Consider the following 56,981-nt stretch of genomic DNA (forward strand, 5'->3'; position numbering starts at 1 on the left):
TCGACCGCGAAGAATTCGCTGTGCTGCAAAAGCTGTACGGCTCGCTGGCGCACTTGCAGGGCGTCCAGGTCCAAAAGCACTGATACCGCCGCGCTGATACGCAAGGAGCATCGCCATGTCCACCCCCGCCCAACTGGGCACCATCACCATCGGGCAGGCGCCGCGGCCCGACATCACGCCGATTCTTCTTCAGCACTTGCCGCCCGGCGTCTCGTGCGTGCATGCCGGATTGCTCGACGGCCTGTCGCGAGGCGAGATCGAACAACGCTATGCCCCCCAGGGCGACCAGCCCACGCTGATCACGCGTTTGCTGGACGGGTCGTCGGTGGTGGTGGACAAGGCCCGGATGCTTGAATTGCTGAGGCAGAAGGCGGCGGCGCTGGCGGCCCAGGGTTGCCGCTACGTGCTGGTGCTGTGCACTGGCGTATTCGATGACCTTGAGGCGGGCGGTGCGTGGCTGATCGAGCCGGACCGCATCGTGTCGCCCACCGTGGCGGCGCTGGCCGGCGGGCGGCAGGTGGGGGTGATCGTGCCCTTGGCGTCGCAGATGGCGTCCGAGGCGCATAAGTGGCGTGCGCTGGAACAGGCGCCGCTGTGCGCGGCGGCCTCGCCCTACTCGGATGAGACCGCCACGCTGGCGCAGGCCGCACAAGACCTGCGGCGCCAGGGCGCCGAAGTGCTGGTGCTGGACTGCATGGGGTTTGTCGAGCGCCACCGGCAGGTGGCGGCCGAGGCCTCGGGCTTGCCGGTGATTCTGTCGAACGCGATCATTGCGCGGCTGACGGCGGAGCTGCTGAGCTGACGGCCAGGGCAGGCCGGCGAAAGTGGCCGCCGGCCTCTGCCGGTACTGCGCCGCAGCCTGGCGGCTGGCCCGGTCATCGGGTCAGGTCCAGGCAGGGTCAGGGCCAAGAATCGTCGCGGCGCCCGGCCATCGCGTCCTAGCGGCCGGGATACACCCCCTGGAACGGCGTATTGTCGGGTTCGCCGAAATTGTCGGCGTGATAGTTGGCCGGGTCCGAACGCATGCTGGACTTCTGGCCGCTGGCGCTGCTGCCGCCGCCCGGCGTCATGGTGCAGCCGGCTAGCAGGATGGCCAGCACGAGGCCGGCAGTGGTCACGAGTTTCATCACAAACCTCCACAAAGAAGCTTGCCGGAAAAGCGGACCGGACTGGCCGGTATCGCCTGCATCCACTCCGGCGTGCCACATGCGCGCCGGATGCGGGCGCGATGGTGCCTGTCCAGTCAGGCAGGCCGTAGTCGGGCCGCCTGGCGGATGGGCAGAAACGATGGCAAGCAAATCAACACAGCCTATCGAGGCCTCGGGCACCCGGCATTGCCGGGTGCGAGGGGCTATCGCGGCGCCTCCTGGCGGCAGGCCAGGGGCGTCCCGCGACAAGCGATCCACAGCATGTCTTGTTGGGAGGGGGAACAGCTCATGGGGCATGCCCACAGCAAGTGGTGTGCCCGGGCGGGGCGAAAGCAGCAGGGCGGCGCCTGGGCGGACTTGCTGTGGCCATTTTCCTCCCGCCCGGGTGACTCGTCCACGGCTATTTCGGATAAATTCGTACACGTCCAAGGCACCTTGGGCCCATCCGCCTGGAGCACCGCTTGAACCCGATCCCGCGCCCGACCTCTGATCTGCCCCGTAACCTGCTGGTCATCGTCATCCTGCTGGCCCTGATGATCGGCAGCCTGTATGTGCTCAAACCGTTCCTGTTCGGGCTGATCTGGGCCACCACCATCGTGGTGGCGACCTGGCCGGTGATGCTGGCGATTCAGCGGCGCTGCGGCGGTCGCCGCTGGCTGGCCACGCTGGCGATGCTGGTGGTGCTGCTGGTGGTGATCGTGCTGCCGCTCTACCAGGCGATTTCCACCCTGGCGCTGCACGGCGGCGCCATCATGACCGCCATCAAGAGCCTGCCCGACTACGCCCTGATGGCGCCGCCGGGCTGGGTGCGCAGCGTGCCGCTGGGCGGGCCGCGCATCGCGCAGGAATGGCAGGCGCTGGCCGATGCCGGCGCGGGCGGCCTGCTGGCGCGGCTGGAACCCTACGTGACCCTGGCGGCCAAATGGCTGCTCAGCAACGCGGCCATCGTGGGCGTGTTCGTCATGCACATGCTCATCACCATCGTCATCGCGGGCATCCTGTATTTCCAGGGCGACGTGGCGGCCAATTTCGTGCAGCGTTTCGCCAACCGGCTGGCCGGGCACCGGGGGGTGGCGGCCGTGCGCCTGGCAGGCCTGTCGATCCGCGCGGTGGCGCTGGGCATCGTGGTGACCGCCGTGGTGCAGTCGGCGCTGGGCGGGCTGGGCTTGTGGATTGCCGGGGTGCCGGCCGCCGGCATCGTCACGGCCCTGATGCTGATGCTATGCCTGGCGCAGCTGGGGCCTTTCCTGCCGCTGCTGGGCGGGGTGGTGTGGCTGTTCCAGAACGAGATGAAGCTGGCAGCCGTGATGCTGCTGGTGTGGGCCGTGCTGGTGACGATGCTGGACAACCTGCTGCGCCCCATGCTGATCAAGCGCGGCGTGAACCTGTCGATGCTGCTGATCCTGGCCGGGGTGCTGGGCGGCATGTTCGCGTTCGGCATCGTGGGGCTGTTCATCGGCCCGGTGATCCTGGCCGTGACGTCGACGCTGCTCAAGGCCTGGGTCGACGAAGTGCCGCCGCCTGAAGCGGGCGCGCCGGCCACGCTGAAGCATCCGACCGAGCTCTGAACGCGGGCCTGGGCCCCGCGCCACCGCAAGCTGGTGCAATTCTTATCGGCGCGGGCGGCTTATCCTTGGCATAGACCACAACCCGCCACCAGGAGCCGCCCGTGACGACCCACCCCTCGCAACCCTTCGATTGGCGCAGCGCCGTGGTGGACCCCGCGCCTTTGGCGCCGGAAGGATTCCGGTCGCTGGTCACCCCGACCAGCCGCGGTTCGACCACGCTGTTCGAGCGCGCCGCCGATCTGCGCGACGATTGGGATGCCGAGAAATCCCCCTACACCTACGGCTTGCACGGCACGCCCACGGTGCTGGAGCTGGGGGCGCGCATCGCCCGCATCGAACAGGGCCGGCACTGCTTCATCACGCCGGGCGGACAGGCGGCCATCGCCTTGATCTACCTGGCGTTTTGCGGCGCGGGCGACCACGCCTTGCTGCCCGAGACGGCCTATGGCCCCAACCAGGGGCTGGCCGGCGGCCTGATGCAACGCCTGGGTGTCGAGGTGGAAACCTACGACCCGATGATCGGCGCGGGCATCGCGGCGCTGATCCGGCCCAATACCCGGCTGGTCTGGTGCGAAAGCCCCGGCTCGGCCACGATGGAAATCCAGGACGTGCCGGCGATTGCGGCGGCCGCGCACCGGGCGGGCGCCGTGGTGGCGCTGGACAACACCTATGCCGCGGGCGTGCTGTTCGACGCCTTCGCGCACGGCGTGGACGTGACGATGCAGGCGCTGACCAAGTACATCGGCGGCCATAGCGACCTGCTGCTGGGGTCGGTGACCTGCCGCGACGAGGCGCATTACCGGGCGCTGGGCGAAGCGCGCAATTTCCTGGGCATGGCGGCGTCGCCGGACGATTGCAGCCTGGCGCTGCGCGGCCTGCAGACGCTGGCGGTGCGGCTGGACCAGCTGGAACGCAGCACGCTCGAGGTCGCCCAATGGCTGGCCGCAAGGCCCGAGGTGCAGACGGTGCTGCATCCGGCGCTGCCATCCTGCCCCGGGCACGAGATCTGGCGGCGCGACTTTACCGGGTCGGCCAGCGTGTTTTCGATCGTGCTGGGGCCGCAGCCGAGCTGTGCGCAGATCGAGGCCTTCGTGGACCGGCTGCGGCTGTTCAAGATCGGCTACAGCTGGGGTGGCGTGACCAGCCTGGTCGCGCCGTACTTCAAGTTGCGGCGCACGGTGCGGCCGTATGGCGACCGGCTGGTGCGGCTGAACGTGGGGCTGGAACCGGCGCCGCTGCTGATCGCGGACCTGGAGCAGGCGTTGTCGGCGCTGGGGTGAACCCGGCGTGGCGGATGGGCGCTTTCGGTGATGGCTGGCGTCGTGTCCGGCAACCGGATTCGGCGCTGGCCTGCGTGATGCCCCGGCCGGGCGGCCCGCGCGCCCAGGGGAAAGCGCGTAACATTCTGGCCTTGGGGCCACCGTCAATGCAGGCTTGCGTGATTCAGGCCTGCATCAACGCCCCCGTTTCGCCTTTTCCGCAGTGTCCAAGATGACGATTTTTCCGCTGAATTCCTCTACGCCCATTCCCGCGCTTTCCCGCCTTGCCCTCGTGTCCGCCACGCACTCGGGAGGCCGGCCATGAGCGACAGCGTCCGCCTGGCCAAGCGGCTGGCCACCGAACAATCGTGCTCGCGCGGCGATGCCGAACGCTATATCGAAGGCGGCTGGGTGGCCGTGGATGGCAAAGTGGTGGAAGAGCCCGGTTTTCGCGTCGGCGCCAACCAGACGGTGAGCCTGCTTGCCGGCGCCAAGCTGGAAGACATGCGGCCGGTGAGCGTGCTGGTGCACAAGCCGGCGGGCCTGTCGGCATCAGACCCGCAGGAATCCGCGCTGGACCTGATCGTGCCTGCCAACCTGATGCCGGGCGACCGCTCGGGCCTGCGTTACCTGAAGCGCATGTTCAACGGCCTGAAGCTGGCGACGCCGCTCGAGCGCGCAGCCAGCGGGCTGGTGGTGTACACGCAGGAATACGCGGTGTCGCGCAAGCTGGTCGAAGAGGGCCGGCACGTCGAACAGGAATACATCGCCCAGGTGCGCGGCACGCTGGACGCGGCCGGCTTGGCGCGCCTGCAACGCGGCCTGGCCTACGAGGGCCGGCCCGCCACGCCCATGAAGGTCAGCTGGCAGAACGAAACCCACCTGCGCTTTGCGCTGAAGACGCCGGCGCTGGGGTTCATCGAATACGTATGCGACACCGCCGGGCTGCAATTGCTGGGGCTGCGCCGCTTGCGCATTGGCCGCCTTCCGATGGCGGGGCTGGCGGTGGGGCAGTGGCGTTATCGGCTGGAATACGAGCGGTTCTAGGCCCGTTCCAGGCCCCGAAAGACTTCAAGTAAATTCTCGGATAACCTCAAGTGGATTCTCGAAGGACTTCAAGTGATTTCTCGAATAGCTTCAAGTGAATTCTGGAATAACCTCATTTTTTACTTGATATTTATTCGATAAGTATTTAATAAATAATAATAAAACTTAAAAGGACGCTGCATGCCAAGCTCGCCCGGCCGTTCGTCGCCCGCTTTCAACCCGCACCGCCGCAGCGTGTTGCGCGCGGTGGGTGCCATGGGCTTGTCGAGCCTGGCGCTGGCGGGCTGCGCCACGCGCTCGCCGAACCGTGGCGAAGGCGAGCAGACCGCGCCCGGCGACTTGTCCGGCAGCCAAACGGGCCAATCCCTGTCCAACGCCGCCCCCCGGCGCGACGCCCCGGTGCCGGCCTTGCGGCCCGGGGGCTGCGTGGCCATCGTGGCGCCCGCGTCGGCCGCCGATGGCGCGGCGTTCGAAGCAGCCGACTGGTTGCAGGCCCGGGGCTTCGAGGCCCAGATCATGCCCGCCGCGCTGACCCGCAGCGACGCGCCGTTCGAGTACCTGGCCGGCGACGACGCCGCCCGGCTCAATGATCTGCACGCGGCGTTTGCCGACCCGGCGATTGGCGCGGTGTGGTGCCTGCAAGGCGGTTTCGGTTCGTGGCGCATTGCCGACAAGCTGGATTTCGGCCTGCTGCGCAAGCACCCCAAGCCCTTCATCGGCTATAGCGACATCACCGCGCTGCACCTGGCTATCCAGCGGCAGGCCGGCTTCGTGACCTTTCACGGGCCGATGCTGGCGCAGGACCTGCTGGCCGGCAAGGCCGAACCCACCGCCAGCCATGTGCTGGCCATGGTGGGCGGGCAGATCGGGCAGGGCGCCTGGATCGATGCGCCCCCGGAATCGAACCCGGTGGTGCTGGCGCCCGGCGTGGCCACGGGCCGGCTGGTGGGCGGCAACCTGGCGCTGATCGCCGCCACCATCGGCTCGCGCCACGAGATCGCCACGCGCGACGCGATTCTGTTCATCGAAGACGTCAACGAGGCGCTGCCGCGCATCGATCGCCTGCTGTCGCAATTACGCGCGGCCGGTAAATTCGACCGCATCAAGGGCGTGCTGGTGGGCAATTTCACCCGCCTGGGGCTGCCGGGCGGCGATGCGGCGGGGCAGTTTCAGCTGTTTCCGCTGTTGCAGGAACAATTCCAGGCGCGCGGCATTCCCGTGCTGGCGGCCTGGCCCAGCGGCCATGGCGATCCCAACCTGACGCTGCCCTTGGGGGCGCTGGTGACGCTGGATACCCAGCGCCGCGGGCTGCGGCTGGAGCAGCCGGTGGCGGTGTAGGCGCACCGGTATGGCCGGGTCAGCCGCCAAGGGTTGATCCGCGATGGCGCGTCGCGGCGGCACCGGCTTGGTGCCAACCCCCTTGCCGTGGCATTATTTTCATTCGCACCGCGTTTGCCGCGGCGGCGTTTCCCTCCGTACGGCGCAACCTGCGCATCCCTGTCAGGGCTTGGCACGCTAGTTGCTAGCAGTAACGTCACAGACGGTCATCAAGATAAGCGCAAAGCCGGCATCTGCCCAAGACAGGCAGGGCCGGCGTGATCTTGCAAAGGAGACGTTCGTGAGGCATCTCGTCAAGCACGTTACCCGTTACCGCTATGCCGCGCCGGTCAGCTACAGCATCCAGACCCTGCGGCTGACGCCCCGGCTCGATGACCATCAGCGCGCCTTGCGCTGGCACATCCAGGCGCCCGGCGACATCCAGGCCCAGGTGGACGCCTACGGCAACGTGGCGCACACCCTGATCCTGAACCGGCGCCACCGCGAGGTCGAGATCCAGGTCACCGGCCAGGTCGAGATTGAACCTCGGGCCCAGGGCCACGTCGGCCAGGAAGACCACCGGCTGCCCGTGCATGTGTACTGCGTGCCCACCGCGCTGACCCACGGCGACGACGCCGTGCGCGGTTTTTCGGGCCGGGTGCTGCCGCGCGGCCTGTCCACCCCCGAAGATGCCTTGTCGCTGGCCGAAGCCATCTGCGACCGGGTGGTGTACGCCCCCGACGACGATACGGCCGGGGGCGAGCCTTCAGGCGCTGCCCAGGTGCTGGCGCTGGGCCGAGGCGGCAGCCGCGACCAGGCCCACCTGTTCCTGGCCTGCGCCCGGGCCTGCGGCACCCCCGCGCGTTACGTCAGCGGCTACCTGTACACGCAGGAAGACCAGGCCGTGGCCCATGCCTGGGCTGACATCTGGCTGCCCGAGCCGGGCTGGGTCAGCGTGGATGTGACCCACCGCCGCTTTGCGTCGGACCGGCACTGCCGGCTGGCGGTGGCGCGCGACCATGATTCGGCCTCGCCGGTGCGCTGGCTGCACGGGCAGGGCGCGGACATGTCCACCCAGATTTCCGTGACGATGCAAGCCGGCGCCTGAGCGCACGCGATTTCCCGCTTTCCCCATTTTTTTGCGGCATTCAATCCGCGCCTGGCCGGGCGACCGATCACCGGCCAGGCGCGTTTCAGTATCCTGGCCCCAGGCCCGGTCTTCGGAGAAGGCAGTGACGATCCACGTAGCGCTCAAGCATGTGACGCAGTACCGATATGACCGGCTGGTGGGGCTGTCCGCCCAGGTGTTGCGGCTGCGGCCGGCGCCGCATAGCCGCACCCCGATCCTGTCGTATTCGCTGAAGGTCGAACCGGAAAACCACTTCATCAATTGGCAGCAGGACCCCTTTGCCAATTACCTGGCGCGGCTGAATTTTCCCGACAAGACCCGCGAATTCAAGATCACGGTGGACCTGGTCGCCGAAATGGCGGTGTACAACCCGTTCGATTTCTTCCTGGAACCGGGCGCCGAGGAATACCCGTTTGACTACGACGAAGGGCTGGCCCGCGAACTGGCGCCGTACCGGGTGCGCGACGAGGCCACGCCGCGCTTTGTCGATTTTCTGGAACGGGTGGACGTGCGGCGTCAGCGCACCGTGGATTTCCTGGTGGGCCTGAACCGTCAGATCCACCAGGAAATCAAGTACTTGATCCGCATGGAGCCGGGCGTGCAGACGCCCGAGGTGACGCTGACCCGCAACGCTGGCTCGTGCCGCGATTCGGCCTGGCTGCTGGTGCAGGCGCTGCGCCACCTGGGCCTGGCGGCGCGTTTCGTGTCGGGCTACCTGATCCAGCTCAAACCCGACGTGAAGGCGCTGGACGGCCCCGGCGGCGCGGAAAGCGACTTTACCGACCTGCACGCCTGGTGCGAGGTCTACCTGCCCGGCGCGGGCTGGATCGGGCTGGACCCGACCTCGGGCCTGTTGGCAGGCGAAGGGCACATTCCCCTGGCGGCCACGCCCGAGCCTGGCAGCGCGGCGCCGGTGACGGGCGCGGTGGACGAGGCCGAGGTCGAATTCACCCATACCATGGAAGTGACGCGCATCTTCGAATCGCCGCGCGTGACCCAGCCGTATTCCGATGACCAGTGGCAGGCGATCCGCGATCTGGGCCTGCGCATCGACGACCGGCTGGACCAGATGGATGTGCGCCTGACCATGGGCGGCGAGCCGACCTTTGTGTCGGTCGAGGACCGCGAGGGCGCCGAATGGAACACCGCGGCGCTGGGGCCGACCAAGCGCGGCTATGCCGTGGCGCTGTTGAACCGGCTGCGCGAACGCTACGGCGCCAACGGCTTTCTGCACTTCGGCCAGGGCAAGTGGTATCCGGGCGAACAACTGCCGCGCTGGGCGCTGTCGATCTACTGGCGCGAAGACGGCCAGGCCTGCTGGCAGGACCCGGCGCTGTTCGCCGACGAACGCGAACGCAGCCGCTACGGCGCGGCCGACGCGCGCCGCTTCATGGGCGCGCTGTCCGCGCGGCTGGGGCTGGGCGATGAGTACATTGTGCCGGGCTACGAGGACGTCTTCTATTACCTGTGGCGCGAGCGCCGCCTGCCGGTCAACGTCGACCCGTTCGATTCGCGGCTGGACGACGAGATGGAACGCGCGCGCCTGCGCCGCGTGTTCGAGGCCAGGCTGGACAGCGTGACGGGCTATGCGCTGCCGGTGCGCCGGGGCGACGGGCCGGATCTGGATGGGCCAACCTGGGTGTCCGGCCCCTGGTTCCTGCGCGATGAACGCATGTATCTGTTCCCGGGGGATTCGCCCATGGGCTACCGGCTGCCGCTGGATTCGCTGCCCTGGGTGGCCGAGGCCGATGCGCCGGTGCTGCTGGAGCGCGATCCGTTCGAGGCGCGGCGGGCGTTGCCGGCCGCGGCGCCGCTGCGGATGCAGCCGTGGACCGGGGGGGCGGCGGGCAGGGACGCCGGCCAGGGCAACGGTCCGCGCGGGAACGGACAGGCGGCCACGGGCCAGGCAGGCTATGCCGGCCCGGCCACGGGCACCGACCCGAACGGCAACGCCGGCCGCAGCCCCGACAAGTTCGAGTCCGCCGCCTGGGTCACCCGCACGGCGCTGTGCGTCGAGGCCCGCGCCGGAGTGCTGTACGTCTTCATGCCGCCGTTGCAGCGCCTGGAGGACTACCTGGATCTGGTGACGCAGGTGGAGACTACCGCCCGCGACCTATCGGTGAAGATCGTGATGGAAGGCTATCCGCCCCCGCGCGATCCGCGCCTGAAGGTGCTGCAGGTCACCCCCGACCCCGGCGTGATCGAGGTCAACATCCACCCGGCGTCCAACTGGACCGAACTGGTGGACCACACCGAATTCCTCTACCAGGCGGCGTTCGAGACGCGCCTGTCGACCGAGAAGTTCATGGCTGACGGCCGCCATACCGGCACCGGGGGCGGCAACCATTTCGTGCTGGGCGGCAAGACGCCGGCCGACAGCCCGTTCCTGCGCCGCCCCGACGTGCTGGCCAGCCTGTTGGCGTACTGGGTCAACCATCCGTCCTTGTCGTACCTGTTTTCAGGGCTGTTCATCGGCCCGACCAGCCAGGCGCCGCGCATCGACGAGGCCCGCAACGACCAGGTCTACGAACTGGAACTGGCCTTCCAGGAAATCCACAAGCGCTGCCGGGAGCAGGGCGCCCAGGTGCCGCCCTGGATGGTGGACCGGGCGCTGCGCAACATTCTGGTGGACGTGACGGGCAACACCCATCGGTCTGAATTCTGCATCGACAAGCTCTATTCGCCCGACGGCCCCACGGGGCGGCTGGGCCTGTTGGAGCTGCGCGCCTTCGAAATGCCGCCCCATGCCCGCATGAGCCTGGCGCAGCAGTTGCTGCTGCGCGGGCTGGTGGCGCATTTCTGGAAAACCCCCTATACCGCCGGGCTGACGCGCTGGGGCACCGAACTGCACGACCGCTTCCTCTTGCCGGCTTTCGTGAAGATGGATTTCGCCGATGTGATGGCCGATCTGAACGAGGCCGGCTACGCCTTTGACGCGGCCTGGTTCGCGCCGCATTTCGAGTTCCGCTTCCCGCTGTTCGGCGACGTGGCCGCGCGCGGCATCCATCTGGAACTGCGCGGCGCGCTGGAACCCTGGCATGTGATGGGCGAGGAAAGTTCGTCGGCGGGCGCGGTGCGCTATGTGGATTCGTCGCTGGAACGGCTGGAAGTCCGGGTGACCGGGCTGAACGGCAGCCGCCACGTGGTCACCGTCAATGGCCGCACGCTGCCGTTGCAGCCGACCGGCACGGTGGGCGAGTACGTGGCCGGGGTGCGCTACAAGGCCTGGTCGCCGCCGTCGGCGCTGCATCCGACCATCCGCGTGCACGCGCCGCTGACCTTCGACATCGTCGACACCTGGAACCAGCGGTCGCTGGGCGGCTGCCGCTACCACGTGGCGCATCCGGGCGGGCTGAACCCCGAGAGCTTCCCGGTCAATGCCTACGAAGCCGAAAGCCGCCGCCTGGCCCGTTTCGAAAGAATCGGCCATACGGCGGGCCGGCTGGACCCCGCGCCGGCCCGGCCCAGCCGGGAATTTCCGTTCTCGTTGGATTTAAGGCACGATTGACGCCTCTGGTCACCCGATTTCGACGCGCATGCCGCAATTTCTCTTCCAGACGGACCCGTCCCAGGACGCGGTCTCGCTGGCAGTCCACGCCGCCCTGGCCGCCCGGCCGGGGCACTATGACGAACTGCGGGCGCCGGCCGACGCGCCCGGCGCCACCCGGTTGCGCGACCCCTGGCCCCGGTTCTTCGAACTGCTGGGCACCGACGGCTTTGCCGACCTGGACCGCCGCGCCGACGGCGTGGCCCGGCAGATCCGCGAAAACGGCATCACCTACAACATCTATGCCGACGCCAATGGCCCGACCCGGCCGTGGTCGCTGGACCTGCTGCCGTTCATCATCGACGACCAGGACTGGGCCACGATCGAGCAGGGCCTCTCGCAGCGCGCGGCGCTGCTCAACCGGGTGCTGGCCGACGTCTACGGCACGCAGGAACTGCTGCGCGAAAACCTGCTGCCCCCGGCCCTGGTGCAGGGCCACCCGGGCTACCTGCGGCCGCTGCGCGGGTACCTGCCGCCGGGCGGCACCTACCTGCACATTGCCGCGTTCGACCTGGCGCGGGCCAGCGACGGCGGCTGGCGGGTGGTGTCGCAGCGCACCCAGGCGCCGTCCGGGCTGGGTTACCTGCTGGAAAACCGCCTGACCGTGTCGGGCCTGTTTCCCGAGGCCTTCAAGGAACTGCGGGTGCAGCACCTGGCCAGCAGCTACCGCCGGCTGATGGACATGCTGTACCGCCTGAGCCCGGCGGCGGCCCCCGGCACCGCCCGCATCGTGCTGCTGACCCCCGGCCCCTACAACGAAACCTATTTCGAGCAGACCTACCTGGCGCGCTACCTGGGCGTGACCCTGGTGGAAGGCAGCGACCTGGTGGTGCGCGACAACCTGCTGTTCCTGAAAACGCTGCACGGGCTGGAACGGGTGCACGCGGTGCTGCGGCGGCTGGACGACGATTTCTGCGACCCGCTGGAGCTGCGGTCCGATTCCACGCTGGGCGTGCCCGGGCTGCTGCAGGTGATGCGGGCCGGCAACGTGCTGGTGGCCAATTCGCTGGGCACGAGCTTTCTTGAATCACCGGCCATCAATGGCTTTCTGCCCGCCATCAGCCGCCGGCTGCTGGGGCAGGACCTGCTCTTGCCGTCGCTGCCGTCGTGGTGGTGCGGCGAGGCCGCGGCGCGCGAACAGGTGCTGGCCGACCTGCCGGGGGCGGTGGTCAAGGCCACGTACCCGGGGCATGCTCGCGGCGGCTTCGAGCCGGTGATCGGCGGCGCGGTGTCGCCGGCCGAGCGCGACGCGCTGCGGGCCCGCATTGCCGAGCAGCCGGACGCCTACACCATCCAGCAGTACCTGCCGCTGTCGCAGGCGCCGACCTGGGCGGCGGGCCACATCGTGCCGCGCGCGGCCATGCTGCGGGTCTTTGCCATTGCCGACGGGGCGGGGGGCTGGCACATGCTGCCCGGCGGCCTGACCCGCATCGCCAGCCGCGAACAGCAGATCGTGTCGATGCAGCGCGGCGGCAGCAGCATGGATACGTGGGTCACCACCCGCGGGGCGGTCGATACGTTTTCGATGCTGCCGGCCAAGCTGCGGCCCGAAGACCTGGCCCACAGCCACCGGCCGGTATCCAGCCGCGCGGCCGAAAACCTGTTCTGGATGGGGCGCTACACCGAGCGCGCCGAAAACGACGTGCGCCTGGCGCAGGTGACGCTGACCTGGCTGAACAGCGACGACGACAACGCCCGCGACCTGTTCGAGGCTGTGTCTACGCTGTGCCGGCGCAGCGGCCTGATGCCGCTGGCGCCCACCTTGTCGGTGCGCATGTTCGAACACACCCTGGTGGCCGAGCTGGCCGCCGATGGCGGCGGCCTGGCGCGCAACCTGGCCGCGCTGTCGTTTGCCGCGGGCCAGATCCGCGACCGCCTGTCGCCCGACCACTGGCGCCTGGTGGTCACCGCCGCCGGTTGCCTGGATGGCCTGGCGGTCGACCCGCAGGCGGCCCTGGCCGACGAAGGCATCGCCGTGTCCGCGCCCGACGTGGTGGCGGCCCTGAAACGCCTGGGCACGCAGCTGTCGGCCATCACGGGGTCGCAGACCGACCGCATGACGCGCGACGATGGCTGGCGCCTCTTGACCCTGGGCCGCCAGCTGGAACGCCTGTGCGCCATGGCCAATCTGCTCAGCGCGCTGTTCCGGCGCAACGCGGTGCTGGGCGACAGCGCCTTCGGCCTGCTGCTGGACCTGTTCGACAGCACCATTACCTATCGCGCCAATTACCCGGGCCGCCAGGAAATCCCCGCCTTGCTGAACCTGCTGGTGCTGGAACCGGCCAACCCGCGGTCCATCGCCTGTGTGCTGGGCGTGCTGCGCAAGGAACTGGCGCGCCTGCCGGGGGCGGCGGACGGCCCAGGCGCGGCGCTGGCCGACCTGTTGCCCGTGCTGGCCGAGGGCGGCGCGGCGGGCACGGCGCTTGCGGCCTTGTGTGAACGCGACGGCCAGGGCCGCTACCAGGCCTTGCTGGACCTGGCCGCGCAGCTCGATGCCGCCGCCAGCGCCTTGTCCAACGAAATCAGCCGCCGCTATTTCAGCCATGCGTCCGGCCGCGACCAGACGCTGACAGCTTGACCCCGAGACCGCCGCCATGACCTTGCCCGACTCGTCCGACGCGTCCCAGACCCTGGGCGTCAGCCACGTCACCGCTTACCGCTACGAAGCGCCCGTGGAGCTGGCCCACCACCTGTGCTACCTGCGGCCGCTGCACGACGCCTGGCAGCAGGTGGACGATTACACGCTGGCCATCACGCCCGCGCCGGCCGACTACGCAGAATCGCTGGATGCCTTCGGCAACCGCCGCGCCACCTTCGCGCTGTATGCGCCGCACGAGGCGCTGACGGTGCGCGCCACCAGCCAGGTCACCGTACGTCCGCGCTTCGATGGCCTGGACCCGGCGGCCACGGCCCCCTGGGAGGCCGCGGCCGAACGCCTGCGCTACGACGCGGGCGCCGACTACGCGCCGGAAGGCGAATTCGTGTTTCCGTCGCCCTACGTGCCGCTGCATGGGGAACTGCGCGACTACGCGCTGGTGTCGTTCACGCCGGGCCGGCCGATTGCGCTGGCGGCCATCGACCTGATGCACCGCATCCACCATGATTTCACCTACGACCCGGCCCATACCCAGGTGTCCACGCCCATCCTGGATGCGTTTCGCCAGCGGGCCGGGGTGTGCCAGGATTTCGCCCACGTCATGATCGGCTGCCTGCGCGCCATCGGCCTGCCGGCGCGCTATGTCAGCGGCTACCTGATGTCGCAACCGCCCCCGGGCCGTCCGCGCCTGATCGGGGCCGATGCGTCGCACGCCTGGGTGTCCGTGCACTGCCAGGGGCTGGCGGCCAACGGCGGCTGGCTGGACCTGGACCCCACCAATGACCTGGTGCCGGGCGTGTCGCACGTGGTGCTGGCCCAGGGCCGCGACTATGGCGACGTGACGCCGCTGCGCGGGGTGATCCGCGGCGGCGGCCATGAATTGAGTGTGCAGGTCACGGTGGCGCCGTTGGCGGAATTCCCGACCGAGCCGGCGCCGCCCTTGTTTCCGGAGGCCGACGCATGACCTATTTCTTCGATGCCCTGCGGCGCCAGCTCAGCGCGCCCGGCCGCCAGCGCCAACGCCAGCGGCACGCCCGCGCCAAGGCGTTCCAGTGTGTCTGCGGCCAACAGATCTTCTTTGGCAATACCGAATGCCTGAATTGCCACCGGGCGCTGGGTTTCGACCCCAAGCGCGGCCACGTGCTGGCGCTGGACCCGGGCAAGACGGAAGGCGTGTGGGCCGAAGCCGGCCGGGTGCGGGGCAGGGCCTTCAAGCGCTGCGGCAACTTTGCCACGCCGGCCCTGTGCAACTGGCTGCTGCCGGCCACGTCCGGCGAGTCGCTCTGCCTGGCGTGCAGCCTGAACCGCACCATTCCCGACCTGTCGATCACCGAGAACGGCCCGCTCTGGTTCAAGGTGGAAGCCGCCAAGCGCCAGTTGATCGCGCAACTGATGACGCTGGGCCTGCCGATCCGGCGTTCGCAAGAGCCGGGCGACGGCGGCCTGGCGTTCGACCTGCTGGCCCCGGGGCCGGACGGCGCGCCGCTGCTGACCGGGCACAACCAGGGCCTGATCACCATCAATATCCTGGAGGCGGACGACGCCTACCGGGTGCAGGTGCGTGAATCCATGCATGAACCCTACCGCACGCTGCTAGGGCATTTTCGCCACGAGATCGGTCATTTCTACTGGGACCAGCTGGTGGCCGGCGGCGACTGGCTGGAACCCTTTCGCCAACTGTTCGGCGACGAGCGCGCCGACTACGCCCAGGCGCTGCAACGCAATTACGAACAGGGGCCGCCCGCCGACTGGGCGCTGCACTTCATCAGCACCTACGCGTCGTGCCATCCCTGGGAAGACTGGGCCGAGACCTGGGCCCACTACCTGCACATGATGGATACGCTGGACACCGCCATCAGCTTTGGCGTCACGCGCATGGCGGTGGAGCAGGCCTACGAGCCCTTTACCCGGGTATCGCTGTACGACCAGGACGACCCCGAGGGCCAGGGTTTCCTGGACCTGGTCAATGCCTGGGTGGCGCTGACCGGGGTGCTCAACGAGCTGTCGCGCAGCATGGGGCAGCGCGATTTCTACCCCTTCGTGCTGCCGGGTGAAGTGGTGGGCAAGCTGCAGTTCGTGCACCGGGTGGTCAAGGGCGCGGCGCGCTGAAAGGCTTGCGGCCCCCCGACCGCCCGGCCCCGTCCAGGCGCCGGGCAGTGTTCAGATCCGCCGCGCCTGCCACTCGCCCTTGCCGGCGGCGCTGCCGCTGATGGTGGTGCCGTTCACTTCGCCTGTGTAGCGCACGCCGTCGGCCGTGAACGAGATCGTGCGGCCGTCCATGCGGGCGTCCGAAATCTCGCTGGACCCCAGCTTGCCCGTCAGCATCTGGTACTGCTGTTCCAGCCGCAGCGTCTGGCCGCCTACGTCCCATTTGCCGTCGACCTTGGCCGGCACGATCCATAGCAAGGCGTTGCAGTAGGTCTGGCAGGCCTCGGTGATGGTCTCGGACGCATCCGGCTCCCAGTCGCCCATGCGGAAGGTGTTGGAGACGATGCGGGTGCCCGGTTCCAGTTGCAGCAGCCGGGGGCGCAGCTTTTCGTTGATGGTCGACAACAGGAACATGGTGATCACGTCGGCCTGTGACAGGTCGGTCTCGAACAGGTCGGCCACTTCGAAGGTGGCGCGGCTGGCCACGCCGGCCTGGGCCGCGTTGCTGCGCGACAGCGTGACCAGGTCCGGGTTGTATTCGATGCCCTTGGCGGTCAGGCCGCGCTGGGCGGCGGTGATGACCGTGCGGCCGTCGCCCGAGCCCAGGTCCATCAGGCGGTCCTGCGGGGTGACGGCGGCCATGTCCAGCATCTTGTCGACCAGGGTCTGGGGCGTGGGCACCCAGATGACGTCCTTGCCGTCCTGGCCCACGTCGGGCACATAGGCGTCGGACTTGGCCTCGGGGGTGGCGGCGACCGGCTTGGCGGGGGTGACTGGCAGGGCGGCCGGCCCGGCGGCGCGGGCCTCGGCCAGCACGGCCAGGGACAAGGCCAGCGCCAGCGCGGATGCCATGACGGTGCGGCGGCGGACGGGCGATAGAAAAGCGTGGGCACGTTGCATGGTGAAGACTCCTGGGGCTAGGGAAGGGGACTTGCCGGCTTGAGCACCCGCAGCATCGGCACGCCCGCGGCCAGCACGGCCAGGCCGATCAGCGCACCGGCGCCGGCATAGGCCGCGCTGGAATACACCAGCCCGGCGCAGGCCAGCGCCAGCAGGGCGGGGGTCAGGGGATACAGCGGTACGCGAAACGGCCGCGGGCGGTCGGGGTCGCGCCGGCGCAGGCGCCAGACGGACGCGGCCACCAGCAGCATGAACAGCCAGAACACCGGCGCCGTATAGGCCACCATGGCCTGCACGCTGTTCTGGCTGAAGGCGCCTACCGCCAGCAAGGCCAGCGTGATCACACCCTGGGCCAGCAGGGCGCTGACAGGCGTTTCATTGCGGTCGTTCCAGCCGGCCAGGGCCCGCAGGCGCGGCACGTCGCGGCCCAGTGCGTAATACACCCGCGCCCCGGTGATGATGGTGCCGTTGATGGTGCTGAGCGCCGTGGCGCAGATCACCAGGCTCAGCAACGCCGCGGCATAGGGGCCGGCCGCCAGCTGCATGACGGCCGCGCCCAGGGCCGGCGTGTCGCGCAGGCCTTGCAGGCCGAACAATTCCAGCAACGCCAGATTGGTCAGCAGGTACGCCCCGGTCACCACCGCGGTGCCGATCAGCAGCACCCGCGCCATGTTGCGCCCGGGGTTGCGCAGTTCGCCGCTGAGGTAGGCCGCTTCGTTCCAGCCGCCGTAGGTGAGCAGCACGAACACCATGCCCATGCCCATCAGGCCGGCGGCATTGCCGGTCAGGGGCGCCGGCACGGGCGAGACGGGAGACTGGGTGAAGAGGGCGGCGGTCAGCACGGTCGCCAGCGCGGCCAGGGTCAGCAGAGTGAACAGCCATTGCAGGCGCTTGGAATGGCGCGTGCCGGCCACGTTCAGGGCGGTCAGTGCGACCACCGACAGGGCTGCGTGCGCCGTTGCGCCGTGGGTGCCCAAGGGCAACAGCTGCTGGGCGTAGTCGCCATAGATGAAGGCCACGACCGCGATGGCGCCGGTCTGGATGACGGTGCAGCGGGCCCAGGCGAACAGCAGGCCCACCCGCGGCCCCCAGGCGCGCGACAGGTACAGGTATTCGCCGCCCGCGCCGGGGTAGGCCGCGCCCAGCTCGGCGTAGCACAGCGCGCCCACCAGCATCACCAGCCCGCCGGCCAGCCAGAACGCCAGATACATGGCTTCGGACGAGGCATGCTGCGCCACCAGCGGCGGAAAGCCGAAGATGCCGATGCCGATCACCACGCCGACCAGCACCACGGTGGCGTCCATGACCGACAGCCCGGGTGGCCCCAACGCCCCCGCCGCCGCGCCGCCGCCCTGCGCGCCGGCTGCACTGGGGCTGTGGCGCATGGGGCGGGTGACAGGCGGCATGGAATTCTCCCGGTAGGTCGCCGACGCGCGGGCACGCGGCCGGCCAGACGAGCACGGCCAGACGAACAGTCTGGCTAGTTCAATAGTCTGACAAGTAGCTGAATAAAGAGGGACCCCGGTCGGCCAAGGAAAGTTTCTACGGGATTTCCCGTAGGGGTGGTCAACGCAGGCGGTAACCGCTAGGCTGGCGGCCATGAATATTTCGTTGCGTGTCATGTCACCGTCCTGGTTCCCGCCGGCGCGTCCCGTGCCGGGTCGTTACGCGGCGGCCAGAAGGGTTGCGGCCTTGGGCGTCTTGGTGCTGGCGGCGGGCGGCAGCCTGGCGCAGGCGCAGGCCGTGGGGGCCGCGGCGGCATCAACGCCTGCGATGTCGGCTGCGCCCGTTGCCGCCGCCGCTGCACCGGGCGCGCCTTTCACCGGCTACCCGGCCTTCTACGAATCCCTGGGCGGCAACCTGTTCCCGGGCGATGGCGTGCCTTTGGCGCAGGCCTGCACCGACACGCCGCGCCGTTGCCTGTGGGTCAACGCGATGACCGTCGCCGTGCGGCGCTACTCGGCGCCCCAATGGATCGCGCCGGGGGAACTGGACATGGACCCGCCCAAGGGCACGCCGGGCATCGGCTTTGATGGACAGTCGTTATCGATCGGCGAGCGGCGCTGGCGCCTGGCGCAGGGAACGGATTTGGCGGCGACCGGTCCGGGCCGCGCCGCATCGGCCACTGAGTCGGGTAAAGGCGCTGCCGCCAAGGCCTCGCGGCCAGCCATCGCCGCCATCGACCCGGAAAATCTCGCGCAGGTCGCCGTCTGGCGGCGGGCGGGATGGGCCTGCGTGGAACTGCATTTCAATGCCAGCGGCCGGGGCGGGCGCTATCCGCAGGTGCTGGTGGCGCAGGGCAGCCGCCTGTTTGCGTTGCCGCGCCTGTTCTCGGCCTGCGCCGCCGTGCGCGAGGCGCCGGGGCAAGGGTTCAGCTATCCCGCCAATACCTACCTGGGGGCGGGCGGCGAGGCGGAACCCGACGGCTTGCAGGTGGACTACCTGCTGCCCGACGGCCAGACGCGCGTCGGCCAGTATCGGTTGCGTTATCTGCAACCGGATAACGTCTATCTGTTCGAGGTCGTGCCGCAGGACCGCCCGCGCTAGGTGTCCTGCCGCGCCGGCTTGATCCGGGACGGCACGTCGTCCAGGTCGCTGCACACGGCCAGCACTTCGGCCGGCTTCTTGCTCAGCGACAGGTACACGTGGCCGATGCCGCTGTCGAAATAGGCGGATTCCAGCTTGTCCAGCACCACGCTGTCGCCGTTTTCGAACTGGATGCGCACCTTGCCCGACAGCACCAGGGCGAATTCCTGGCCGGGGTGGCGGATGTAGTCTTCGAATTCCACGACCTCGCGCGCGTCGATCAGCGCCACCATGGGCATCATCTTCTTGCCCGGGTACTCGCCCATCAGCAGGCGGTAGTGGTAGTTGTCGGTGACGTAATCCCGCGCGTCGCGCAGCGTGTTCTTGACGAACGTGGGCGCCTGGGCCGCCTGCGAGGCATCGCGCAGCATGAACATGCGCGTCATGTCGATGCCCAGGGCGCGGGCCAGCGCGGCGAATTTCTCGTAGCTCAGGGCAATCTGCCCCAGCTCGGCCTTGGACAGGGTCGACACCGCGATGCCGCTGGCCTGCGATAGCGCCTGCAGCGTCATTTTCCGCGCCTTGCGCTCGGCGCGCAGGCGGGCGCCCATTTCTTCCTTGCCCACGATTTCGGGCGGGGGCGTATTGCGGGGTGGGGCCATGTAGCGGTCTGGCGTCTAGGGTTTGGAGGCGTATCGCGGATTGTAAGGGTTGGCGCGGTTCAGGCGGCAGCCAGGGCGGAAGCTCAGGCGGCGGTTCAGTCGGCAGTTCAGGCCGCGGTACGGGCCAGCACCCGGCCGGCGTGCTGGCCGGTAAACGCCTGGTCCTGCCAGACCGCCACGCCGTTCACATACACCGAATGGATGCCGGCGGCGCGTTCGGTGGGGCGTTCGAACGTGGCGGTGTCGGCCACCGTGGCTGCGTCGAACACCACCAGGTCGGCGTAGTAGCCCGGCTGCACCTGGCCGCGCTGCGCCAGGCCGAAGCGGGCGGCGGTCAGGCCGGTCATCTTCCACACGGCGGTTTCCAGGGGGAACAGGCCCAGGTCGCGCGAATAATGGCCCAGCACGCGGGGAAAGGTGCCCCACAGGCGCGGGTGGGGGCGCTCGTCATGCGGCAGCCCGTCGGACCCGATCATGGTGGGGCCGAACGCCAGGATGCGCTGCACGTCGGGCTCGTCCATCATGAAATAGATGGCGCCGGCCGGTTGCAGGTCGGGCACCACGTCGAACTTGGACTTGCCGCGTTCGGCGGCCACTTCGTCCAGATCGCGTCCGCTCAGTTCAGGAAAGGGCTTGCACCAGGTGATGACCGTGCGCCCGGCCAGCAGCACGCGGTCCTGCTTGAGCATGGTGGACCCGGCCACGTAGGGGTAGGCGTCCAGCGACACGTCCTGGCGCGCCATGGCGGCTTCGATCAGCGGCAGCGTTTCGCGCGAACGGCCGAAGTTGGGCTGCCCCATGACCTTGTGGTGCGAGATCACGACCGGCACGTCCAGCTCGCGGCCGATGCGGAAGGTTTCTTCCAGGGCTTCTACGACATGCTCGCCTTCGTCCCGCATATGGGTGGCGTACACGCCGCCATGGGTGTGCAGCGGCCGGCAGACCTCGATGATCTCTTCGGTGGTGGCGTGGGCCGCGGGCGGGTAGAACGTGCCGGTCGAGATACCGATGGCGCCGCTGGCCATGGCTTCTTCGGCCAACGCCTGCATGGCCTGGATCTCGGCGGGGCTGGCGGCGCGGTGCAGGTCCGGCATGACGGCGGCGCGCAGGGTGGAATGGCCGACCATGCAGGCCGCGTTGACGGCGGCCGGGGTGGCGCGCAGCGCGGCCAGATAGTCGGCGAACCGCGTGAAGTGGTACGAGCCGCCTTCGTCCAGCAGGTCCAGCGGCGGGGGCGGAGTGGCGTGCGTCAGCGGCGCCAGGCTGATGCCGCAGTTGCCGGTGACCACGGTGGTGACGCCCTGCGAGATCTTGGGCGTCATGTGGCGGTGCTTGAGCAGGTAGTTGTCGTCGTGCGTGTGCGAATCGATGAAGCCGGGCGCCACGATCTGGCCCGACACGTCGACGCGCCGATGCGCGGCGGCGCCGGCCAGGTCGCCCACCGCGGCAATGCGATCGCCGCGCACGCCGACGTCGGCGCGCCGGCCGGGGGTGTTGCTGCCGTCGATGACGGTGCCGCCGGCAAGAATCAGGTCAAAGGGCTGGGTGTCGGGGTGGGGCATGGAAGGCTCCGGCTGAAGGGGGGCGCGATCTATATATAGGGAGGGTCGTCGACGTCAGGACTGGGCGGCGACCAGGTGGGCAGTGATGTGGGCCGTCACGTGGGCCGTCCGGCAGGGGGGGCTGCGGCGAAGTGGCACGCCACCTCCTGGTCGGGTCCGACCTGGCGCGGGGCGGGCGTTTCTTCGGCGCAGCGTGCCTGGGCCATCGGGCAGCGGGTGCGGAACGCGCAGCCGGACGGCGGCGCCAGCGGGCTGGGAATTTCGCCTTTCAGCACGGCCACGGGGGCGCGTTCGCCCCGGCGGGCCGACGGTACGGCCGCCAGCAGCGCCCGGGTATACGGGTGCGCCGGCTGGTTGAACACCGCGTCGCGGCTGCCGGTTTCGACGATCTTGCCCAGGTACATCACGGCCACGCGGTGGCTGATGTGGCGCACCACGCTCAGGTCGTGCGAAATGAACACATAGGTCAGCCCCAGGTCGCGCTGCAGGTCCATCAACAGGTTGATCACCTGCGCCTGCACCGACACGTCCAGCGCCGACACGGGTTCGTCGCAGACGATCAGGCCGGGGTCCAGCGCCAGGGCGCGCGCGATCACGATGCGCTGGCGCTGGCCGCCCGAGAATTCGTGCGGGTAGCGGTCGGCGGCATCCGGCCGCAAGCTGACGCGGGCCAGCAACTGCGCCACGCGTTCACGGATGGCGCTCTGGCCGTGGCCGAAATTGCGCAGCGGCTCGCCGATGATGTCGCGCACCCGCATGCGCGGGTTCATCGACGAAAACGGGTCCTGGAAAATGAACTGCATGCGCTGGCGCATGGCGCGCAGCGCGCGGCTGTTCATGCCGGCCAGGTCCGCGCCTTCGAGCAGGATGCGGCCCTCGGTGGGGTCGGTCAGGCGGATCAGGCACTTGCCGGTGGTGGACTTGCCGCAGCCGGATTCTCCCACCAGGCTGAGCGTCTGGCCGCGCGCAACCGACAGCGATACGCCATCCACGGCCCGCAGCACGCGGCCGCCTTCGACGGCGAAGTGCTTCTTCAGGCCTTCGACCTGCAACAGCGGCGGGGCGGATGGGGGCGAGTTCGAGGCGGGCGAGGACATGGCGGACGCAGACACGTCCGGCGCAAACGGTGCATCGTGCAGGTTCATCGCGCTTCTCCTGTCATCATCGCCACCGGTTCTTCCAGCCGCGCCCAGCACCACACCCGGTGGCGTTCCCCGGCCGCGACCTCTGGCGGTGTCTCATCGGTGCAGCGCGGCAACGCCTGCGGGCAGCGCGCCGCGAAGGCGCAGCCGCGCGAGTCCGGCGTCATCACCGGCACGATGCCCGGCAATTCCGCCAGCCGCGCCGTGTGGTCCTGGCCGTCGACAAAATCAGGCAGCGACCGGATCAACGCCTGGGTATAGGGATGCGCGGCGTGGTCCAGGATGTCGTCGACCGGGCCTTCTTCGACCTTGCGCCCGGCATACATCACGATGACGCGCTGGCACATCTGCGCCACCACGCCCAGGTCGTGGGTGATCAGCACGATGGCGGTGCCCAGCCGCGCCTGGATGTCGCGCAGCAGGTGCAGGATCTGCGCCTGGATGGTGACATCCAGCGCCGTGGTCGGTTCATCGGCGATCAGCACCTTGGGCTGGCAGGCCAGCGCCATCGCGATCATGGCGCGCTGGCGCATGCCGCCGGACAGCTGGTAGGGATACTCGCGCACCCGCCGGGCGGGGTCCGAAATCTGCACCAGTTCCAGCAAGGCCTCGGCCTGCTTCAAGGCCTGCCGTTTGGTCAGGCCCTGGTGCAGCATCAACGATTCGCTGATCTGCCGGCCCACGGTGAACACCGGGTTCAACGACGTCATCGGTTCCTGGAAGATCATCGACACCTGGTTGCCGCGGATCGCCCGCATGGCTTTCTCGGGCAGGGCCAAGAGGTCGCGGCCTTCGAAGTCGACGCGGCCGCGGGCCACCCGGCCCGGGGCGCGCAGCAGCCGCATGATGGACAGCGACGTGACGCTCTTGCCGCAGCCGGATTCTCCGACCAGGCCCAGGGTTTCGCCCGGCATCAGGTCGAACGACAGGCCGTCCACCGCCACGACCGTGGTGTCGTCGCCGTCGAAACAGGTGGTCAGGTCATGCACTTGCAGTACGGGATCGGATCGCATGGCGGCTCCTAGATCTTTTTCGCCAGGCGCGGATCGAGCATGTCGCGCAGCCCGTCGCCCACCAGGTTGACGGCCAGCACGGCCACGCCCAGGAACAGGCCCGGATACAGGATGATGTGAAACGCCACCGCCACGAAATTGCGGCCCTCGGCCATGATGTTGCCCCAGCTGGGTGTGTGCGGCGGAATGCCCACGCCCAGAAAGCTCAGCACGGCCTCGGTCAGGATGGCGGACGCGGCAATGAAGGTGGCCTGCACCATCAGCGGCGCGAACAGATTGGGCAGGATGTGGCGCAGCAAAATGGCGGGCACGCGCGTGCCGGACGCCACCGCGGCTTCAATGTAGGGTTGCTCGCGGATCGTCAGCACCAGCGCGCGCACCAGCCGCACCACGCGGGGAATTTCCGGTACCACGATCGCCACGATCACCGTGCCCAGCCCGCCTTTCAGGGTGGCCATCAGCGCAATCGCCAGCAGCACGCCGGGGATGGCCATCAGGCCGTCCATGATGCGCATGATCAGCGCATCCAGCCGGCGAAAATACCCGGCCAGCATGCCCAGCAGCACGCCGCCCACGGTGGCTGCCAGCGCCACCACCACGCCCACCAGCAGCGAGATCCGCGCGCCCCAGACGGTGCGCGAATACACGTCGCGGCCCAGCGCGTCGGTGCCGAACAGGTGTTCGGCCGACGGCGGCTTCATGCGCGCCATCGGGTTGATGTCCTGCGGATCGACGGTGGCCAGCCAGGGCGCGGCCAGCGCCATCACGGCCAGGGCCACCAGGATGGCGCAGCCGACGTACAGCATGGGATGGCGCCGCAGCGACCGGGCGGCGCGGCGCCAGCGCGGTCGGGCAACAGCCAGGGGCAGGGTAGCGGTGGTCATGGGTGGCCCCTTTCAATAACGGATGCGCGGGTCGAACAGGCGATAGCTCAGGTCGACCAGCAGGTTGATCAGCACGTAGATGCCCGAGGCCACCAGCAGCACGCCCTGGATCACCGGGTAGTCGTGGCGCAGCACGGCATCGATGGTCAGGCGGCCCAGGCCGGGAATGGCGAACACGGTTTCGGTGACCACCACGCCGCCGATCAGCAGCGCCACGCCCACGCCGATGGTGGTGACGATGGGATTGGCGGCGTTTTTCAGCGCATGCCAGACGACCGGGCCGGCCGACAGGCCCTTGGCCCGGGCGGTGCGGATGTAGTCTTCGGACAGCGCTTCGAGCATGGTGGCGCGGGTCATGCGCGTCAGCAGCGCGATGTACACCAGGCCCAGCGACAGGCACGGCAGCACCAGGTGCCGCAGATACGGCACCAGCCCGTCGGCCAGCGGTTTGTAGCCCTGCACCGGCAGCCAGCCCAGCTTGATCGAAAAGCCATACACCAGGCAGTAGCCGATCAGGAATACCGGCACCGAAAACGCGCACACCGCGCCCACCATCACCAGCCGGTCCAGCAGCCGGCCGGCATGCCAGGCAGCCAATACGCCCAGCGGCACGGCGATCAGCACGGCAAACAGCATGGTGAAGGCGGCAATCGACAGCGTCGGCCCCAGGCGCTGGCCGATCAGTTGCGCCACCGGCATCTGGGTGGCGATGGACGTGCCCAGGTCGCCGGTGGCCAGGTGGCCCAGCCAGATGCCGAATTGCTGCAGCAGCGGCTTGTCCAGCCCCAGGTTCTGTCGGATCTTTTCCACGTCGTCGGCCGTGGCGTTGTCGCCCGCGATGACCGCCGCCGGGTCGCCCGGCGACAGGTGGATCAGCATGAACACCACGACCGCGACCACGGCCATGACGGGTATGACGGCCGCAACGCGGCGCAGGATGTATTTCACGGTGGCTATCCCCCTGGCGGACGGCCGGACGCGCAAGGCGCCCGGGTGCCGCTTGTTCGCTTGTCCGATACGCCGGCCGCTACGGCTTTTCCACGTTCCACATCACGGGGATGCCGGTCTTCATCAGCTCGGTGTGTTTCAGGCCGCGCACGGCCGATACCGGCTTGAATTCGCCCCACATCACGTACGGCACCGTCTGGTAGGCCCGCGCTTGCAGCTGCGCGGCAATCTCCTTGCGCTTGGCGGCGTCGGTTTCCTGGATCCATTGGGTGCGCAGCGTGTCCAGTTCCTTGTCGCAGGGCCAGCCCGGCAGGCTGTTGCCGCAGGCGGCCGACAGCCACGGGTTGGTGACCGGCGTGCTGGCGTCGAAATAGCCGCCCCAGGTCAGGAACACGTTCCAGCCGCCCTGGGCGGGCGGGTCTTTCTTCAGGCGGCGCGCCGCCAGCGAGGCCCAGTCCATCGATTGCAGGTCGACATTGATGCCGGCCTTCTTCATGTTCTGCGCCATCACCATCACCGCCGGGGCGCTGATGTGGTCGGTGGGGTACAGCAGCACCACCTTTTCGCCCTGGTAGCCGGCTTCTTTCAGCAATTGCTTGGCGCGGGCCAGGTCGGTCTTGGCGTAGGGCGCGGCGCCCGCGTCGGTGGCCAGCGGCGAGCCGCAGATGTACAGCGTGGGGCAGTAGTCCACCCGGTACTTCTCGGGGTAGCCGATGGCCGACACCATTTCCTTCTGGTTCACCAGGTAATACAGCGCCTGGCGCGCCTGCGGCTTGTCGAACGGCGGGTGCAGCGCGTTCACGATCACCATGCCCTGCGAGGCCACGGACGTGCTCAAGGTGATGTCGGGGTTGCTTTCCAGCACCGGCAGGAAATCCGGCGTGGTCTGCTCGATCATGTCGACTTCGCCGTTCATCAGCGCGGCGGTGGCCGTGTTGCCGTCGGGGATGTAGATCCATTCCACCCGGTCGACTTTGGCCACCTTGCCGCCCGCCAGCCCGTCGGCGGGTTCTGCGCGCGGCACGTAGGCCGGGTTCTTCACGTACACCACCTTGTTGCCGGGCACCCATTCATCGCGCTTGAACAGGAACGGGCCCGAACCCACCATCTCGGTGACCTGGGTGTTCGGGTCGGTCAGCGCCAGCCGCTTGGGCAGGATGAAAGGCGGCATGCCCGACGGCTTGGCCAGCGCGTCCAGCACCAGGCCGAACGGCTGCTTGAGCGTCAGGGTGAAGGTATCGGCGCTGGTGGCGGCCAGTTCGGCGCCCGCGGCCATCATCGCCTGGCCCAGCGTGTCTTTCTTGGCCCAGCGCTGCAGCGAGGCCACGCAGTCTTCGGCGGTGACCGGCGTGCCATCATTGAATTTCAGGCCGGGCCGCAGGGTGAAGGTCCAGCTCTTGCCGTCGGGCGAGGTGGTCCAGCTTTGCACCATCTGCGGCTTGGGCTGGCCATGGCTGTCCTGCGCGAACAGGGTGTCGAACACCATGTAGCCATGGTTGCGCGTGATGTAGGCGGTGTTGAACAGCGGGTCCAGCGTCTTCAGGTCGGCGTGCGGCACCATCCGCAGCGTGGTTGGCTTGGGCTGGGCCTGGGCCTGCGGCGCGGTGGCCGCGCCCAGCGCCAGCAGGGCGGCTGCGCCCAGCAGGCTGAAACGTTTCATCATGGTCATCCCCTTGGTCTTGTCGGCCGCCGCCTGCGTGGGCGGCGGCTGTGATTTCAGCGATTGAAGGCATCAGCCCTTGAAGGGCCATTTCGGCAGCTTGCGCTTGGTGAAGGGCAAGGCGTTCAGGTCGTTGGTGATGGCGCCCGGCGTTTCCACATAGATGACGTGGCGGCCCACCTTCGAGTACGAGGCATAGAAGTGCTGCGACGATTTCACGATGATCAGCTTCATCGCGTTCAGGTCGACGCCGAACTGGGTGAACAGGTCGGTGTCCATGGCCTGGATACGGTTGGTGGTCAGCACGATCGTGACCCCCTGGCTGCGTACCACGGCCACGTCGCCCAGCAAGGCCGGCGTGCCCGCCAGCCCGGTCATGACGGCATCGCGCTTGAGCGCCACGATCTCGCCTTCCACGTCCAGGGGCTGCCCCGACACCGGCGCCACCTTGCCGCCGATGCGCAGCTGGATGCGCGCACCCTGGCCCGCCTCGAAACAGAGCAGCACGGCCACCGGGTCCCAGAACGGGCCGGTGGCCACGTCGCGGATGCCGCGCGCCAGCACCCGGTCCAGGATGAAGGTCGCATCGCTGGGCGCGCCGCCACCGGCGTTGTCGGCCGAGTCGGCCAGCACCACCGGAAAATCGTCCCGCGCCAGCGCCTGGTCCAAGGCCTCGTCGGCGCCGGGGTAGGGAGGGGCAAGGCGGTCGCGGAAACCGATCAGTTCTTCGCCCAGGGCCTTGGCCAGCGCGTCCGCCTGGCCTTGGTCGCCGTCGGTATAGACCAGCACCTTGGACCCCATGTCCGGCGTGTCGCCCCACGGAAAGCCATGGGCGATGGACACCGACAGCACGCCTTCCTTGCCTTCCATGGTCAGCAGGCGGTCGACGAAACTGCGCATGGGTTCGCGGCTGGTGTGCATGATCGAGATCATGTTGCAGTCGAACACCGCGCGGGTGGGCTTGATGCGGCCTTCGGCGCGCGCCACGCACAGGTCCACCAGGTCGTAGGCGCGGTCCAGGATGTCGGTGTGGGGGTATTCCTTGAAGCACACCAGGAAGTCGGCGCTTTGCACCATGGTGTCGGTCAGGTGGCAGTGCGGGTCCAGCTCGGCGCCGATCACCGTGTCCGGGCCGACGATTTCGCGGGCCCGGCGCAGCAGGTCGCCTTCGCAGTCGTCGTAGCCGTCGGCCACCATGGCGCCATGCAGGCCGAACAGCGCGATGTCCACCTTGCCGGCGCGGCGCAGGTCGTCCAGCAGCTCGTCGCGCAGGGTTTCGTAGGCGTCGCGGGTGGTGATGCCGGCCGGGGTCGCGCCCGCCGTCATGCCTTCGACCAGCGTCCAGTCCTTGCCCTGGGCGCGCTGGCGCGCCGCCCACAGCGGCCCCGAGAACATCTGCATGCGGTCCGGGTGCTGGCCGGCGGGGTAATAGCCGCGGGCCCGGTAGGCCGACAGGCCGGTCGGGATGGGGGAAAAGGTGTTCGTTTCGGTCGCCAGGGACCCGGAAAATATCTTCATGCAACCGCTCCGCTCGAAAAGGGATGAAGGGGATACGACGGGGACTGCGTTCAACGCAAGCGCTCGGGGCGTACCGCGTGGGCATCCACCCCGTGCGCCTGTAAATGGGTCGGTATGGGCTGGTGGGTCAAGAGCGCCGCGGCCAGTTCCGACGTCGCGGCGGCGGTCTGGATGCCGTAGCCGCCCTGGGCCGCCAACCAGAAAAAGGCGGGCGCATCGGCGTCCCAGCCCACCACGAAATCGCCGTCGCGCACGAACGAGCGCAGCCCGGCCCAGGTGTGCTTGGGGCGCCGGATGGTCATCGAGGTGGCCGCTTCGATGCGGTAGATGCCCGTGGCCACGTCCAGTTCTTCAGGCATCACGTCGTGCGCGGCCACCGGGTCGGCGTTGGCGGGCGAACCCAGCAACTGGCCCGCGTCCGGCTTGAAGTAATAGCTTTCGTCCACGCCCACCACCGCCGGCCAGTGGGAAAAATCCACGTCGGCCGGGCCGGCAAAGGTGAAGGCGGTGCGCCGGCAAGGCTGCAGGCCTACCGGCCGGGCGCCGCACTGCGCCGCGGTCTGGTCGGCCCAGGCGCCTGCGGCGTTGACCACCACCCGCGCCCGCAGCGTGGCGCCGCCGGCCAGCGTCAGCGTCCAGATGCCGTCATCGAAAGACGCCGCCGTCAGTTCGGCCTGGTTGCGCAGCACCGCGCCCTGGCGCGCCATGCCGCGCAGGAACCCCTGGTGCAGTGCATGCACGTCGATGTCGCGGGCATCGGGTTCCTCGATGGCGCCGCAGAGCTGGTCGCCGCGCAGGCAGGGCACCCGCGCCACGGCCTGGTCGGCGTCGATCAGCGTCACGTTGGGCGACTGGCGGCGAAAATCGTCGAATACGTCGTGCAGCAGGTCGCGCTGTTCAGGCGTGGCGATGTACAGCACACCGCGCGGATGCAGCAGCGGATGGTCGGCAAAGCCCTGTGGCGGCTGTTCGTAGAACGCGCGGCTGGCGCGGGTCAGCGCCTTGATCTGGGGCGTGCCGTAGGTTTCCATGAACATGGCCGCCGAGCGGCCGGTCGAGTGGTAGCCCGGCTGGGCTTCGCGTTCCAGCACCGCCACGGAAGCCGCCGCGCTCAGGCGGTAGGCCACGGATGCCCCGGCGATGCCGGCGCCGATCACGGCGTAGTCGTACAGCGTGTCTGTCGTCATGTTTGTCGGAAGCGAGAATTCTCTTATTTGATAATTCTCGAATACGATAGTTGTTTGAATCCGGCCGAGTAATAGGGGTTGTCCCGATGCCCGTAAAATCGCGGCCATGCTTCCTACTCAAGTCATCGTTGCGCTGCTGGTTTTGCAGCTTGCCCTGGTCATCCCGCTGGTGGCCGTCGTCATCCAGCTGTTCCGTTTGATTCACTGGCAATTCCGGGCCGACCCGCAGACGCGCGGCGAACGCCCGCATTTCACCGGCCCGGTGCTGGCCATGCTGTTCAGCGCCCTGGCTGCCAGCGACTTCATCGGCTTCGAGCCGTTCAAGACCGTGTCCGAACTGAACCCGGTGCCGCTGGACGCGCGCGCCTATTTCACCGTGGCCATGCTGGCCTTGGCGGTGTGGTGCTGGGCGTATGCCAGCGCGATCCGCACGCGGATGCGCGGGATGCTGGGGTTGAAGTAGGGGCTCGTCGGCCCAGGGCCGGACGCGGACCCTGGCACGTCCAGGCGCCGGGTCAGCGGCCTGGCGCGGATTGCGCGATCAACGCGGCCAGCGTCTGCGCGGCCTGGGTCATTTTGTCGAGCGCATAGCCGCCAAACCCCAGGATCAGCCCGGGGCGGCGCTGCGGCGCCTGCGCCGAATACGTCACCGACAAGGGCCGCACCGCCACGCCGGCCTCGGCCGCCTGGCGCGCCAGGCGCACGTCGTCCAGTGATGCATGCAGCCACACCAGCAGATGCACGCCCTGGTCGATGGGCTGCACCTCGGCCAGCCCGGGGGGCAGGGTCGTGCGCAGCAGGGCGATCAGGGCGCTGCGGCTGTCGGCATAGGCCTTGCGGATGCGGCGCACGTGGCGGTCCAGCAGGCCTTCGGCTATGAAGGCGGCCAGCACGTGTTGATCCGCCGTGGGCGGATGCCGGTCCATCATGATGCGCGCGCCGCAGAATGCCGGCGCCAGGTCGGGCGGCGCGATCAGGTACCCGATGCGCAGCGACGGAAACAGGATCTTGCTGAACGTGCCCAGGTAGACCACATGGCGGCTGTCCTGCCCCTGCAGCGCGGGGTAGGGGTGGCCGGCATAGCGCAGTTCACTGTCGTAGTCGTCTTCCACGATCCAGGCGTTGCGCGCCCGCGCCCAGGCCAGCAGCGCCTCGCGTCGCGGCGGCGCCATCGGCATGCCCAGCGGGTACTGGTGCGACGGCGTCACGAACGCGGCGCGGGCGTGCGGGGCACGGCGCAGGCCCTCGTCCACCCGCAGCCCGTCGGCATCCACCGGCACCCGCACGATGCGGCCGGGCCGCCCGGTGCTTTCCAGCAGCGCCGTGATGCCCAGGTAGGCCGGGTCTTCGACCCAGGCCTGGTCGTTTTCCCCCAGCAGCACGGCGCAGGCCAGGTACAGCCCTTGCTGCGTGCCCGCCGTGACGATGACCTGGTCGGGTGTGCACACCACCGAGCGGGCGCGGCGCACATAGTCGGCAATGGCCACGCGCAGCGACCGCAGCCCTTGTGGATCGGCGTAGCCGGCCGGCGCGCCGACCCGCGTGGCGCGCACCCGGTTGCTGAGCTTGCGCCAGCTGTCGTCGGGCGCGACCCGGCCGGTGGGCACCGAAATGGCGAAGGGCGCGGCGGGCAGCGGGTACATCGTGGCGGCGATCTCGGCGTAGCGCGCGGCGGCGGCGGGCAGCGGCCGCACATAGTCGGCGGGCGCTGCGGGGACCGTGGCGGCTCGGTTCGCGCTCTGCCGCGCCACCCGGGTGCCGCCGCCGCCTTTCGGTTGCAGCAGCCCTTCGGCGGCCAGCTGGTCGAACGCGTCGACCACCGTGCCCCGGGCCACGCCCAGCGACGCCGCGAGCAGGCGCGTGGCCGGCAGCAGCTCGCCGGGCCGCAAGGCGCCGCTGCGGATCGCGTCGCGCAGTTGCGCGGCCAACTGGCGGCCCAGCGGGCCGGCCTGGCGGTCCAGCGGCGACAGGACGGGCAGTTCGACGGCTTTGGCGACTCGGGGCATGGCGACGGCGGGGCAGGGAAGAAGCAATCCTCATCTTACCGGCGACAAGGCCTGTTCCAGGTCGGCCAGCAGATCGCGCACGTCTTCCAGCCCCACCGACAGCCGTACCAGCGCGGGCGACACGCCCGGGCTCAGCCGCAGCGCCGGATTGACCTTCTGGCGGGCGCGGATCATGCCGGCCGTGTGGTAGATCAGCGAATCCGTATCGCCCAGGCTGATGCCGCGCGAAATGATCCGGAGCCGGTCCATCATCGGCGCCACGCCGTCATAGCCGGCCTGCAACTCGAACGACACCATGCCGCTGCCGGCCGACATCTGGCGCCGCGCAATGTCGCCGTTCGCAAACCCCGCCAGGAACGGATAGGTCACCTTGGCCACGGCCGGGTGGCCTTGCAGCATCTCCGCCACCGCCAGCGCATTGCTGCTGTGCTGGCGCATCCGCAGGTCCAGCGTCTTCAGCCCGCGCAGCACCAGAAAGCACGACATCGGAGACGGCGTCGCGCCGGTCAGGTACTTGGCGCCCGACGCGCGGATCAGGTCGATGGTTTCGCGGTCGCCGATCACCGCGCCGCCCAGCACGTCGCCGTGGCCGTTCAGGTACTTGGTCAGCGAATGGATCACCAGGTCCGCGCCCAGTTCCAGTGGCCGTTGCAGGGCCGGCGACGCAAAGGTCGAATCCACGATCACCCGGGCGCCCGCGCGCTGCGCCGCCGCGGCGATGCGGGCGATATCCAGCACGTCGGCCGACGGATTGATCGGCGTCTCGAAATACACCAGTCTGGTGGCCGGCCCGATCGCTGCTGCCGTGCCCTGGGGCGTGCTCAGGTCGCCGCGCACCACCTTGATGCCAAAGCGCGGCAGCCCCTCGGTCATCAACGCGCTGGCCGTGTTGTAGATCGTGTGGTGCACGGCGATCTCGTCGCCCGCGGACAGCAGCGACAGCAGCGTGGACGCAATCGCGCCCATGCCGGATGCCGTCACCAGCGCCGCCTGGCCGCCTTCCAGCGCCGCCAGCCGCGTTTCCAGCAACTGCTGCGTGGGGTTCTGCTGGCGGCCGTAGACACAGCGGTCGCTTTCGCCGGTGAACACGGCGTCGAACTCGGCGGTCGACTCGAACGCGTAGGTCGATGTCAGGAACACGGGCGGCGACACCGCGCCCTGATGGGCGGCCGGGTCGTAGCCGTGGTGGATGGCCTGGGTGGCGAAGTGAACGTCGGGGTGCGGGTCGCGCGCTTTCATGCGGGGCTCCTGAAGTGGGCGCAAAAGGGGTTCGGGGTCAGCGGATCGGCCAGCCATACATCAGCCCGCCGTGCGTATACAGGGCATTCATGCCGCGTTCCAGTTTCAGCGCGCTTTGCATGCCCAGCGTGCGTTCGTAGATTTCGCCGTAATTGCCCAGTTGCTTGACGATGTTGTAGGCCCACCTGTCGTCCACCCCCAGGTTCTTGCCCAGCCCCGGCGTCACGCCCAGGATGCGCTGGATATTGGGATTGCCGGACTTCAGCTGCGCGTCCACGTTGTCTTGCGTAATGCCGTATTCCTCGGCTTCGAGCAGCGCGTTCAGCGTCCAGCGCACGGTGTTGAACCATTGCTCGTCGCCCTGGCGCACCATCGGCCCCAGCGGTTCCTTGGACAGCGGTTCGGGCAGGATCACCAGGTCGGCCTCGCCCAGGTTGCGGCGGGTGGCGGCCAGCATGGACTTGTCGGCCGTGATGGCGTCGCAGCGGCCCGCGGCAAAGCTGCGCAGGATCTCGTCGAAACGTTCCAGCACCACAGGCTTGAATTCCAGGCCGTTGCCGCGAAACCAGTCGGCCAGGTTCAGTTCGGTCGTGGTGCCCGGCAGCACGCACACGGTGGCCCCGCCCAGTTCCTTGGCGCTTTTCACGCCCAGCGCGGTATGCACCATCAGGCCCTGGCTGTCGTAATAGTTGACGCCCGTGCCGATCAGCCCCAGCGTCGTGTCGCGCGTCATCGTCTGGGTGGTGTTGCGCGTCAGCACATCGACCTCGCCCGATTGCAGCGCGGTAAAACGCGCCTGGGTGGTCAGCGGCACGATCTTGGCTTTCGTGGCGTCGCCGAACATCGTGGCGGCGATGGCGCGGCAGGTGGACACGTCAATGCCTTGCCACACGCCCTTGCTGTCGGTGTAGGCAAAGCCCGGCAGGTCGGTGGTGACGCCGCACTGCACGAAGCCGCGCTTCTTCACGGTATCGAAAGTGGTCCCGGCCTGCGCGGCGTGCGCGCAGAGCAGGGCCAGGCCCATTGCGGTAAAGACTCTTGAAACGTTCAAAGCGGTTCCCCTTGATTGCGGCCGGCCGGGAAACACCGGTCGGGCCGTCGGGCGCAATGTGTCTTTCAGGACACTTTGTGTCCATGAGGGAAAACACGGCGTCGGTGGCGCGAGAAAAACCGGGGCGGCGGGAACGGTGGACGGCTCCCTGGGGAAACGGTACTTCGGCCGCCCCGCGAACGGGAAGGCGGCCGATTCTGGTTCAGTGAAATTGCGTCAAAGTGGACTGGCGTGTGCTGCGCGGTAATGGCCGCCGACCCGCCTGCGGGCGGGATGCGCGGCGCCTAAGCCGCCCACAGCGCCGGCTTGACCACCATCAGGAAATACACCGCCACCATCGCCAGGAAAGCCGGGTAGCCCAGCCGTTCCCACCACGCGGCAAAGCGCCAGTAACGCGCCGGCAAGGCGGCCGCGCCGCCGCTGTGCGCCTGGGCGGCCATCTTGGCCATTTCGTATTGCAGCCACACCACGGGCAGCCAGCACACGCCGGCCAGCAGGTACAGCCCGATCGACAGGCTGAGCCACGGCGTGGTCCAGTGCCAGCCGGCCGCATGCGCCAGCCACAACCCCGACAAGGGCTGGAAGATCACCGCCGGCGTCGTGAACCACAGGTCGGCGCGCACCACCAGTTTCGACACCGCCGCAATCGCCGCAATATTGCCCGTGCGGTTGGCGAAGAACAGGTAGAACGCCGTGCCGAAGCCCGTGCCCACCAGCAGCACTGAAGACAGGATGTGCAGGGTCTTGATCGTGAGATACGCATTCATGGCCGGGTTTCCTCGCTGAGCAGCATGATTAACAGGGCAAGCACGGCCGCGTTTTTCAGGACCGGGCCGAAGGGATGCAGCAGGAACGCCGGCAACGCCACGGCAATCACCACGGAATAGACCAGCACCAGCCCGGCCTGCAGGGCCCAGAGCCGGCGGCCGGGCCGCCACAGCGTGGCGATGCCCAGCCCGAAATCCAGCGCCGCCGCGCCATACAGGGCCGCCAGGGCGGGCGTGCCATGCAGGCCCACCGGCGCCAGCAGCGCCAGGCTGCCGTCCACGGGATACAGAAAAGCGCTGCACACCGCCGTCCACAGCCAGATCAGCGCCAGCGCGCCGCGCAGCAGGCCCGGGCGCCAGGCGGCCAGGGCTTGCTGGCGCAGGGCGGGGGCATCCGCCGGGCGGATGAAGGTGTCGATGCCGGCCGGCAGGCGGCCCAGCGCCCGGGCGGTGGCGGCGACGTCGGCCGTGTTGCCCGCCCGCAGCATCCGCCAGGTGTCGCGCGTCAGCATCGAGCCGGGCACGCGGTCCAGCAACGCCGCGCTGGCGCCGATCAGCCAGCCGGGCACGGTGACCCGCCAGGCCGGCGCAAAGCCCATCGATGCCCGATAGGCGGCCAGCATGTCGCGGTACGTGACCTCGGTGCCGCCGACCAGGTCCAATACGGCGGCGTGGTCGTCCGGGCCCGCTGTCCATCCGCGCAGCCACCGCACGACGACCTCGGCCAGCTCGTCCACCTGCATCGGGCGCAGGCGCTGAAGGCCGCCTGCTGGCAACCAATGCAGCGGCGCCGACGCCAGCGTACGAAAGAACCGCGCCGATGCCCCTTGCGCGCCATAGACCAGCGCCGGCCGCAGAATGCAGTGCGCCACCGGCAGCGATTGCAGATGTGCGTCGGCCGCGCGCTTGCTCTGGAAGTAGGGCGTGTCGCCCGTGGCGGCGCCCAGCGCCGACAGTTGCACGATGCCCCGCACGCCCGCCTGGCAGGCCGCGTCGAACAGCGCGATGGGCGCGCGCCGGTGAATCCGGTCGAAGGTGGCGTCGCCGCGTTCGATCAGGATGCCGGCCGCGTTCACCACCACATGGATGCCGCGCAGCCGGTCGGTCCAGGCGGCCGGGTCCATGTCCGCCAGGTAATCGATGGCGATCTCGTCGGGCTGCATGGGATGGCGCACGCCTTTCAGAACCCGGTGGCCGTCTTGCAGCAGGGCCTCGCACAGGGCCCGGCCGACAAAGCCGTTGGCGCCGCAGACCAGGATGTTCATGCCATTGCTCTCATCAGGTGGGTGCATCGATCGATTCTTTTATTTCTGTTATTTCTGTACAGACAGAAATAACAATTTAAAAAAAGGGGCTCAAGGACGGCAATGTTGGCCAGGCCGCCCCAAGCCCGTCGCATCAGCTTTTGCCGCGCCGCATCGTCTTGCTGATCTTGGCGCCCATGCCCAGCGTCTTCATCAGGGTTTCCGGTTTCATGCGCAGCATTTCGTCGGACCAGGTGGTGAGGATTTCCATGAATTCCAGCGTTTCGCGCACCCGTTGTTCGGTCAACTGGCTTTCGTTGGCCATCTCGGGGCTGGCCAGGCTGTCGCGAAGCACGGTCAGGGTGGGGTCGATCTCGCGCTGGCGGCGGCCTTCGACAATCAGCTTGAACAGTTCCCAGATGTCGGTGGACGTCTCGAAATGGTCGCGGCGGTCGTCCATGACATGCACCACCTTGGCCAGGCGCCAGGCTTGCAATTCCTTGAGGCTGTTGCTGACGTTGGATCGCGCCACGCCCAGGGTGTCGGCGATTTCTTCCGCGGGCAAGGGCCGGCCCATCAGGTAGAGCAGGGCATGGATCTGGGCCACAGTGCGGTTCACGCCCCAGCGTGAGCCCATTTCGCCCCAGTGCAGGATGAAGCGTTCGGCGATCGGAGTCAGTTTCATGGGGCCACTGTATGAGGTTTCTGTTATTTCTGTCAAGACAGAAATAACAGAAACCGATTCGTCCGGTACGCTTGGGGTTTTCGTGTGACAGGCCCCGTGCAATGACTCGACAAGACTACCAAGACACCCTGCGGCGCGTGCTCGACGCGCATACCGCCACCGCGCTGCGCACGCTGGCCGGCCTGTTTGCGCGCCTGCCCGAGAAGGCGCGCGAAATCCAGTTCGGCATCTTTCCCGACCAGGATGGCGAGGGCACGTTTTCGGTGGTGATCGGGCTGGACGGCCCCGACCTGTACGTCTTGAACAAGGCAATTGACGGCTACCGCCACGTGTTCGACGTGGTGCATGGCGAAACCGGCGTCACGCCGCGCGTGCCGTTGTTCAGGGATGAACCGGACTTCTGCGTGCAGGACGCCATCGCCGACACCGCGGCGGACTGGATCGAAGCGCTGTGGGAGCAGGGCGGCCGGGCCGTGTCGCCCCTGCCGGCCTGCATCTATGCCGACGAAGACTACGGCACGACCTTGCCCCGCGAGCTGCCGGCGGACGCCGCACGGCCGCAGCGTTGATGGCGCTCGGCGGATAGCGGCCGGCGGAGTGCCGGCGCGCAGGTCTGGCCGCCGACCCAGGGCCGCGCATTGCGGGCCACGGATTGCGGGCTACGGATTACGCATTGGCCTGCGCCAGCGCACGCTGCACCGCCGGGCGGGCCGCCACGCGCGCCAGGTAGGCCGTCAGCTTGGGAAACGCCTTCAGGTCCACGCCGTCGCCTTCCAGCCAGCTGCCGATCGTGTACAGATACGCATCGGCCACGCTGAAGTGTTCACCCGTGACCCACGGCCCGACGATCTGCGATTCCAGGTAGGCGGCGCAGGCCGTCATCGTCTGCGGCACCTTGGCGCGCATGGATTCATGGGCGGCGGGGTCGTCGGCCCAGCGGGCGCCGCGGCGCTTGTGCGCATGGGCCACGTGGGCGGTGGATGCCAGGTAGCTGTTCAATTCCTGCAATTGGGCGAACGCGAACGGATCGTTCAGCGGCGCCAGCCCGGCCTCGGGAAAGCGCTGCGCGACGAACGTCAGCAGGGCGGGGGTTTCCGTCAGCACGCCGTGTTCGGTCTTCAGCGCGGGCACGCGGCCCTTGGGGTTGATGGCCAGGTATTCGGCGCTTTGCTGCTGCCCGGCGGCAAAGTCCAGCTTCACGACGTCGAAGTCGGCGCCGGCTTCCTGCAAGGCGATGTGGGTGGCCAATGCGCAGGTACCCGGTGCGGTATAGAAGGTCCAACGAGACATGTGCGTCCTCAAGGGAAAGTGCGGGGATCGAGAGCGCCATTATCGCCAGATTGGGCGCTTGCCGGCCGCTCTGGCCGACGCCAGCGATGATGCGCTGCGGCAATTTCCCAGGCCGCGTCAGCGCGCCCGCGCCGCCAGCGACGTGCGCGCCAGGAACCGGTCGAACGCCGCCAGGAAAGCCGTTTCCACGGCGCTCAGCTTGCGCTGCTTGTGCCAGGTGAGGAACACGTCGATCTCGGCCACGCTGTCTTGCGGCGGCAGGCGCCGCAGTTCGCCGTTGACCACGTCCTGCGCAATCAGGTGTTCGGGCAGGAAGCTCAGACCGATGCCGGCCACCACCATGCGGCGCACTTCCTCCAGGTGCGGCGAGGTGCCGACGATGCGCCCGGTGAAGCCCTGCTGGTCCCGAAAGATGGTCAGCGGCGACAGCGTGTCGCCCAGCTGGTCGCTGGCGAAACAGACGAAATTCTGGTCCAGCAGGTCTTCGATGGCCACCCGCGGCCGCGTGAACAGCGGATGGCGCCGGCCGCACACCACCGCATATTGGTGGCGCAGGAACAGCTTGCGTTCCAGCGCCTCGACCGGCTTGCGGCACAGGCAGATCCCCAAGGCCGGCACACGCTTGGCCAGCGCGTCGAGAATATCGGCGCTGGGCTGCATTTCCATGTGGAATTCGACCTTGGGATAGCGCTGGTGGAAGTCCGCCAGGAAATCGTCGTAGGGCGTGCTCTGGATGCGGCTCATCACCAGCAGCCTCAAGGTGCCGGCGACCTCGGCCTGGTCCTGCACGGCGGCGTTCTCGATGCGCGCCATGGTGCCGTACATGTCGCGGGCGATGGCGTAGATTTCCTCGCCCAGGCTGGTCAGGCGGAATTCGCCGTTGCGCCGGTGCAGCAGCACCCCGCCCACGGCGTCTTCCAGGCGTTTGAGCGCCTGGCTGACCGCCGGCTGGCTCAGGTGCAGGGCCTGTGCCGCCCGGCCCACGCCGCGCGCCTGCACCACGAACATGAAGGTGCGCAGCAGGTTCCAGTCCATGCGTTCGGGCGCCAGCGGCAAGGCGTTGGCGGGGCGGACGGCGGGGCGTTCAGTCAAGGCGGGCATGTGGGCGGACAAGAAGGCATTGGAGCGGACCGGGGCAGGCCGACAACCGGCCTGTCCGCCAAACCGGCCGCCAGGGGGTCAGGCGCCGGCCAATCCTGCGAAGAATCGCGCGGCGTTGGATTCCAGGCCCTCGATATAGTAGCCGCCTTCCTGCACGATCAAGGTGGGCAGTGCCAGGCTGCCGACCTCGCGGCCCAGCCGCTCGAAGCCATCTTCCGTCACGGCCACCATCGCCTGCGGGTCCTTCTCGAAAATATCGAACCCCAGCGACAGCACCAGCACGTCGGGCTGGAACTTCTCGATGGCCGCACGCGCCTGGGCCAGGCGGTCGAAGAACACCGATTCGGGCGAACCGTGCGGCATCGGCAGATTCACGTTGTAGCCGTAGCCATCGCCCGCGCCGCGCTCGTCTTCAAAGCCGGCCACCACCGGGTAGAAGTTCTCGGGATCGCCGTGGATCGACACGTACAGCACATCGTTGCGTTCATAGAAGATGTCCTGGATACCTTGGCCGTGGTGCATGTCGGTATCCAGGATCGCCACGCGGCCGTACTTGCCGCGCAGGCGCTGGGCGGCAATGGCGGCGTTGTTCAGGTAGCAGAAGCCGCCCGCCGCATCGCGCCGGGCGTGGTGGCCGGGCGGACGGCAGATGGCGTAGGCATGGCGGTCGCCCGCCGCGATGCGGTCGGCGGCGGCCACGGCGCATTGCGCCGACCAATAGGCCGACCGCCAGGTGTTCGGCCCCACCGGGCAGCTGCCGTCGGCCAGGTAGCGCGCCGCCTGCGCCAGCACGCCGCGCAGCGCGTTGGGTTCGCGCACGAAGACGTTGGACACGACCTCGTCGCCCCAGTCCTCGGGCAGCTTTTTCCAGTCGGCATGGGCGTTCTGCAGGAACTGCAGGTAGGCTGGCGTGTGCACCGCGGCCAGCGGCTCGGTGCCGTGGTCGGCAGGCGCCTGCACGTCAAAGCCCAGGTGGCGGGCGGCCTGCGCCAGCGCGTCCAGGCGCGACGGCACTTCCTGCGGCGTGCGCATCTTGCCGCGCGAGAAGTAGGTCTGCGGATGGTGCAGTTTCTGGTCGTCGTGGAAAAACGCCTTCATGCTTGTTGCCCCTTCAGTTGGAATTGAACGCGGCGCTGGCCGTAGGCCCCCAGCAATAGCACGGATACCAGCGACAGAAGCGAAATCCCCGAGAACAGCAGCGCCAGCGGCCACCACTGGCCCTTGAAATTCTCGGCCAGCACCGTGCCCAGCATCGGCGTCAGGCCGCCGAAGATCGCGCCCGACAGCTGATAGGCCATCGAAATGCCGGTATAGCGGATCGCCGTGGGAAAGCTGTCGCTGACAAAGCCCGCAATCACCGCATAGTAGGCGCCCATGAACAGCACCGCCACGCCGATCCCCAGCGTGATCGACGAAAGCGACCCCATGTCCACCAGGTTGAACATCGCGTACGGCGTGAAGATCGACACCAGCGAAGTGAACGCCAGGAACCGCAGATTGCCCACGCGGCTGGCGATGTAGGCGGCCAGCGGCGTGATGAAGAACTGCATGATCGACACCACCAGCAGGCAGTCCAGGATCACCGCGCGGTTCAGGCCCACGTACTGCGTGGTGTAGGCGATCATGAACGTGCTGGTGAAATAGAACCCCGCAATGCCCAGCACATTGGCGCCCACCGCCATCGCCAGCAGCTTGGGCGCGCCGGTCAGCACTTGCGCCAGCGGGGCGCGTTCGGGTTTGGTGTGTTGAGGCTGCTTTTGCTTCGCGGCCCGGGCCTGCTTTTCTTCCAGGAAATCAGGCGATTCGTTCACGCTCAGGCGAATCACGAAGCCCACCGCCAGCAGCACGGCCGAGAACAGGAACGGCACGCGCCAGCCCCACGACAGGAAGGCCTCGTCGTCCAGCCCCGTCACCAGCTTGAACATCAGCATCGACAGGATCAGGCCGGCCGGGCTGCCCAGCTGCGCGAACGACGCGAAGAAGGTGCGCTTGCTCTTGTCGGGCGAATGCTCGCCCGCCATCAGCACCGCGCCGCCCCATTCACCGCCCACCGCCACGCCTTGCACGATGCGCAAGAGCACCAGCAGGATCGGCGCCCAGACGCCGATCGACGCGTAGGTTGGCAACAGGCCGATCAGCACGGTCACCGTGCCCATCATCAGCAGGGTGATGACCAGCGATTTCTTGCGCCCGATGCGGTCGCCGATATGCCCGAAGATCGCGCCGCCCAGCGGCCGCGCAAAAAAGCCCACGGCAAAGGTGCCGAACGCGGCCAGCGTGCCGTAGAAGCCCGTGGCCGATGGAAAGAACAGTTTGCCGAACACCAGCGCGGCGGCGGTGGCGTAGATATAGAAGTCGTACCACTCGATCATGGTGCCGACGAAAGCGGCCGTGGACGCGCGCACCGGCTGGTGGCCCGTCTTGGAATTTCCCCTCATGTTTATCTCTCTGAAATGGGTTGAGGTTTGCTGCGTCAGTCGTTATACGCGCGGCCCCGCCATAAGAAAAATTCTGAATTCTTATTCGCGAAATTCAGCGAATTTATGAGTGAAAACCCTAGGTTTGACCGAAGATGGTTGAATTTGTCGAAGGGCGCCGGGTTAGGGGCGGACCGGGTCAGCCTTCTGACCGAGGCCGGCGCTCAAGGAGGGCGGTCGGTCTTGCCCACCCCGGAATAAGAAACCCAAGTCTTTGATAATTAACGATTCTTGACACGGATTTGTGCAATTGTTCACCCGAAATTCCCGCTGTCCTTGTCCTGAATCAAGGGACGGTTCATCAGGGTTTGTACCTATCAAATGCTAGCGCTAACGTGGTCTCAGTGCTGACGTTGGTCGCTACACACGCGTGCACAGCAGCAACGTGCTCATCCCCCCTGACTGACGTCGGTTGTCATCAACGACTTCAATCAGGAGCCCATCATGAGATGCGCAGACCAGGAAGGTGGATGTAGCAAGGCGGGAACGAACGGACGCAAGACGGCAGAGAGGAGGGTGACGCGCGCCGCGCGGGCTCAACACGGAAACCGTCAGGCGCGCCGCTTGATTTCCCGCCTGGCTCCCCTGACGGTCGCGCTGTTTGCCGCCTTCGCCGCCATGCCGGTGTTGGCGCAGGAAGTGCCGCAAGGCACCTACACCGAACCCTTCCAGGTGCGTGACGGTGAAGAAAAAGTCTTTGTCGGCGGCACGATCATCAACCCGACCCCGCCGTATCCGGCCCAGATGGGCGGCACCGGCATCCAGGTCATCGGCGGCAGCGCCATCCTGGACCCGTCGCGCGGCGATGGCAGCCCCATCCGCATCAACGTCAGCGGCAACGCCATCGACGGCCTGTACGTGCGCAGCGGCGGCAAGATCGAGGTCAAGGCCGGCGGCACCTACATCCACGCGGGCGGCGGCGACGTGCGCGGCATCTACAACGTGGGCACCGGCGCCGCGGCGTCGGAATTCGACGGCACCAACGTCTACGTCACCACCGACTTCTTCGATTCCCACGCCTTGCGCTCATTCGGCGTGCAGGCCACGACCGTGCTGCACGATTCCACCCTGACTACGCTGCAGGACAACTCCAAGGGCGTCGAGCTGTGGCAGGGCGCGGGCGCAGAACTGAACCAGGTCGACATCCAGACGCGCGGCGACACCGCCTACGGCATTCATGTGCTGGACAGCGCCCGGATCACGACGAACGGCGGCTCCGTCACCACCGAAGGCGCCACCAGCTACGGCGTGCTGGTGCAAAGCCAGGGCGCCTACACCGGCGACGGCACCCGCATCCATACCCAGGGTGCCGGGGCGGTCGGCGTCTATGTGAACAGCAATGGCGTGTTCCAGGGCAACAATATGTGGATCCAGTCCGACCAGAGCTACGGCGTCTACGTCAGTGGCGGCCAGGTCGGCCTGGTGGGCACGACCATCAACGGGGTCAAGGACGGCACCTACGGCCTGTTCGCCACGTCCTCGGCGCCCGTCACGATCCAGGGCGGCGCGGTGCAGACGCAAGGCAACAATGCGGTGGCCGTGCGCGTGCAGTCCGGGTCCGTCGCCGACATCGACGGCGCCTACGTGCACACGGTGGGGCAGGCCTCCCACGGCGTGCACGTGGAAGGCTGGGGCACCGTCAACCTGGGCCGCCATGACGGCACGGGCACCCTGGTCAGCACCGAAGGCGACGGCGCCGACGCCGTGCGCGTGTCGCCCAATGCCACGCGCTTTTCCGCTACCGGCGCCACCTTGCACGCCGCGGGCCCCAACGCCCAGGGCCTGCACCTGACCGGCACCGCAGGCGCCGCCGCCCAGGTCTTTGACCTGACCGATTCGGCCATCGCGTCCGACCAGGCCGACGGCATCCACCTGACTGGCGGCCCGGCCGTCATCAACCTGACCGGCTCGTCCGTCACCGGCGGCAACGCCGCCTTCAACATCGGCGCCGACGCGCCGGGGCAGGCCGACATCGTGGCCAGCGGCTCACTCATCGACGGCCGCGTGCTGACCCAGGCCGGCAGCACCACAAACCTGAACCTGGCAGACGGCAGCACCTGGCAAGTCACCGGCGACTCGGTCGTGACCACGCTGGTCAACGTCGACAGCCTGGTGAACCTGCGCGCCGCCGCAGACGTGGCCGCCAACCCGACCCGCGCCGCGTCCTACCACGTGGTGCAGGTCACCGGCGACTACCGCGGCGACAACGGCGCCCTGGGCGTGAACACCTACCTGAACGCCGGCGGCGCGCTGGCCGACCAGCACACCGACCGCCTGCTGATCGTGGGCGACGCGTCCGGCACCACCTATGTGCAGGTCACCCCCGTGGCCGGCAGCCCCGGCGGCCTCACCACGCCCGACGGTTCGCTGGGCGCGCACGAAGGCATCTCGCTGGTGCAGGTCGGCGGGCACTCCACCGCCCAGGCCTTCGCGCTGCCCGGCGGCTACGCCGTCACGCACGATTCGCCCTACGCCTACCACCTGTACGCCTATGGACCCGGCTCGGAAAACGGCGCCGCCGATGCGTCGCAATCGCTGGTGGGCAACGGCGACAGCTTCTGGGACTATCGCCTGCAAAGCGCCTACGTCACGCCCGAAGGCCCGGTGGATCCCGGCGGCGGCCCCGGCGGCAGCCCCAGCGTGCCGTCCGATGCACGCCCAGCCGTCGCACCGCAAGTCGCCAGCTACCTCACGGCGCCCATCGCCTTGCAGTACGCCACCATCGCCGACCTGGACTCGCTGCACCGCCGCCTGGGTGAAATCCGCGACGACCGCCAACTGACGCGCGACCAGGGCCCGGGGGAATTCTTCTTCCGCGCCTACGGCGGCGACTTCAGCTACAACAGCAACCGCGGCTTCAAGCAGTACGGCTACGACGCCGACGGCGACTACAGCGCCATCCAGCTGGGCGGCAACCTGCTCAGGCTGCGCGACGACCACGGCACCTGGCGCTTTGGCGCGGCGGGCACCCTGGGCTGGCTGAACTTCACGCCCGACGCCGTCGACGGCCACAGCAAGGGCAAGGCCGACATCTACCGCCTGTCCGGCTACGCCACCTACCAGAGCCAGCAGGGCTGGTACGTCGACAGCATTCTGTCCGTCGGCCGCTTTGACGGCAGCATCGCCACCGACGCGCGCGGCAAGGCCATGGACCTGCGCGGCTACAGCTACGCCACGTCGGTCGAAGCCGGCTACCCCATCGCCCTGAGCCGCGGCTTCATCCTGGAACCGCAAGCCCAGGTCATCGCCCAACGCCTGACCTTCGACCGCCGCAGCGACGTCGACGGGCTGGACGTGGACATCGGCTCGCAGAACCAGGTCACCGGCCGCTTGGGCGTGCGGCTGACGCGCCCGTTCGAACTCAACCGCGGCATCCTCACGCCGTACCTGGGCCTGGATGTGGTACACGGCTTTGTCGGCGGCAGCGACGTGCGTGTCGGCGACGTGCGCTTTGACACGGGCAAGTACGGCGACGCCATGCGGCTGTCCATCGGCGCCACCGGCACCGTCACCGAGCAATTCTCGCTCTACGGCGAAGTGGCGCGGCAGGAAGACATCGGCAGCGCCGGGGTGCAGTCGTGGATGTTCAACGGCGGCATTCGGTACTTGTTCTGAAGGGTGGGGCGGCGGTTGCGCCGCCTTGATTGCACGATAGCCCGGCCATGGCCGGGCTTTTCCGTGAGGCTTGCTCAATGAGTGTCGGTCCGCGCGCACCGCTTGGACAGGGACTTGCAACGGCAGCCCTCATTGCCCACCTGCGGGCTTGAACGCCAGCCGATCGACAACCGCCCCGGTATGAAAATCCACAATCTCGCCGCCATGCGTCAATAGCCGATCGCCAAACCAATCCGACGCCAGCCGTGCCGGCGGCCCGCGATGGCGCAGGATGGCGTTGTCGACCGCGCCGGTACGGGCATCGATGACCAGGTCTTCGCCCCAGTTGCTGCGCGGCGTCTCTGACAGGGGCAGGCAAAGGTAGGTGCCGTCTTCATTGAAGTAGATGTTGCCGGCGCGCACTTCGCCGTACTCGCCGATATCGCGCGACCAGCGCACCGCGCCGTAGCGGTCGCAGCACAGCAGGCGGTTGTTGGCGGCCGTGGCGAACAAGGTCTCGCCGTCTCGGGCGAAGCGCACCCGCGCCACTTTTTCGCCCAACGGGAGTTTGACTTTTTGAACGTCGCCGCTGCGGCAGTCGACGGCCAGCACCGAGTCTTTCGCGCGTTCGTCCGGGGCCCACAAGCGGCCATCGAAGGGGTCCACATCGCCGAAGCGGGCGTCGAGATCGCGAGCGATGGGGTCGCTGCATTCGCCGCTGTCCAGGTCGATCACCACGGGGCGGCGCTTGCCATTGAAGACGCTGACCAGGGCAAAACGGCCAGACGGGTCAAAGCGCGACCAGAACGACAGGAACTTGTCGGTCTGGTGGGCGACGTTGCCGTTGGCTACGAAGGTCAGGCGGGTGCGACTGGCGTTGCGCACGGTCACCCAGTCGGCCGAGGCCAAGGCCAGGGCATTGCCGTCGCGGGCCACATCATTGACGACGTCGCTGGCCTGCGCGCCGGGTACGGCCGACAACTGGCCGCTGGCAAGGTCGTACCTGGCCAGCCCGGGCTGGGGCAGGAAACGATCGGTCTGGTCGAAGAACACCAAACGGCGGCGCACATCTATGTACATCTCGGACTCCAGCGGGGGGGCAGGGCAGCACTATATCGCTTGCCGCCTGCGCACAGTCGGGCTGGACACACCGGACCAGTGCGGTGCCAACGACCCCCGCCTGATTTTCTACGTCACGTTTGTACCCGCACACCGCACTGACCGCAAAAACTCGCCCCCGGCGTGAGGGCGGCTTTGCATTGCGGACAAGCAGCCAGGACCAACGATGCCCCGCATTGCCCGCAGTACCGGCCGCCCGCGGCTTGCGATGCGCCACAGGCACTGCAGCGGGCGGTGGACTGCCCGGGCGCGACGTTTGCCGGCGCATCGCCTTGCGCCGGATAGCGGCCATGGCGTTGGCCGTGGCCGCCGCCATGAGAATCTTGACCGTGGTGGCTGCCATAGGCGCCGCCCAGAAGTTGCTTAAATAGGCCCATGTTCGGACTCCCGTTCGCCTTGCGGCATTGATCTGGGCTCGATTCAAAAGCATGAAGTAACTTTAGGGTCAATGGGGCTCAAACACTCAGTGACCAGGCCGTTGCGCGGGTCGGGGTTGTCTGTGCACAGGGCTTGGTTCGCGTCTTGAAACGCCGGTCATCGAACAATCGGAAATTTCCCACAAAGCGGCGACAGGGATTCGTCTAGAGTTTTGTGCAGCCAGCCCCGCAGCCAGATGCTTCGCGCCAGCCAGGCTGACGAGGCCCCCCGCTCGCCCTCCAAGCAAACCCCCGGTCAGATCCCGCCGATGAGTGTCTTGTTTCTTATTGCCGTTGCCATCTCACTGATCGCCTATTGCGCGGCTTGGCGGCTTGCCATTGCGGCCAGGGCAAAAATCTTCATGTTTTCGCTGTTGACGATCCTGGCTTTTTTCTCGGTGTTGGCGATCCAGGTGGGGGGCAGCACGCCGCAAGGGGCGATTGCCGTACACCCGGAATATTGATTTCGGATTCAATGAACCGCGACACCGCACAAGAAAAAAACACCTGAAGCATTCCCGGCGGCCATGCAGGGCCCCCTGGAAAGGTTGGAAGCCGCGGCCAATCACAGGGTAAAGTTTCGGACTACGCTTTGACGAAAGCCTGACCGTCCAAACCAACACGCCCTACGTCCGGAGACCCCCATGTTCCCCCTTGAAGTCCTGTTGCCCTATCTGCTTGCCTGCGCGATCGTGGTGGTGTCGCCCGGTCCGGACAACATCCTGGCCCTCAGCCGCGGCCTGAGCCAGGGCAGGGTGGCGGCCGCCGTGTCGTCGCTGGGCGCGGCCGGGGGCATCATGGTGCATACGGTGGCGGCCACGTTTGGGCTGTCGCTGCTGATGCAGACGTCCGAAGCGCTGTTCTGGGGCATCAAGCTGTTGGGCGCGGCCTACCTGATCTACCTGGGCATCAAGGCCCTGCGCGCCAAGGACCTGATCACCCTGCGCAAGTCGCACCACCTGCCATTGCGCAAGGTGCTCAGCGTGGGGTTCTTCTCGAATGTGCTCAATCCCAAGCCGGGGCTGTTCGTGCTGGCGTTCCTGCCGCAGTTCGCGGATGCCAGCCGGGGCTCGGTACAGGTGCAGATGCTGGTCTACGGGTCGATCTTCGCCTTGCTGACCTTCGTCATCTTTGCGCTGGTAGGCGCGTTTGCGGCCCGCTTGTCCGGCTGGCTGGTGTCGCGTCCGGCGGTGGCGGCGCGGTTGAACACGACGGCGGGACTGACGCTGGTCGGGGCGGGCGTGCTGGTGCTGTCGCTGAAGTCGGGCAAGGCCTGACGGCCTGGCCCGTTACCCCACCCACGGCTTGGCCAGGGGCTGCCACAGCGCGCGGCCCATCGGCGACCACGCCCCTGCGAACAAGGCCAGGTTCAACACGACCGTGATGCCGTAGACGATTCGAAACGGCCGTTTCACCGATTTATGCCGCAGCCAGCGCTGGGCCAGCAACGCGCCGGGCCAGCCGCCCGCCAGCGCCAAGCCATGCAGGGTGCGCTCGGGAATCCGCCACAGGCCGGCCCGGGCCAGGGCCTTGTCGCGGGCGTAGACGCCGAAGGTGATGAGGCTTAGCAGCACGTAGGCAACGCCGACCCACAGCGGCACGGCCCACAGGTAGACCGCCAGGCCATAGGCGGCGGCGCAGGCCAGCAGGAAGATCGGGCCCTTCATGATCGGGGCGCCTTGCCGCGATTAGCGGTCGAGACCGCGATGGCGGCAGGGGTTCTGGATAGGTTCATTGCATGAGTTCCGACGCTGCGTTGGCGTGTTCCAGCCGGGCGGCGAGCCGAGGTGAGGGCGGCACCTGACGGCCGCCGTCATCTCGCCTACCAGGACGCCGCCCGGCGCGAGTCACCGAGTGTAGAGAATTCTGAAGATGCGCATCACGCGCCTTCAGCATGCGCGACGCCTCGCCATGGGCGACAGCGCCTGCGCGCCGCGCCGGGTTGCCCCCGCGCCGTCACCGATTGAGATATTTACGACCGTGGCGTTAATGTTTTCTTAAATCGGCGGACCGTAGACTCTACGCAGACGCCGCCCGGCCATGTTGCCGGGCGGTGGCGTTTGGGAACGACACGGAAATCCTGCAATGACGACACATGCCTCCCGGTATTCGGATTACCTGCATTTCTTTGCGGCCTGGCTGGGCAACCCCCTGAAGGTCGCGGCCATCGCGCCGTCGGGCGCGGCGCTGGCCGAGCTGATCACCCGTGATGTCCGGCCCGGCAGCGGGCCGGTGCTGGAACTGGGGCCGGGCACCGGCGCGTTCACGCGGGCCTTGCTGGCGCGGGGCGTGGACGAGGCCAGCCTGGTGCTGGTCGAGCCGGATGCCCGCTTTGCCCAACTGCTGCAGCGGCGCTATCCGCGCGCCAGCATCCACCAGATCGACGCGGCGCGCCTGGGCCGTGCGGGGCTGGCGGCGGGCGCTGCCGAGGCCGTGGTCAGCGGCTTGCCCTTGCTGGCGATGCCGCCGCGGCAGGTCATGGCCATTCTGGCGGGCGCGTTCGGCCAGTTGGCGCCGCAGGGCTGTTTTTACCAGTTCACCTATGGCGTGCGTTGCCCGGTGCCGCGCGTGATTCTGGACCGGCTGGGCCTGAAGGCGACCCGCGTGGGCCGCACGCTGTTCAATCTGCCGCCCGCGACGGTGTACCGGTTTTCACGCCGGCCACCGGCGCGCGGCTCAGTCGTCCAACCCGGCCCGTCGTACCCGCACCGGCACTGACTTGTACGACGGCGTGCCGCTGTCCTGGTCGATGTAGTCCAGCGGCACCAGGACGTTCGCTTCGGGGTAGTAGGCCGCCACGGTGCCGCGCGCGATGCTGTATTCGATGGCGGTGATGTTTCTGAGCGTCAGCTTGCGGCCATCGGTGGCGGTGTCGATGTCGACCAAGTCACCGTGTTCCAGGCCCAGCGCGGCCAGGTCGTCGGGGTTCATGAACAGCACGTCGCGCCGGCCGAAGACGCCGCGGTAGCGGTCGTCCAGGCCATAGATGGTGGTGTTGTACTGGTCGTGGCTGCGTATCGTGACCAGGGTCAGGACGTCGTCTTCCCACGCCGTGTTGCTTTCGCGGATGCCGGGAAAGACCGAGAACATCGCCTTGCCCGAGGGCGTGTTCCAGCGCCGCTCGGTGGCGGGCAGCGGCATGCGAAAGCCGCCCGGCACGCGGATGCGGGCGTTGTAGTCGTCAAAGCCCGGGATGGTGCGTTCGATCAGCGCGCGGATACGGTCGTAGTCGTCGACCAGGCCCAGCCAGTCGACCTTGCTGCCGGGCAGCACGGCGCGGGCCATGCCGGCGACGATGGCGGGTTCGGACCGCAGGTGCACCGAGGCCGGCTTCAAGCCGCCGGCGGACGCGTGCACCATCGACATGGAATCTTCCACCGTGATCGACTGCGGGCCGCCGGCCTGCACGTCCAGTTCGGTGCGGCCCAGCACGGGCAGGATGAAGGTTTCCTTGCCCACCAGCAGGTGCGACCGGTTCAGCTTGGTGCCCAGGTGTACGGACAGGCGCAGCTGTTTCATGGCGTCAAAGCAGCGTTCGGGGTCGGGCATGGCCATGGCGAAGTTGCCGCCCAGGCAGATCAGCGCCTGCACCTGGCCGGCGATCATGGCCTGCATGGCCTGCACCGAATCGTGGCCGTGGGCGCGCGGCGGCGAGAAGCCGAACACGTCTTCCAGGTTGCGCAGGAAGCTCTCGGAGGGCTTTTCGGTGATGCCGACGGTGCGGTTGCCCTGCACGTTGGAATGGCCGCGCAGCGGGCAGATGCCGGCGCCGCGCTTGCCGATATTGCCGCGCAACAGCAGCAGGTCGGCAATCAGGCGCACGTTGGCGGTGCCCTTGTTGTGCTGGGTGATGCCCATGCCGTAGGTGACGATGGCGGCGGTGGACCGCGAATAGGCCTCGGCCACCTGTTCCAGGCTGGCGCGGGCCAGGCCGCTGTGCTTTTCGATGTCGGCCCACGAGGTCGCTTCCAGGTCGGCGACCAGTGCGTCCAGGCCTTGGGTGTGCTGGGCGATGAAGTCGTGGTCCAGCGCGTCGCCGCGCTCGGCGTCCAGCGCCAGCAGGGCCTTCATGATGCCCTTGAGCGCCGCGGCGTCGCCGCCAGCCTTGACCTGGTAGTAGGTCGAGGCAATGTCGGTGGACCCGTAGGTGGCCATCTCGACGATGCTCTGCGGGTCGGCGAAGCGTTCCAGCGCGCGTTCGCGCAGGGGGTTGAAGACGATGATCGGCACCTTGCGGCGGGCGGCTTCGTGCAGCGTGCCCATCATGCGCGGGTGGTTGGTGCCCGGGTTGTGGCCGATCGAGATGATGAAATCGGTGTGGTCGAAGTCGTCCAGCGACACGGTGCCCTTGCCGATGCCGATGGACCGCGGCAGGCCGACGCTGGTGGCCTCGTGGCACATGTTCGAGCAATCGGGAAAGTTGTTGGTGCCGAATTCGCGGGCGAACAGCTGGAACAGGTAGGCCGCTTCGTTCGAGGCCCGGCCCGATGTGTAGAACTCGGCCTGGTCGGGCGTTTCCAGTTCGCGCATGACCTGGCCGATGCGGGTGAAGGCGTCTTCCCAGGACGCCTCGCGGAAGGTGTCGCTGGCGGCGTCGTAGACCATGGGGTGGGTCAGGCGGCCGAAGTTTTCCAGCTCGTGGTCCGACAGCGCCAAGAGCGACGTGACCGTGCGCTGGGCGAAGAATTCGGGCGTGACGCGCTTGCTGGTGGCTTCCCAGGTGACGGCCTTGGCGCCGTTCTCACAGAATTGGAAGGTGGATTTGTGCTCTTTGTCGGGCCAGGCGCAGCCGGGGCAGTCAAAGCCCGTGGGCTGGTTGGTGCGCAGCAGCAGCACGGGGGCCTGCACCACTTCCATCTGCTGGCGCACGGCCTGGGCGGTGGCCTTCAGGGCGCCCCAGCCGCCGGCTGGGCCGTTGTAGGGGCGGATGCCGGGCACTTCTCGTTGCTTGCTCATCATGGTTCTCCTGCTGGCGCCGGGCCGCAGCCCGTGACGGCAAGACGGCGCCGTCCACGCCCAAGGTCGACAGCGTGCCTTGCGGCGGTGCAGCAGGCCAATCGTTTGACTGAATTTCGTGATAACCGCTGGTTATCACGGGGGCAGGTCTGCGACTTGCCCTCGGTTCAGACGCAGGGGGGATTCAGGCGACGCCCCGGTTCAGCGCGGCGTCGCGGTTCAGCGGTTCGTTCAGGGCGGCTTCCAGGTCCATCCCCTTGGCGATCTGCCAGGCTGCTTCGGACAAGGCCGGTTGCGGCTCGCGCCGCAGGCGGATCAGGCAGACGTCCTGGGTGATTTCCGGGGTGATGGGATGCACCCGCAGGTCGGCGCCTTCATGGCGGGTGGGCAGGGCGCTCAGCGGCAGGATGCTGAAGGCGCGGCCGCTCTGGCATTCGGCCAGCAGCATGCGCATGTCGTTGGTTTCCAGCACCACGTCGGGCTGCGCGCCGGCCGATCTGAACTGTTCGTCCAGCGTCTGGCGGTTCTGCATGTCGCGGCTGAGCAGGCACAGCGGCAGCTCGGCCACTTCGGCCCAGCCCAGCTGGCGCGGCAGCGAGGCCTGGGCGTCGGCCACCAGCACATAGCGTTCCGAGAACAGCGGCAGCACGTCGTAGTCGGCGCCGGCCACCGACCGGTCATACAGCATGCCCAACTGAATGTCCTGTGATTTCAGGCGCTTGAGAATTTCTGGCGTGCTCAGCGCGGCGACTTCCATGGAGAGCTGCGGCAGGATCTCGCGGTACTGCGCGCTGAGCAGCGAGGCTGCGTGGCCGGCGGTGGGAATGACGCCGATGGCCAGGTGGCCCTTGGGCACGCTGCGGATCAGCCCGGCTTCCTGGCGCAGGCCTTCCAGCGACGTCAGCATCTGCCGCACCCACTGGATCACGCGTTCGCCTTCGGGCGTGATGCCCTGGAAGCTGCGGTTGCGCCGCACGATGGTGATGCCCAGTTCCCGTTCCAGCTCGCGGATGCCGTTGGACAGGGCCGGCTGCGACACGTGGCAGGCTTCGGCCGCGCGGCCGAAATGCCGGTGCTTGTCCAGGGCGATCAGGTAGTTGAGCTGGCGGATGAACATGGCGGCGCGGCGTGGGGCAGGTGCAACGGCCAAGGATATCTGAAATACCGCGCGGGCCGGATGGCCGGCCGCGCGGCAATGCCTGCCAGGCCGGCCCCAGGGGCTAGCGGGCTTCGCTGACGCCGCACCACTGCGCGATGAACAGGGCGATGGTCTTGGTGATCAGCCGCAGGGATTCCAGGTGCACGCGTTCGTCAAAGCCGTGGATGTCCAGCGACTTCGGGCCGTAGACCAGGGTGGGCATGTTGCCGTAGATCACGAACACCCGGGCGTCCAGGTAGCCGGGCGTGGTGAAGCTCTGCAGATCGCTCTGGAACGCCTGGCGGTGGCAGGCGCGCAGCGTGTCTTCGGCGGCGCTGCCTTCTTCCAGCACGTAGCCTTCGGCGTAGAAGCCGGTGTAGGTGACCGTGGGCGGCGTGCCGCCCAGCCGCGGGTCGGACACGGCATCCCGCAGGCAGGCGTCGATCTCGGCGCGGGCCTCGTCGGCGGTGGTGCCGGGGTAGATCGCCGCGCGCACGTCGAATTCGCACCAGGGCGGCACGGTCGACGGCCAGTCGCCGCCTTCGATCTTGCCGATGTTGAAATTGATCGGGTGGTCCAGGTGCTCGAAATGGCGGTGGCAATGGTGCTGGCCGTTCCATTTGGCCTCGATCCGGCGCAATGCCTCGATGGCGGCATAGGCCGCGTCGATGGCGTTGAAGCCATTGGCCATTTCGCGGGTGTGGGTCGGGTGGCCCTGCACGCGCACCTTGAACCACAGCACGCCGACGTTGGCGCGCACCAGCATGTTCTCTTCGGGCTCCGGAATGATGACGGCGTCGGCCTGGTAGCCGCGCAGCAGGGCCGCCAGCGCGCCGTTGCCGGTGCATTCTTCTTCCACCACCGACTGGAAGTAGATCGGGGCTGCGGGCGCATAGCCCGCAGCGCGCACGGCGTCGTAGGCATACAGGTTGGCGGCCAGGCCGGCCTTCATGTCGGCCGCGCCGCGGCCGTACATCCAGCCGTCGATGATGGCGGGGTCCCACGGCGAACGGCTCCACATGTCGACCGGGCCGGTGGGCACCACGTCGATGTGGCCGTTCAGGATCAGCGACCGGCCGGTCTGCGCCTCGGGGCGGTATGTGCCGACCACGTTGAAGGCGTTTTCGTACGACACGGTGACCGGGCCGAAGCCCGGGTGCGACTCGATGTCCTTGACGTCGATTTTCCAGCGGTCCATCGCAAAGCCGCGCTGGCGCATGGCTTCGAACAGGAAGTCCTGCGCCGTATGTTCCTGCTCGCGCAGCGACGGAAACCGCACGAGGTCCTGCGTGAACGCCAGCTGGGCGTCGAAGCGGGCGTCCACGGCTTGCAGAATGCGGCGGGTCTGCTGCTCGGTCAGCGGGGCGGGAGTGGTTGTCTGTGTCATGCGGGGTTCCTTGAATAAGCAATGAGGGAAGGGCGACGGCCCCAAGCGGCTGTTCGGGCCGTCGCTCGGGCAGCCGCTCGGGTCGCCAGTCAGGCAGCGGCGGCGTGCGCCGCGTCCAGGCGCAGGCGGCGCTTGTGGCCGGCCAGCGCCCAGATCGACACCAGCGTGATGGCCGACAGCACCGAATAGAAGATCGCCAGCGGCAGCCACTGGCCCGGGTAGTGGTACGTCAGCCAGGTGCCGATCAGCGGCGTCAGCCCGCCAGCCACCGCGCCGCACAACTGGTACGACAGCGAAATGCCGGAATAGCGCACATGCGTCGCGAAGGCCGAGCTGATGTAGCCGGCCATGGCGGAATAGATGGCCGCCATGAAGACCAGCACGATCGCGATGCCGGCGATGATGCTGAAGGCGTCGCCGCGCGTCACCAGCACGAACATCGGGTAGGGCGCAAACACCGAGAACAGGGCCGCCGTGATCAGCACGCGCGCCGTGCCCACCACGTCGGCCAGCCAGGCCGCCACGGGCTGCACGATGAACTGGATGATCGCGACCACGAACAGGCAGTCCAGGATCAGCGCGCGGTTCAGGCCCAGCGTCTGAGTGGTGTAGGACAGCATGAACGTGTTGGTGAAATAGATGCCGCCGATCGCCACCGTGCACACGCCCATGCACAGCAGCACGGTGCGCCAGGCGGTGCGCAGCACTTCCTTGGCGGGCACCTCGGCGCGCTGCTGGCGTTCCAGCACCTTGGCGAAATCGGGCGATTCATTGACGCCGACCCGGATGAAATACCCCACCAGCAAGAGCACGGCGCTGATCAGGAAAGGCACGCGCCAGCCCCAGCTGACGAAGTCGGCTTCGTCCAGCGTGGTGAGCAGGCGAAACGCCAGCAATGACAGGATCAGGCCCGCCGGGCTGCCCAGCTGGGCGAACGAGGCCGCGAAGGTGCGGCGGCGTTGCGACGCATGTTCGCCCGCCATCAACACGGCGCCGCCCCATTCGCCGCCCACGGCCAGTCCCTGGGCCAGGCGCAGCAGCAACAGCAGGGCGGGCGCCCACAGGCCGGCGCTGGCGTAGCTGGGCAACAGGCCGATGCCGACCGTGGCCAGGCCCATGATCACCAGCGTTGCCATCAGCGCATTCTTGCGGCCGACGCGGTCGCCCAGGTGGCCGAAGATCACCCCGCCCAGCGGCCGGGCCAGGAAGCCTGCGGCAAAGGTGCCGAACGACGCCATGGTGCTGACGAACGGGTCCGCAGTGGGAAAGAACACCTTGCCGAAAACCAGTGCGGCGGCGGTGGCGTAGATGTAGAAGTCGTACCACTCGATGGTGGTGCCGACGAAGGCGGCGGTGGCGGCGCGAACCGGTTGCCGTTGCGGGGCAGGGCTGGCGGGAGCGGCCATGGGTTTCTCCTTGTATGGGTATTGATGTTCGAAGGCGGTTTATCGCTCCCGGCGCCATATAACGTCAATTTATGTTTTATAATAATTAACTTAAATTTGGTTTATGTATGGCGGTTTTGCTGGCGCTGCAGGGCACTTCCCGGGCCTGGCCGCCACCGTCGCCTACCGCGGAACGCCCTGATGCCCTCTACGACTCCCCTGGCCACCCGCCCTGGCGAACGCCTGGACTGGAACCTGCTGCGCACCTTCCTGGTCATCGTCCAGGAACGCAGCATCAGCGGCGCCGCCGCCAAGCTGCACCTGACGCAGTCCGCTGTCAGCCAGGCGCTCAAACGCCTGGAAGACCAATTGCAGCGGCGGCTGATCGAACGCCACAACACCGCGTTCACCGTCACCAATGCGGGCGAAGAAGTCTGCCGCGCGGCCGAAGCCATACACGGCAATGTGTCGCACCTGCTGACCCACGTGTCGCAGACCGACGTGGCCGAAGTGGGGCGCATCCACTTGCTGGTGGCCAGCCGCATCCACTCCACCGTGTACGACAACTTCTGGGCGGACTTTCATCGCGTGCATCCGCGCATCGAGGTGCAGATGGACGTGCTGCCCAGCAGCGAGATCAGCACCCTGGTCCAGCAGCGCGCGGCCACGGCCGGCATCGCGCTGTGCCGGCAGATGCCCAAGCGGCTGGATCACAAGGTCTTCCTGCAACAACGCTATGCGCTGTTCTGCGGCCGCAACCACGCGCTGTTCGGGCGCCAGGACATCCGCATCGAAGATCTGCTGGGCGAGAATTTCGTGTCTTTTGCCAGCGACGCCCTGGGCGACAGCCTGTCGCCGCTGACTATCTTTCGCGACCAGCGCGGGTTTTCAGGCCGCATCGTCGCGTCGTCGACGCATCACGATGAGGTCAAGCGGCTGCTGATCGCCGGCTTTGGCATCGGCTGCCTGCCGGAACACAGCGTGCAGGCAGACCTGGCGCAGGGCCGCCTGTGGCGACTGCCGCCGGGCGAGGGCGTGTGCTCGGTGGACCTGCATCTGCTGTGGCACCGCGACGCCCAGCACACGCCGGCCGAAGTCGCCTTCCTGAAGCATTTCCGCGACTACATCGATCGCTATTCGATGGCCGAACGGCTGGCGACCGCGTAGGTGTAGACAGGCCATGGGCTTGACAGCCCGGAACACAACGAATAATGTTGCTACTACCAACTAATAATTCGTTGACCGTTCATTCAGCCATGAGCCCCACCCGCAAGCGCAGCGCGACCGAGGACGCGGAAGCCCTTTACGAAGCCGTCAATCAACTGATCCGGGTGCATCAGTTTCGTGATCGCGACCGCATCTGTT

49 protein-coding genes (2 of these 49 cut by a window edge) are annotated in these 56,981 nt (G+C 68.0%); 20 read left to right on the forward strand and 29 right to left on the reverse strand.

Going from position 1 to position 56,981, the window contains the following annotated elements:
* Positions 1 to 83 carry the 3' end of a DUF1177 domain-containing protein gene (locus tag HV798_RS14740; protein WP_175193025.1) on the forward strand. It extends 859 nt beyond the left edge of the window, so the window shows 83 of its 942 coding nt (coding positions 860–942); the start codon falls outside the window, past its left edge; its stop codon occupies positions 81 to 83.
* Between the two features lie 32 nt (positions 84 to 115).
* Positions 116 to 802: an AroM family protein gene (locus tag HV798_RS14745; protein ID WP_175193024.1), complete on the forward strand. Its 687-nt coding sequence runs from the start codon at positions 116 to 118 to the stop codon at positions 800 to 802.
* A gap of 136 nt (positions 803 to 938) precedes the next feature.
* On the opposite strand, the gene HV798_RS14750 is transcribed toward HV798_RS14745, so the two are convergent.
* Positions 939 to 1,127: a hypothetical protein gene (locus HV798_RS14750; RefSeq protein ID WP_175193023.1), complete on the reverse strand. Its 189-nt coding sequence runs from the start codon at positions 1,125 to 1,127 to the stop codon at positions 939 to 941.
* A 482-nt stretch (positions 1,128 to 1,609) separates the two neighbouring features.
* Here HV798_RS14750 and ydiK point away from each other — a divergent pair, with 482 nt between their 5' ends.
* The 9 genes from ydiK to HV798_RS14795 all read left to right on the forward strand — a co-directional run bounded on the left by ydiK (position 1,610) and on the right by HV798_RS14795 (position 15,720).
* The gene (ydiK, locus tag HV798_RS14755; protein ID WP_175193022.1) at positions 1,610 to 2,716 is read left to right on the forward strand and encodes an AI-2E family transporter YdiK; all 1,107 of its coding nucleotides are present in this window, start codon (positions 1,610 to 1,612) and stop codon (positions 2,714 to 2,716) included.
* A gap of 101 nt (positions 2,717 to 2,817) precedes the next feature.
* The gene (locus HV798_RS14760; protein WP_175193021.1) at positions 2,818 to 3,996 is read left to right on the forward strand and encodes a cystathionine beta-lyase; all 1,179 of its coding nucleotides are present in this window, start codon (positions 2,818 to 2,820) and stop codon (positions 3,994 to 3,996) included.
* A gap of 300 nt (positions 3,997 to 4,296) precedes the next feature.
* Entirely contained in the window at positions 4,297 to 5,022 is a 726-nt protein-coding gene (locus HV798_RS14765; RefSeq protein ID WP_175193020.1) for an RNA pseudouridine synthase, read from the forward strand.
* Positions 5,023 to 5,421: 399 nt separating this feature from the next.
* Positions 5,422 to 6,360 carry a S66 peptidase family protein gene (locus HV798_RS14770; RefSeq protein WP_175193063.1) on the forward strand — a complete coding sequence of 313 codons (939 nt, stop codon included), beginning with the start codon at positions 5,422 to 5,424 and terminating at the stop codon, positions 6,358 to 6,360.
* 280 nt (positions 6,361 to 6,640) lie between these two features.
* On the forward strand, positions 6,641 to 7,447 hold the full coding sequence (locus HV798_RS14775) for a transglutaminase family protein (RefSeq protein ID WP_175193019.1): 807 nt from the start codon (positions 6,641 to 6,643) through the stop codon (positions 7,445 to 7,447).
* 124 nt (positions 7,448 to 7,571) lie between these two features.
* Positions 7,572 to 10,976, forward strand: a complete 3,405-nt coding sequence (locus tag HV798_RS14780; RefSeq protein WP_175193018.1) for a transglutaminase family protein — start codon at positions 7,572 to 7,574, stop codon at positions 10,974 to 10,976.
* 28 nt (positions 10,977 to 11,004) lie between these two features.
* Entirely contained in the window at positions 11,005 to 13,593 is a 2,589-nt protein-coding gene (locus HV798_RS14785) for a circularly permuted type 2 ATP-grasp protein (RefSeq protein ID WP_175193017.1), read from the forward strand.
* A gap of 16 nt (positions 13,594 to 13,609) precedes the next feature.
* On the forward strand, positions 13,610 to 14,575 hold the full coding sequence (locus HV798_RS14790) for a transglutaminase family protein (RefSeq protein WP_175193016.1): 966 nt from the start codon (positions 13,610 to 13,612) through the stop codon (positions 14,573 to 14,575).
* Positions 14,572 to 15,720 (forward strand): zinc-binding metallopeptidase family protein, encoded by a 1,149-nt coding sequence (locus HV798_RS14795; RefSeq protein ID WP_175193015.1) that lies wholly within the window; start codon positions 14,572 to 14,574, stop codon positions 15,718 to 15,720. Before HV798_RS14790 ends, HV798_RS14795 begins: the two co-directional genes overlap by 4 nt.
* Positions 15,721 to 15,771: 51 nt before the next feature.
* Here the strand turns inward: HV798_RS14795 and HV798_RS14800 are convergent, their stop codons facing one another.
* Positions 15,772 to 16,659 (reverse strand): SAM-dependent methyltransferase, encoded by an 888-nt coding sequence (locus HV798_RS14800; RefSeq protein ID WP_175193014.1) that lies wholly within the window; start codon positions 16,657 to 16,659, stop codon positions 15,772 to 15,774.
* A 17-nt stretch (positions 16,660 to 16,676) separates the two neighbouring features.
* The gene (locus HV798_RS14805) at positions 16,677 to 17,963 is read right to left on the reverse strand and encodes an APC family permease (RefSeq protein ID WP_025138586.1); all 1,287 of its coding nucleotides are present in this window, start codon (positions 17,961 to 17,963) and stop codon (positions 16,677 to 16,679) included.
* Positions 17,964 to 18,351: 388 nt separating this feature from the next.
* Between HV798_RS14805 and HV798_RS14810 the strand changes: the two genes are divergently transcribed.
* Positions 18,352 to 19,206 carry a hypothetical protein gene (locus HV798_RS14810; RefSeq protein ID WP_175193013.1) on the forward strand — a complete coding sequence of 285 codons (855 nt, stop codon included), beginning with the start codon at positions 18,352 to 18,354 and terminating at the stop codon, positions 19,204 to 19,206.
* On the opposite strand, the gene HV798_RS14815 is transcribed toward HV798_RS14810, so the two are convergent.
* The 9 genes from HV798_RS14815 to HV798_RS14855 all read right to left on the reverse strand — a co-directional run bounded on the left by HV798_RS14815 (position 19,203) and on the right by HV798_RS14855 (position 29,761).
* Positions 19,203 to 19,847, reverse strand: coding sequence for a helix-turn-helix domain-containing protein (locus HV798_RS14815; RefSeq protein ID WP_175193012.1), 645 nt, complete (start codon positions 19,845 to 19,847; stop codon positions 19,203 to 19,205). The two genes, HV798_RS14810 and HV798_RS14815, sit on opposite strands and share 4 nt — an antisense overlap.
* A gap of 107 nt (positions 19,848 to 19,954) precedes the next feature.
* Positions 19,955 to 21,409, reverse strand: a complete 1,455-nt coding sequence (locus tag HV798_RS14820; RefSeq protein ID WP_175193011.1) for an N-acyl-D-amino-acid deacylase family protein — start codon at positions 21,407 to 21,409, stop codon at positions 19,955 to 19,957.
* A gap of 95 nt (positions 21,410 to 21,504) precedes the next feature.
* Positions 21,505 to 22,554 (reverse strand): ABC transporter ATP-binding protein, encoded by a 1,050-nt coding sequence (locus HV798_RS14825; RefSeq protein ID WP_175193010.1) that lies wholly within the window; start codon positions 22,552 to 22,554, stop codon positions 21,505 to 21,507.
* A complete protein-coding gene (locus HV798_RS14830) occupies positions 22,551 to 23,564 on the reverse strand; it encodes an ABC transporter ATP-binding protein (protein ID WP_175216466.1) in 1,014 nt (337 codons plus the stop codon). The genes HV798_RS14825 and HV798_RS14830 overlap by 4 nt, the downstream gene beginning before the upstream one ends.
* A gap of 8 nt (positions 23,565 to 23,572) precedes the next feature.
* Positions 23,573 to 24,448, reverse strand: a complete 876-nt coding sequence (locus tag HV798_RS14835; protein ID WP_175193008.1) for an ABC transporter permease — start codon at positions 24,446 to 24,448, stop codon at positions 23,573 to 23,575.
* A gap of 12 nt (positions 24,449 to 24,460) precedes the next feature.
* Positions 24,461 to 25,396, reverse strand: coding sequence for an ABC transporter permease (locus HV798_RS14840; RefSeq protein WP_025138593.1), 936 nt, complete (start codon positions 25,394 to 25,396; stop codon positions 24,461 to 24,463).
* Between the two features lie 79 nt (positions 25,397 to 25,475).
* Entirely contained in the window at positions 25,476 to 27,059 is a 1,584-nt protein-coding gene (locus HV798_RS14845) for an ABC transporter substrate-binding protein (protein ID WP_175193007.1), read from the reverse strand.
* Positions 27,060 to 27,128: 69 nt separating this feature from the next.
* Positions 27,129 to 28,574 (reverse strand): M81 family metallopeptidase, encoded by a 1,446-nt coding sequence (locus HV798_RS14850; RefSeq protein ID WP_175193006.1) that lies wholly within the window; start codon positions 28,572 to 28,574, stop codon positions 27,129 to 27,131.
* Between the two features lie 50 nt (positions 28,575 to 28,624).
* Positions 28,625 to 29,761 carry an NAD(P)/FAD-dependent oxidoreductase gene (locus tag HV798_RS14855; protein WP_175193005.1) on the reverse strand — a complete coding sequence of 379 codons (1,137 nt, stop codon included), beginning with the start codon at positions 29,759 to 29,761 and terminating at the stop codon, positions 28,625 to 28,627.
* Positions 29,762 to 29,867: 106 nt separating this feature from the next.
* Here HV798_RS14855 and HV798_RS14860 point away from each other — a divergent pair, with 106 nt between their 5' ends.
* Positions 29,868 to 30,224: a hypothetical protein gene (locus HV798_RS14860; RefSeq protein ID WP_175193004.1), complete on the forward strand. Its 357-nt coding sequence runs from the start codon at positions 29,868 to 29,870 to the stop codon at positions 30,222 to 30,224.
* A gap of 52 nt (positions 30,225 to 30,276) precedes the next feature.
* Here HV798_RS14860 and pdxR read toward each other — a convergent pair whose 3' ends face one another.
* The 6 genes from pdxR to HV798_RS14890 form a co-directional block, all read right to left on the reverse strand.
* The gene (gene pdxR / locus HV798_RS14865; protein WP_175193003.1) at positions 30,277 to 31,767 is read right to left on the reverse strand and encodes a MocR-like pyridoxine biosynthesis transcription factor PdxR; all 1,491 of its coding nucleotides are present in this window, start codon (positions 31,765 to 31,767) and stop codon (positions 30,277 to 30,279) included.
* 30 nt (positions 31,768 to 31,797) lie between these two features.
* The gene (locus tag HV798_RS14870) at positions 31,798 to 33,006 is read right to left on the reverse strand and encodes a trans-sulfuration enzyme family protein (RefSeq protein WP_175193002.1); all 1,209 of its coding nucleotides are present in this window, start codon (positions 33,004 to 33,006) and stop codon (positions 31,798 to 31,800) included.
* A 37-nt stretch (positions 33,007 to 33,043) separates the two neighbouring features.
* A complete protein-coding gene (locus HV798_RS14875; RefSeq protein ID WP_042885181.1) occupies positions 33,044 to 34,030 on the reverse strand; it encodes an amino acid ABC transporter substrate-binding protein in 987 nt (328 codons plus the stop codon).
* A gap of 311 nt (positions 34,031 to 34,341) precedes the next feature.
* Positions 34,342 to 34,824, reverse strand: a complete 483-nt coding sequence (locus HV798_RS14880) for a DUF2269 family protein (protein ID WP_175193001.1) — start codon at positions 34,822 to 34,824, stop codon at positions 34,342 to 34,344.
* Positions 34,821 to 36,089: an SDR family oxidoreductase gene (locus HV798_RS14885; RefSeq protein WP_175193000.1), complete on the reverse strand. Its 1,269-nt coding sequence runs from the start codon at positions 36,087 to 36,089 to the stop codon at positions 34,821 to 34,823. Before HV798_RS14885 ends, HV798_RS14880 begins: the two co-directional genes overlap by 4 nt.
* Positions 36,090 to 36,222: 133 nt before the next feature.
* Positions 36,223 to 36,753, reverse strand: a complete 531-nt coding sequence (locus tag HV798_RS14890) for a GbsR/MarR family transcriptional regulator (protein WP_025138603.1) — start codon at positions 36,751 to 36,753, stop codon at positions 36,223 to 36,225.
* A 101-nt stretch (positions 36,754 to 36,854) separates the two neighbouring features.
* On the opposite strand from HV798_RS14890, the gene HV798_RS14895 reads away from it, so the two are divergent.
* A complete protein-coding gene (locus tag HV798_RS14895; protein WP_175192999.1) occupies positions 36,855 to 37,322 on the forward strand; it encodes a DUF6389 family protein in 468 nt (155 codons plus the stop codon).
* Positions 37,323 to 37,419: 97 nt separating this feature from the next.
* Here HV798_RS14895 and HV798_RS14900 read toward each other — a convergent pair whose 3' ends face one another.
* The 4 genes from HV798_RS14900 to HV798_RS14915 all read right to left on the reverse strand — a co-directional run bounded on the left by HV798_RS14900 (position 37,420) and on the right by HV798_RS14915 (position 41,582).
* Complete coding sequence (locus tag HV798_RS14900) at positions 37,420 to 38,043, reverse strand: glutathione S-transferase family protein (protein ID WP_175192998.1); 624 nt, start codon at positions 38,041 to 38,043, stop codon at positions 37,420 to 37,422.
* 117 nt (positions 38,044 to 38,160) lie between these two features.
* On the reverse strand, positions 38,161 to 39,078 hold the full coding sequence (locus tag HV798_RS14905; protein WP_175193062.1) for a LysR family transcriptional regulator: 918 nt from the start codon (positions 39,076 to 39,078) through the stop codon (positions 38,161 to 38,163).
* A gap of 144 nt (positions 39,079 to 39,222) precedes the next feature.
* Positions 39,223 to 40,242, reverse strand: a complete 1,020-nt coding sequence (locus HV798_RS14910) for a histone deacetylase family protein (protein WP_175192997.1) — start codon at positions 40,240 to 40,242, stop codon at positions 39,223 to 39,225.
* On the reverse strand, positions 40,239 to 41,582 hold the full coding sequence (locus HV798_RS14915) for an MFS transporter (protein WP_175192996.1): 1,344 nt from the start codon (positions 41,580 to 41,582) through the stop codon (positions 40,239 to 40,241). The genes HV798_RS14910 and HV798_RS14915 overlap by 4 nt, the downstream gene beginning before the upstream one ends.
* A 603-nt stretch (positions 41,583 to 42,185) precedes the next feature.
* Here HV798_RS14915 and HV798_RS14920 point away from each other — a divergent pair.
* On the forward strand, positions 42,186 to 45,236 hold the full coding sequence (locus HV798_RS14920) for an autotransporter family protein (protein ID WP_175192995.1): 3,051 nt from the start codon (positions 42,186 to 42,188) through the stop codon (positions 45,234 to 45,236).
* Positions 45,237 to 45,365: 129 nt separating this feature from the next.
* Here HV798_RS14920 and HV798_RS14925 read toward each other — a convergent pair whose 3' ends face one another.
* Both HV798_RS14925 and HV798_RS31945 read right to left on the reverse strand, forming a co-directional pair.
* Positions 45,366 to 46,295, reverse strand: coding sequence for a YncE family protein (locus HV798_RS14925; protein ID WP_175192994.1), 930 nt, complete (start codon positions 46,293 to 46,295; stop codon positions 45,366 to 45,368).
* 113 nt (positions 46,296 to 46,408) lie between these two features.
* Positions 46,409 to 46,711: a zinc ribbon domain-containing protein gene (locus HV798_RS31945; protein ID WP_175192993.1), complete on the reverse strand. Its 303-nt coding sequence runs from the start codon at positions 46,709 to 46,711 to the stop codon at positions 46,409 to 46,411.
* A gap of 236 nt (positions 46,712 to 46,947) precedes the next feature.
* On the opposite strand from HV798_RS31945, the gene HV798_RS14935 reads away from it, so the two are divergent.
* Together HV798_RS14935 and HV798_RS14940 are read left to right on the forward strand one after the other, a co-directional pair.
* Positions 46,948 to 47,214, forward strand: a complete 267-nt coding sequence (locus HV798_RS14935; protein ID WP_175192992.1) for a hypothetical protein — start codon at positions 46,948 to 46,950, stop codon at positions 47,212 to 47,214.
* A gap of 180 nt (positions 47,215 to 47,394) precedes the next feature.
* Entirely contained in the window at positions 47,395 to 48,027 is a 633-nt protein-coding gene (locus HV798_RS14940; protein ID WP_175192991.1) for a LysE family translocator, read from the forward strand.
* 12 nt (positions 48,028 to 48,039) lie between these two features.
* Here HV798_RS14940 and HV798_RS14945 read toward each other — a convergent pair whose 3' ends face one another.
* Positions 48,040 to 48,417 carry a DUF1294 domain-containing protein gene (locus HV798_RS14945; RefSeq protein ID WP_175192990.1) on the reverse strand — a complete coding sequence of 126 codons (378 nt, stop codon included), beginning with the start codon at positions 48,415 to 48,417 and terminating at the stop codon, positions 48,040 to 48,042.
* Positions 48,418 to 48,835: 418 nt separating this feature from the next.
* Between HV798_RS14945 and HV798_RS14950 the strand changes: the two genes are divergently transcribed.
* Positions 48,836 to 49,468, forward strand: coding sequence for a class I SAM-dependent methyltransferase (locus tag HV798_RS14950; protein WP_175192989.1), 633 nt, complete (start codon positions 48,836 to 48,838; stop codon positions 49,466 to 49,468).
* On the opposite strand, the gene HV798_RS14955 is transcribed toward HV798_RS14950, so the two are convergent.
* The 4 genes from HV798_RS14955 to HV798_RS14970 form a co-directional block, all read right to left on the reverse strand.
* Complete coding sequence (locus HV798_RS14955) at positions 49,427 to 51,706, reverse strand: FdhF/YdeP family oxidoreductase (RefSeq protein ID WP_175192988.1); 2,280 nt, start codon at positions 51,704 to 51,706, stop codon at positions 49,427 to 49,429. The genes HV798_RS14950 and HV798_RS14955 overlap by 42 nt on opposite strands.
* Positions 51,707 to 51,890: 184 nt before the next feature.
* Positions 51,891 to 52,856, reverse strand: a complete 966-nt coding sequence (locus HV798_RS14960; RefSeq protein ID WP_175192987.1) for a LysR family transcriptional regulator — start codon at positions 52,854 to 52,856, stop codon at positions 51,891 to 51,893.
* 70 nt (positions 52,857 to 52,926) lie between these two features.
* Positions 52,927 to 54,231 carry an ArgE/DapE family deacylase gene (locus tag HV798_RS14965; protein ID WP_175192986.1) on the reverse strand — a complete coding sequence of 435 codons (1,305 nt, stop codon included), beginning with the start codon at positions 54,229 to 54,231 and terminating at the stop codon, positions 52,927 to 52,929.
* 89 nt (positions 54,232 to 54,320) lie between these two features.
* Positions 54,321 to 55,637, reverse strand: coding sequence for an MFS transporter (locus HV798_RS14970; RefSeq protein WP_175192985.1), 1,317 nt, complete (start codon positions 55,635 to 55,637; stop codon positions 54,321 to 54,323).
* 180 nt (positions 55,638 to 55,817) lie between these two features.
* Here HV798_RS14970 and HV798_RS14975 point away from each other — a divergent pair, with 180 nt between their 5' ends.
* Together HV798_RS14975 and HV798_RS14980 are read left to right on the forward strand one after the other, a co-directional pair.
* Complete coding sequence (locus HV798_RS14975) at positions 55,818 to 56,783, forward strand: LysR family transcriptional regulator (protein ID WP_175192984.1); 966 nt, start codon at positions 55,818 to 55,820, stop codon at positions 56,781 to 56,783.
* A gap of 89 nt (positions 56,784 to 56,872) precedes the next feature.
* Positions 56,873 to 56,981, forward strand: the start of a protein-coding gene (locus HV798_RS14980) for a MarR family winged helix-turn-helix transcriptional regulator (protein ID WP_175192983.1). Its footprint extends 374 nt past the window's final position; the window shows 109 of its 483 coding nt (coding positions 1–109); its start codon is at positions 56,873 to 56,875; the stop codon falls past the right edge of the window.

The organism is Achromobacter deleyi, from assembly GCF_902859705.1.
Taxonomy (GTDB): Bacteria; Pseudomonadota; Gammaproteobacteria; order Burkholderiales; family Burkholderiaceae_B; genus Achromobacter; species Achromobacter deleyi.

What these genes read in the sequence shown, in the direction of transcription:
- HV798_RS14750 (WP_175193023.1), bottom strand. Translation starts at nt 1,127, where the DNA reads ATGAAACTCGTGACCACTGCCGGCCTCGTGCTGGCCATCCTGCTAGCC.
- HV798_RS14885 (WP_175193000.1), bottom strand. Translation starts at nt 36,089, where the DNA reads ATGAACATCCTGGTCTGCGGCGCCAACGGCTTTGTCGGCCGGGCCCTG.
- HV798_RS14970 (WP_175192985.1), bottom strand. Translation starts at nt 55,637, where the DNA reads ATGGCCGCTCCCGCCAGCCCTGCCCCGCAACGGCAACCGGTTCGCGCC.
- pdxR (WP_175193003.1), bottom strand. Translation starts at nt 31,767, where the DNA reads ATGCCCCGAGTCGCCAAAGCCGTCGAACTGCCCGTCCTGTCGCCGCTG.
- HV798_RS14900 (WP_175192998.1), bottom strand. Translation starts at nt 38,043, where the DNA reads ATGTCTCGTTGGACCTTCTATACCGCACCGGGTACCTGCGCATTGGCC.
- HV798_RS14910 (WP_175192997.1), bottom strand. Translation starts at nt 40,242, where the DNA reads ATGAAGGCGTTTTTCCACGACGACCAGAAACTGCACCATCCGCAGACC.
- HV798_RS14870 (WP_175193002.1), bottom strand. Translation starts at nt 33,006, where the DNA reads ATGAAAGCGCGCGACCCGCACCCCGACGTTCACTTCGCCACCCAGGCC.
- HV798_RS14945 (WP_175192990.1), bottom strand. Translation starts at nt 48,417, where the DNA reads ATGAAGGGCCCGATCTTCCTGCTGGCCTGCGCCGCCGCCTATGGCCTG.
- HV798_RS14875 (WP_042885181.1), bottom strand. Translation starts at nt 34,030, where the DNA reads ATGGGCCTGGCCCTGCTCTGCGCGCACGCCGCGCAGGCCGGGACCACT.
- HV798_RS14830 (WP_175216466.1), bottom strand. Translation starts at nt 23,564, where the DNA reads ATGCGATCCGATCCCGTACTGCAAGTGCATGACCTGACCACCTGTTTC.
- HV798_RS14765 (WP_175193020.1), top strand. Translation starts at nt 4,297, where the DNA reads ATGAGCGACAGCGTCCGCCTGGCCAAGCGGCTGGCCACCGAACAATCG.
- HV798_RS14935 (WP_175192992.1), top strand. Translation starts at nt 46,948, where the DNA reads ATGCTTCGCGCCAGCCAGGCTGACGAGGCCCCCCGCTCGCCCTCCAAG.
- HV798_RS14955 (WP_175192988.1), bottom strand. Translation starts at nt 51,706, where the DNA reads ATGAGCAAGCAACGAGAAGTGCCCGGCATCCGCCCCTACAACGGCCCA.
- HV798_RS14860 (WP_175193004.1), top strand. Translation starts at nt 29,868, where the DNA reads ATGCTTCCTACTCAAGTCATCGTTGCGCTGCTGGTTTTGCAGCTTGCC.
- HV798_RS14940 (WP_175192991.1), top strand. Translation starts at nt 47,395, where the DNA reads ATGTTCCCCCTTGAAGTCCTGTTGCCCTATCTGCTTGCCTGCGCGATC.
- HV798_RS14745 (WP_175193024.1), top strand. Translation starts at nt 116, where the DNA reads ATGTCCACCCCCGCCCAACTGGGCACCATCACCATCGGGCAGGCGCCG.
- HV798_RS14790 (WP_175193016.1), top strand. Translation starts at nt 13,610, where the DNA reads ATGACCTTGCCCGACTCGTCCGACGCGTCCCAGACCCTGGGCGTCAGC.
- HV798_RS14850 (WP_175193006.1), bottom strand. Translation starts at nt 28,574, where the DNA reads ATGAAGATATTTTCCGGGTCCCTGGCGACCGAAACGAACACCTTTTCC.
- HV798_RS14800 (WP_175193014.1), bottom strand. Translation starts at nt 16,659, where the DNA reads ATGCAACGTGCCCACGCTTTTCTATCGCCCGTCCGCCGCCGCACCGTC.
- HV798_RS14905 (WP_175193062.1), bottom strand. Translation starts at nt 39,078, where the DNA reads ATGGACTGGAACCTGCTGCGCACCTTCATGTTCGTGGTGCAGGCGCGC.
- HV798_RS14795 (WP_175193015.1), top strand. Translation starts at nt 14,572, where the DNA reads ATGACCTATTTCTTCGATGCCCTGCGGCGCCAGCTCAGCGCGCCCGGC.
- HV798_RS31945 (WP_175192993.1), bottom strand. Translation starts at nt 46,711, where the DNA reads ATGGGCCTATTTAAGCAACTTCTGGGCGGCGCCTATGGCAGCCACCAC.
- HV798_RS14915 (WP_175192996.1), bottom strand. Translation starts at nt 41,582, where the DNA reads ATGAGGGGAAATTCCAAGACGGGCCACCAGCCGGTGCGCGCGTCCACG.
- HV798_RS14820 (WP_175193011.1), bottom strand. Translation starts at nt 21,409, where the DNA reads ATGCCCCACCCCGACACCCAGCCCTTTGACCTGATTCTTGCCGGCGGC.
- HV798_RS14825 (WP_175193010.1), bottom strand. Translation starts at nt 22,554, where the DNA reads ATGAACCTGCACGATGCACCGTTTGCGCCGGACGTGTCTGCGTCCGCC.
- HV798_RS14845 (WP_175193007.1), bottom strand. Translation starts at nt 27,059, where the DNA reads ATGATGAAACGTTTCAGCCTGCTGGGCGCAGCCGCCCTGCTGGCGCTG.
- HV798_RS14835 (WP_175193008.1), bottom strand. Translation starts at nt 24,448, where the DNA reads ATGACCACCGCTACCCTGCCCCTGGCTGTTGCCCGACCGCGCTGGCGC.
- HV798_RS14890 (WP_025138603.1), bottom strand. Translation starts at nt 36,753, where the DNA reads ATGAAACTGACTCCGATCGCCGAACGCTTCATCCTGCACTGGGGCGAA.
- HV798_RS14855 (WP_175193005.1), bottom strand. Translation starts at nt 29,761, where the DNA reads ATGACGACAGACACGCTGTACGACTACGCCGTGATCGGCGCCGGCATC.
- HV798_RS14925 (WP_175192994.1), bottom strand. Translation starts at nt 46,295, where the DNA reads ATGTACATAGATGTGCGCCGCCGTTTGGTGTTCTTCGACCAGACCGAT.
- HV798_RS14815 (WP_175193012.1), bottom strand. Translation starts at nt 19,847, where the DNA reads ATGGCCCCACCCCGCAATACGCCCCCGCCCGAAATCGTGGGCAAGGAA.
- HV798_RS14895 (WP_175192999.1), top strand. Translation starts at nt 36,855, where the DNA reads ATGACTCGACAAGACTACCAAGACACCCTGCGGCGCGTGCTCGACGCG.
- HV798_RS14975 (WP_175192984.1), top strand. Translation starts at nt 55,818, where the DNA reads ATGCCCTCTACGACTCCCCTGGCCACCCGCCCTGGCGAACGCCTGGAC.
- HV798_RS14950 (WP_175192989.1), top strand. Translation starts at nt 48,836, where the DNA reads ATGACGACACATGCCTCCCGGTATTCGGATTACCTGCATTTCTTTGCG.
- HV798_RS14965 (WP_175192986.1), bottom strand. Translation starts at nt 54,231, where the DNA reads ATGACACAGACAACCACTCCCGCCCCGCTGACCGAGCAGCAGACCCGC.
- HV798_RS14805 (WP_025138586.1), bottom strand. Translation starts at nt 17,963, where the DNA reads ATGGACGCCACCGTGGTGCTGGTCGGCGTGGTGATCGGCATCGGCATC.
- HV798_RS14785 (WP_175193017.1), top strand. Translation starts at nt 11,005, where the DNA reads ATGCCGCAATTTCTCTTCCAGACGGACCCGTCCCAGGACGCGGTCTCG.
- HV798_RS14880 (WP_175193001.1), bottom strand. Translation starts at nt 34,824, where the DNA reads ATGAATGCGTATCTCACGATCAAGACCCTGCACATCCTGTCTTCAGTG.